This is a genomic window from Ruegeria sp. AA3 (assembly GCF_056542905.1).
In genome coordinates, this window is the sequence record NZ_JBQGAQ010000004.1 from 110,204 (window position 1) to 166,776 (window position 56,573).

Genomic DNA, 56,573 nt, shown 5'->3' on the forward strand with positions numbered 1-56,573 from the left:
GCCGCCCCTTTGCCTGACACGCGGGCGGCGAGGATGAACTCGCGCTCCCACAGCGACAGGGCAGCACCGCGGGTGATGCGCGCAAAGACAGGGATGTTGAAGATACCAATGGCGATGATCGCGTTGATGGCCCCGGCACCAAAGACAGCGGTGATCAGAATGGCGATGACAAGAGAGGGGAATGCAAAGACCAGATCGTTGCCGCGCATGATGACTTCGTCCAGCCACGATCCTTTGCGCGCGGCAGCGGTCAGGCCCAAGGGGACGCCCAGCGCCATGCCGATCCCGACGGCCACCAACGCTACCGCAATCGAGGTACGAGCGCCGACCATGATCATCGAGAACATGTCGCGCCCGAAATGATCGGTGCCGAACCAGTGTTGCGCGTTTGGCGGTTGCAGCTTGGCCGGAATATTGAGCGCGGCATGGTCATATGGCGTCCAGACAAACGATACGAGCGCTGCCAGAAGCACCAGCGAGGACAGTGCGGCACCAAGGATCAGGTTGCGGCTCATGTCCTGCTCCTCAGTCTTGGATCGACGGCGGCATAGGCCAAATCGACCAAAAAGTTCACCATGATGACGGCGAAGACCAGCAACATGACGACCGATTCCACTACGATCAGGTCACGTGCAGAAATCGCCTGAAACACCAGCCGTCCGAGGCCTGGCAGATAGAAAACCTGTTCGATGATGATTGAGCCTGCCAGCAGGAAGGAAAATTGGAGCCCGATGATCGTCAGCACAGGAATCAGAGCATTCCGCACCCCGTGTCGCCACAGTGCCTGACGGCGTGACAGGCCCTTGGCGCGGGCGGTACGCATAAAATCCTCGGCCAGAATGTCCAGCAATGCCGATCGCATGACCCGCGCAAGAATAGCCGCCTGTGGCAGGGCTAGGGCGATCGCAGGCAGGGTCAGAGAATGCAGGCCTGTCCAGACGCCGTTTTCCCAACCCGCGAACCCGCCGGCATTGAACCAGCGCAGATTGATCGCAAAGATCAGCACCAGCATCATTGCAAACCAGAAGTTCGGCACTGCTATCCCGAGTTGCGTTGCGCCCATTACAGCCAGGTCACCCGGTTTGCCACGCCGTGCCGCTGCATAGATACCAGCGGGAAACGCAATAAGCGTGGACAGGGTCAGTGCGTACAACGCCAGCGGCAACGACACCCATAGTCGATCCGTAATCATCTGCGACACCGGCGTACGATAAGTGTAGGATGTGCCGAAATCCCCAACCAGCATCCCGCCGACCCAGTTGAAATACCGTTCGACTTTGGAGACATCGAGACCCAATTCAGCCCGCAATGCGGTCAAAGTGTCTGCCTGCGCGTTCACACCCAGCATGAACGACGCCGGATCACCGGGCGCAATCTCGATCACCGCGAAGATGACAACCGATGCGACGGCCAGACTCAGGATCAGCGACAGCAGGCGTTTGAGGGCATAACGTAGCATTGGTAACAGGTTAAGTGTCTGGATTGCGCGGGTCCAGCACCTACTCGTAGGCCTGTCGTTCGTCGTTGACCAGTTTGATCGCACAGGCCGAGAGATTGGCGGCGGGTTCGGTCTCTGACAGCCATTCAAGATTGGTTTCGGTACGAGCCAGCGCCGCGCGACGCAGGACCATCAGCCGGGCGCGCGGACTATCCAGAAACTCATCTTGCGGGATCACCGTTTCAAGCGGGCTGTCGATCCGGATGGCCTCATAATACCCGCCCGTCAGTGTCAAAAATGCAAAAGCGCAGGCCGGAGCGTCATCGGTACATTGCTGATTGCAAAGTTGGGCAATGGGGTGTGTCTCTTCCGAAGACATCAGCCAGTTTTCCACCGATTGACGCCATGGGTTGTCCGGGGAGATATCGCCGTACCCTAACCCAAGCGCCAGCAGACCCGCCATACCCAGCGCCTGGTCCGAACTTGCGTCGACCGGATCAGGTTGAATATGGCGCAATGCGGCCAGCCCGTCTCCGCGTGGTTCTGGAGTTTGGGACAGGTAGGCCAAGTAGGGTTTCAAGGCCTGCATGACTTGATCGTTGGCCTGCAACGTCTCACGCATGCTGGCGTTACCATACAGAGCCACGATGCGTGTTGGATAATCCGTGGCCTGATGCTCGCCAAGAGCGTTGAGTTTTGCGATCAGCTCAAGATCGGGGTTCGGATGCTTGGCCTGGAGTAAGGTTTGCGCCAACTCGTTTCCAGCGCGTGCCTCGACCGTTAACCACGACTGCCCAAAGGCCGACCAATCTTTCTGGCGAAAAAGCTTTCGCGACTGTTTGGGTCCCAGCGATTGACGATATGGCGACGGCCCCAGATCCAATGTTTCGATCCGACCCAGTAACAAGCGCGCTTCTACGTCACCTTCAGCGGCAAGCTCTGCCAGCATGGGCAGGGCCTGCTCATCGTCGCCTTGCAGCCACAACTCAACCGCCTGGCCAAGCGATGAGTCGGCCCGAGCAACAGGTGTAATAGCGATCTGCGCCGCGAGGGTAAGAGCGACGAAGATTGACTTGACCATGCACGGACCTCCCTAGGGTCTATTCGTCCCAGCTGATGGCAGTCAGGTCGATCGCTGCGGTGGGCGCGTTTTCCCACAGACCCTGAACACCCGCCTTGGCAACCCCGAGCTTGGCAAGCTGAAACAGATACCCGTTGACGTAATCGGTTGCGATCAGGCGCTGCGCCTCTCCCAACAGACGAGCGCGTTCATCAGGGTCGGTGGTGGAATTCAGCGTGTCCATCAAAGCCTGAAAATCGGTGCTGTCATATTGGAAGTAATAGTCAGGACGCGCATAGATACCGATATCCATCGGCTCGGTGTGGCTGACGATGGTCAGGCCGAACTCCTTGCCTTTGAACACGCTTTCCAGCCATTGCGCCCATTCCACATTGATGATCTCGGCTTTGATGCCAATCTCGGCCAGCTGAGCAGCGATGATCTCACCCCCGCGCCGAGCGTAAGAGGGCGGTGGCAGATGCAGCGTAGTCTCGAACCCGTCGGGATATCCGGCCTCGGCGAGAAGGGCCTTAGCTGTCTCGGGGTCGTAGGCCGAATTACCAGTCAGATCAACATAAGCCGGGTTGTGCGGCGCGAAATGGGTGCCGATGGGCGTGCCATAACCGAACATCGCGCCGTCGATGATGGCTTGCCGGTCGATGGCATGGGCTAGGGCCTGCCGCACGAGTATATCATCAAAGGGTTCTTGTTTGTTGTTGGTCGATAAGATTGTCTCACCCTCAGTCGAACCGACAAGGACCTGAAAGCGCGGATCGGCCTCGAACTGAGGCAGGTTCTCGGGCGCAGGGAAATTGTCGAACACGTCCACATCCTCGGCCATCATGGCGGCGAAGGCGGCGGTCGGGTCCGAAATAAATTTGAACGTTGCAGTCTCTAACGCGGGCTGATCGCCCCAATAGTCGGGATTTCGCTTCAGGGTGATGCTGTCCCCTTGCACCCAATCGGCAAAGGTGAACGCACCCGTGCCAACCGGGTTGGTCTTAATATTCTCGATACTTTCCGAAGCAACGATGACCGCGTCACCCCAGGCAAGGTTGAAGAGGAAATTACCGTTCGGTTCCTTCAACGTCACCTGTACGGTCAGAGGATCTACAACTTCGACAGTCTCAATCCCAGCGAACAGAGCCTTTTGTGCATTGGCGCTGTCTTCCGCAGTCGCCCGGTCGAGGCTGAATTTGACGTCCTCGGCCTCCATCGTGGTGCCGTCATGAAAAGTCACACCATCGCGCAGTTTGAATGTGTAGACGGTTCCGTCATCCGAAATCTCCCAACTTTCAGCCAACCCGGGAACAACCGATCCATCGCCCATAAAGCGGGTCAGACCTTCGAAGATGTTGGTGTAGACAACCGAATCGATTGCCTGAGCGGCGGCGCTGGTTGGATCCAGATGCGGCGGCTCTAGCTGCATGGCGATGGTGATGTCGGATTTAGCCAGAGCCTGCGTGGCAAACAGGCTGGCACCTAGGGCCAAGGCCGACGCGAATGAGCGAAAGCGCTGCTTTGTCATGAAAATCTCTCCCCACATTATACGACTATTCCGCTGACTACGGATCGTTCTGAGACCGATCCTGCCAGAAACCCCGGGTCAATCAAGGGATTGTTGGCGCAACCGGGGTTTCTTTGCATCTGCCGCATCTGCTATGCCGCACTGCAACATGAACCCTGCGAGGAGTGATCATGAGCGCCACCGCCCGCAAGAAAGCCCCGAACGCCGAGGATATCCGCGCCCGGAAAGGCACTGAACCTCTGGTCTCGCTGACTGCCTACACGACGCCGATGGCGCGGTTGATGGATGCGCATTGCGACTTTGTTCTGGTCGGTGACAGCGTCGGCATGGTGCTGCACGGGTTGACCTCGACCCTCGGGGTGACGATGGACATGATGATCATGCACGGTCAGGCCGTCGCCCGCGGGCTGGACAGAGCCATGATGGTGATAGACATGCCTTTCGCCAGTTACGAACACGACCCGGCACAGGCCTTCCGAAACGCGGCCCGCTTAATGTCCGAAACCGGTGCAGGCGCGGTCAAGCTGGAAGGCGGCGTGGAGATGGCCGAAACCATTCGTTTTCTCGTCAAACGCGGCATCCCGGTGATGGCGCATATCGGTTTGACACCGCAATCAATCAACACGCTGGGCGGCTACAAGGTACAGGGGCGCGACAAACAGGCCGATGCCGTACTGGCCGACGCCCGTGCCGTTGCCGAGGCCGGTGCGTTTTCCGTCGTGTTAGAGAAGGTTCCGCAAAGCTTGGCTGACCGGATCACGTCCCAGATTGCGATCCCCACCATCGGTATTGGTGCTTCGGCCGGGTGTGATGGGCAAATTCTGGTGGTAGACGACATGCTGGGCTTTTTCACTGCTTTCAAACCAAAATTCGTCAAACGCTATGCCGATCTTGGCCCGCTGGCCGAAGCAGCAATTGCAGAATACGCAGCCGAGGTTCGAGCTCGCAGCTTTCCGGCAGACGAACATGTCTTTGCAGATCAGACCCCTTCAAAAGGGTCCAAGTCATGACCGCGCCTATTCTGCGTCGTCTGGCGGATTTGCGTGCACTGACCCGTGAATGGCGCCAAAAGGGCGAGGTGATCGGAGTCGTCCCGACCATGGGCGCGCTGCATCAAGGACATCTGTCACTGGCCGAAGCCGCCAAGGCGGATTGCGACCGGGTGGTCGTGACAATCTTTGTGAACCCCAAACAGTTCAACAACCCAGAAGACCTTGCCAACTATCCACGCACCGAACAGGAAGACGCGAAAAAGCTGGCCCCTTATGACGTTGATGCGATTTACGTACCCGACCCTCAGGAGATCTATCCCGAGGGATTCGCCACCACAGTCTCGGTCTCGGGCCTGACTGACACAATGGAGGGTGAATTCCGCCGGGGTCATTTCGATGGCGTGGCGACCGTTGTCGCCAAACTGTTCCTGCAAACGCAGGCGGATCGAGCCTATTTTGGGGAAAAAGACTATCAGCAGCTTATGATCGTCCGACGGATGGCCCGCGATCTGGATATTCCGATCAAGGTGATTGGTTGCCCGACGGTACGAGAGCCCTCGGGTCTTGCCATGTCTTCGCGCAACCAGAGACTGTCAGATCGGGGGTTGGTAATTGCGGCTAAAAAACATCGCATCATGCGCGCACTTGTTCAGGCTCTGGAGAATGGTGAGGCGTTCAACTCACTGGTGACGCAAGCCCAGGCTGAACTGCTGGCCGCCGGTTTCGCTGAGGTGGAATATCTCCAACTCCGCTGTGCCGATACGCTGGACCCGCTAGCCCACGCCGATCGCCCGGCGCGCTTGTTCGCGGCGACCATGCTTGAAGGCGTGCGGCTGATCGATAATCTGCCGGTGTCAAAGGTCTGATTTCCCCTCTGGCACGTTTGGCATTGTTTGCGCTAAAGTCCCGCAAAACCAATGCGGGAGGGGCGCAGGCATGACCTATATTCTGGCAATCGATCAGGGCACCACATCGTCTCGTGCGATCCTGTTTGACGCGCAAATGCAGCGCGTCGGCACTGCGCAGCACGAGTTTACGCAGCATTTCCCGCAGGAAGGCTGGGTCGAACATGATGCCGAAGAAATCTGGGACAGCGTCCTGACCGTTTGCCGGGAGGTGTTGGAAACCACGGGTGTTGCCGCCAGCCAGATCGCGGGAATTGGGATCACCAATCAACGCGAAACCACAGTTATCTGGGATCGCGCCACCGGTGCCCCGATTCACAACGCGATTGTCTGGCAAGACCGGCGCACTGCTGAAATTTGCGAACGTCTTCGCAAAGCGGGGTGCGAAGATGACGTGATCGCCCAGACGGGGCTGCTGCTGGACCCTTATTTCTCGGGCACAAAGGTCAAATGGCTTCTGGATACCGTGCCAGGCGCGCGCGACCGTGCCGCCGCGGGAGAGCTGCTGTTCGGCACAATCGACACCTTCCTGATCTGGCGACTGACCGAAGGGCGCATGCACGCCACCGACGCCACCAACGCCGCTCGTACATTGCTGTTCGACATTCACAAGGGGGAATGGAGCAGCGAGATTTGTGACTTGCTGGACATCCCCCAGGCCTTGTTGCCCGATGTGCGGGATTGTGCCGCAGATTTCGGATCAACATCCCTGTTTGGTAGTGAAATCCCGATTCTCGGCGTGGCAGGGGATCAACAGGCTGCCACCATCGGGCAGGCCTGTTTCCAGCCGGGCATGATGAAATCCACCTACGGCACGGGATGTTTCGCGCTGCTCAATACCGGTGCGCAGCCGGTTGAATCGAAGAACCGCCTGCTGACCACCATTGCCTATCAGCTGGACGGGCAGAAAACTTATGCACTTGAGGGCTCGATCTTCATCGCCGGTGCGGCAGTGCAATGGCTGCGCGATGCGTTGCAAATCATCGAAGCCGCACCGCAAAGCGGTGAACTGGCCGCGCAAGCTGATCCAAACCAACATGTTGTCCTTGTGCCTGCCTTTACCGGGCTCGGTGCGCCCTATTGGAAACCCGATTGCCGCGGCGCAATCTTTGGCCTGACCCGCAATTCCGGCCGCGCCGAAATCACGCGCGCCACGTTGGAAAGCATTGCGTTCCAAACCCGCGACCTATGGCACGCAATGCAGGGCGATTGGGGGGCCGAGGCTGACGTGATCCTGCGCGTCGATGGCGGAATGAGCGCATCGGACTGGGCCATGCAGGGGCTTTCGGACATTCTGGGCGCGCCCGTTGACCGCCCGGTGATGCAGGAAACCACCGCGCTGGGTGCCGCATGGCTGGCGGGAATGAAAGCAGGTGTCTACCCGGATCAGGCAGGATTCGCCGAAACCTGGAATCTTGACTGTCGGTTTGAACCCCAGAAGGCCGAGGCCGACCGAGACGCGGCCTATGCGCGCTGGCAGCGGGCCGTTCAGGCGACCATGGCGTTCTAGCTGTGGTCCTTCATCAGACGCTGTTTCTGGCGTGACCAGTCGCGCTTGGCCTGTGTTTCGCGCTTGTCGTGCAGTTTCTTACCCTTGGCGATGCCGATCTTCAGCTTCGCCCGGCCTTTGTGGTTGAAGTACAGCACCAACGGCACCAGCGTCATACCCTTGCGCTGAGTCGCGTTCCACAGGTTTGCCAACTCCTTGCGCGACACCAACAGCTTACGGCGGCGGCGTTCTTCGTGTTTGAAGACCTTCGCCTGTTCATAGGGCGCGATATAGCTGTTGATCAGCCACAGCTCTCCATCATCAACCGACGCATAGCTTTCAGCAATGTTCGACCCGCCCGCGCGCAGAGATTTGACCTCGGACCCTTCCAGTACGATGCCGCACTCGATATCGTCTTCGATCGCGTAATCGAATCGTGCACGCCGGTTTTCGGCAATCACTTTGTAATTCGGGTCAGTTTTCTGCTTTTGCTTGGCCATGACGCGTTGATGTATTCCGCTTGCGAGCGCCTTGCAAGACAGAGTTACGATTTGGCTGAGATAATCAAGTCAGGCCCAAAGATCGTATCCGCGTGGTTGTGCAGATAAATCTTGAGCCATGGCGTAAAGCGGTTCGGATGCCGTTTCACCTCAGCCAGCAGATCGTGATAGTCGACCCAACGAATATCCATCACTTCGTCAGGATTAGGCTCGATTTTCAATGGTCCACGCACGTGCGCCAGAAAGACATCGACCACCTCGTTCTCAACCATGCCATTGCCAACGTCGGCTTGATATTCAAGCTTGTGGCGATATTCAGGATATAGCCCGGTAATGCCCAGCTCCTCGCGCAGACGACGTACCGCGCAATGCGAGGCGCTTTCTTCCCAATCTGGATGTGTGCAGCAGGTATTCGCCCAAAGACCCGGCGTGTGATATTTGCCCATCGCCCTGCGCTGCAGCAATATCTCGGTTCCGCGCACAACGAAGACCGATACGGCCTTGTGCTTGAGGCCTTTCTCGTGTGCCTCAAGCTTGTCAACGGGGGTCAGTTCGCCTTCAACCCAGGCCGGGATCATGATTCCCATCTGTCGTCTCCTGTTGGCGAATCCCGGCGCTCAAAGTCATGCCGGTATTTATCCAAAGTGACGCCGATGGAGGCATCGTTCAACCGCACGAAAGGCCGCAGGGGCTGCGGCCTTTTGCACTTTTATACATGATCTAGACGAACCTAGTTATTCGCCCGAAACGCTCACGATATAAGCGTAAACGTCTTCAGCGCCCTTTTTCAGTTTAAAGGTCATTTTTGACTTGGCCGAGGTTTCACCCAGATAGTCTTTAAGAAACGCTTTGGGGTCCTGGGCGTAAGAAACAAAAGTCTCTTCATCCCAGACCAAGCCGTTTTCACCCGCTTCGACAATGCTGTCGCCGTATTTGAACCCTTCGACAGTGCCGGCCGTACGACCCGCTACACCATAGAGGTTCGGTCCGGTCTTGCCGCCTTTGACGATCACTTCACCGGCGGGATCAGCGATCAGGTGACAGGATTTGCATTTGTTAAAGGCTTTCTTGCCAGCTTCGGCGTCACCTTCAGCATAGGCGGGAAGGGCCAGCAGACCAGCAATTGCGGTGGCAAGGATACGATTCATAGCTTTTGCTCCGATACGAATTGGCTGCACAGAAAGGACCTTTGGCGCAGCAGAGAGTCAACGCGCAGATTGCCGCGCGAGAGCACTGTGTCACAGCAGATACTAGTTCGTCCTTAACTTAAGTCATGTACGGCAGACCAGCAGGGTAGAAGATCGCCTGCACTGGGTGACGCCAAATAGACCGCGCGCGCAATCGCCCGCGCCAGACAGATTGAGGTCGCGTGGCCGATCATCGCCATTGCTTCGACCTCAACTTCACGGGCAGCTGTGCTGAGGCCAAATACAAGATCTCCATCGCCGGGCGTGTGCGCGGGAACAATGGCGCGGGCGATGCCATCATGGGCAGCCACCGCCATTCGCTGGCATTGCGGTTTGGTCAGTGCAGCGTCGGTTGCAACGATAGCAATGGTTGTGTTTGTCCGATCTGGCTGGGCTGGTTTCATGGCCTCCGCCTTGCGGCTGGTGTGGATGCGGCCAAGATCCGAGGCCGGATCCGGACCATGCCCGCCAAACTCGGAACCGATCTCGAATGGTGCCGCCCAAAAATGGCGATCTCCGGGCGTACTCACACTGCCCAGCGGGTTGGCTGCAACCAGTGCTCCAACAGTTGTTCCATCCTCAAGTACTAGCGAGGCCGAGCCCAGTCCTCCCTTATGCATTGCCGCCAATGCGCCGGTTCCGGCCCCGGCAGTCCCCAGTTCAAATTCTGGTGAGGCGTTCAGATATGCGGCATTCCCCAGCGCGCGATAGGGGTTTTCGACCCAGTCCTTATCTCCGCCATTAAGCAAATCGAACAGAATCGCCCCCGGCACTATCGGGACGATCGCCGAACCAGCTACATAACCGCGCCCCTCTGCGCGCAAAGCATCGGATACACCCGAACAGGCATCCAGCCCAAAGGCCGATCCTCCGGAAAGCGCAATCGCATCAACCCGGTCAACGGATTTGTCGGCCGCCAAGAGATCGGTTTCACGCGTGCCCGGCGCCCCACCCATAACATGCACCGAAGCGGTGAAAGAGTGATCCGCAGTCAAGACGGTTGTGCCCGATTTCAACGCATCATCCTGCGCATTGCCGACCTTCAGGCCCGGGACATCGGTGATCAGGTTTTTGGGGCCGGGTATCATCGAAACCTCTGATGTTGGGCAGATAAGCGTGCCGCGGCGCGCTGCCTCCGGCGGGGATATTTATGGCCAGATGAAGGGTGGATCAGATGCATCGGCCCCCATCCACCTCAAGCGCGGTGCCTGTGATCATGCTGGCCTCGTCCGAGCACAGGAAACAGGCGGCGTTGGCCATGTCTTCAGGGGTCGAAAAGCGGCCCAGCGGGATGGTCGAGAGGAACTTGGCGCGAATTTCCGGTGTGTCTTCGCCCATGAAGGATTTCAGCAGAGGCGTTTCTCCTGCTACCGGACAGATCGCATTGACACGTACGCCCGATGGTGCGAGTTCCACCGCCATCGTTTTTGTTGCCGTGATCATCCAACCTTTGGACGCGTTATACCAGTTCAGATTGGGGCGCGGCGACAGACCTGCTGTTGAGGCCACGTTCAGGATCGCGCCCAATCCGCGCGCCTTCATGCCCGGCACAAAGGCGCGCGCTGTCAAGTAGACAGATTTCATGTTCACTGCAAAAACCCGGTCGAAGTCAGCTTCACTGACCTCTTCCAGTGGCGTTGGCATATGAGTCACGCCCGCATTGTTCACCAGAACATCAAGCGACCCGAAATCACTGTGTACGACATCAGCCATGGCCTGAACGGAGTCCACATCCGAGACGTCAACTTGCTGAGAAATGGCATCCTGGCCCAATGCAGCGGCCATATCGCGGGCGGCATCGCCGTTGATATCGGCAATCATAACGCGGGCACCTTCGGAAAGGAACTTTTGCACAATTCCCGCACCGAACCCGGATGCACCACCGGTCACGATTGCGGTTTTACCCTCCAGCCTCATGTTGTTGCCCTCCTGCCCTTGTTGCGGGTCAGACTATCAACCAAGAGCCGAGATGCCAGTTCATTCTTCGGACACTTTGCCCCGCAGCGCCTTTACATCGCCGCGTGCTTTTTTGGCTGCCAATCGACGCTTGACCGAGCCATAGGTCGGTTTCGTTGCAATCCTACGCTTGGGTTTGACCAAGGCGCGGGCAATCAGTTCCCCCAGCCGGGCGCGCGCAATCTCGCGGTTGCGGGCCTGGGAACGGGTTTCTTCGCATTGGATGACAATCGCTCCGTCCTTAGTCCATCGCCGCCCAGCAATACGTTTCAATCGATTTTTGACCGGGTCGGGCAAGGAGGGTGAGCGCGCTGCTTCGAACCGCAATTCAACCGCCGTCGATACCTTGTTCACGTTCTGCCCACCCGGACCAGAAGACCGCACAAAGCTTTCCGTCATTTCCCAGTCTTGCAGGGTGATATCGTCGTTGATGCGCAACATGGGTCAGACCATACTAGGCACAGGTAAAAACAGAAAGGGCCGCCCCGGTGGGACGGCCCTTCGAAAGTTCAGGAGGTGGGGTCGGTTAGATCAATCGACCAGCCGAAGCGAGCGCTCCGCCAAGGGCTGCCTTAACAGGCGATCCCCCCGGTTGTTCCGACACCTCTCTCCAATCTCTTTCTCGACACTGGATCACCTCCTTTTCTATCTGTTGCGGTTAGAAAGGAGCGTGACACAACTTGTGCCAATCTCAAAGAACTTTTTTACGCAGGCTGTGCAGCGGTCAAGCGGGCAACGATCACTTTGAACGGAATCAACGCGATCAAAGCCAGTGACAGTTTCACAAGCCAATCTGCGAAAGCCAGTGTCACCCAGAGCGGCGCCATCGGGCCAGACAGCATGAATGGCACAGGCTCCCACGCCCAACTGATCGCAGCGTCAGCATTGGCACCAAAGAAGGTGACCGAAGCCGAGAAGGCGATGGTGAAGAACAGCGCGGTGTCCAGTGCAGACCCAACCAGCGTCGAGACCAGCGGTGCGCGCCACCAGCGTCCGCCACGCAGTGAATTGAACACCGTGACATCGGTCAGTTGTGCGATCAGGAACGCGGTGCCCGAGGCGACGGCAATCCGCAGCGGTACGGCGGCATAGGTGAAGCCGTCACCCTGCAGCATGATCTGGCTGCCGATCAGCGAGCAGATGATACCGGTGACAAAACCGGCAAACACGACCTTGCGGGCTGGACCTACGCCATAGACGCGATTCATGATGTCCGTGACCAGGAAGGCCAGCGGATAAGTGAAAGCACCCCAGGTCAACAGCCCATCAAAGATGAGGAACTGGACCAGGATGTTTGAGGCCACGACAATGGCGGCCATGGCAATGATGCCGGGAATAAAGCTGCGTTGCATTTTCAGATGCCCGTTTTGACAAGGTAGCGGCGACTTGGCCCCAGGTTCATCCCAAGGCAGGCCGTGCGTTTAGACCTTTGATAACGACCTGTCAATCGGGCAACAGGTATTCAACCACTTCTGTCCGTTGCAGTGCCAGAAAGTTGTCGTCCGAGATCATCGTAGCGCGCAAACGCATCTGACCGTCGCGCCAGATCGACAATCCTTCGAGGTTGTCGTGAAGTCCGGTGCCGGTTTCAAGTAACACTTCTTCGGACTGAGGGGCATCATTGACAATCTCCCATCGACGCAGGCGCGTTCGAAAGCCAATGAATGCTACGGCACGCTCAAGTACATAAAACCTCCCGTCAGGACCGAATTCAGCGGCAACTGGTAGGAACTTTCCGCGCGCGGGCAGAACAAAGGGCGTTGACCAGCGGCTGCCATCCCACCGATAGATCGGGATATCCCCGCGAAGGGTTCTGCTTTTTTCAGTCAGTGTATAAAGCCGTCCCAGATTGTCGATCGCCAGCGCTTCGAATGACCCGTTGCGGTCCAAATTCAGAAACTCTCGTGGACGCGGCAGAACCCGTGTATTTGTGTTGTGCGCCATATAATGTACGATGCGGTGAACACCTTCGAACGAGATGTATATACTTTCATCCGAAGCAACCGCAATCCCTTCGGAATCCCCTGCCCGTCCCTTCAGGACGCGCCCGTTGCTAGACAGGATTGGCCATTGCCCGAGAATTTCGATACCGATGATCTTATCACCGTCCCGATTGACCCGCGCTGTGATCAGCCTTGACCGGTCACTGATCGCGATCAAACGTTCGCCGCCTTCTGCGATGTGAATCGCCGAAAATCCACCAAACCAATCAGAAGTGTTGCGCCAGACGTAAGTATCCAGCAACGAAGCCCGCTTTAGCTCAACTGCCCAAACCTGCCCTGTTAGCAGCAGCGCTAATATCAGTTGGCTTGCAAAACAGCGGTACATTGCTGGGGCAAGTCAGCCAGACGGTATTCTCGTCGTTTCTTTGGTGGAGGCGCATTTGGGTCGGGTGGAGGCGGGTTGAGGATATTGCGGACCCATTGTTCCGCTTCTGCACAGCCATCGCCCTTGGGAGGTGGATCCTGATTGACGCAGCCTTTCGATCCCCTTGGGCATTTCAGACGCACATGAAAATGATAGTGATGCCCCCACCACGGTCGGATTTTACGCAGATAGGCTTTGTTGCCCTTCTCGTCATTGCACATCTGCACCTTGGCACCAGGGAACACAAAGATCCGGGCAACGCGCTTGTCCTTGGCGGCTTCGCGCAACACCGCATGATGCTGCTTGGTCCAGTTGCCGTTGACATAGGCGCCGTTCGCGCGGCGTAAGGATATGGACGAGATATTCTCGCGCGCTTTACGGCTAAGGCGCATGTTGTCGCCCGGCAGCATCCATATGTCGATATCCAGCCCTAATTGGTGAGAGCGATGGCCAGAGGTCATTGGCCCGCCCCGTGGTTGGCTGATATCGCCAATATAGAGACCATTCCACCCCGGTTGCTTGGCTGCAAACCGACTGAGATCCTGAACATAGTCGATCGCCTGCGGATGCCCCCAGTTGCGATTGCGGGACAGGCGCATCGCCTGCCATGTTGGCCCAGTTTCGGGCAATTGCACCGACCCTGCAGCGCACCCGCGCGAATAACTGCCGAAAGCCGCTGATTTTTGCTGAGACCCCACCTTCTGGGCCCCGAACAATTGCTTGGCCAGCGGTTGCGCACCCGCCGTGCCTGCCAGTGTCATCACCGTTAAGACGGCTAAAAAACGTAATAAAATCATCTGCTCTGATCCCCTTCCGGTTTCACCCAGCGCATCAGGACTAGTCCTAGAATAAACAACAGAATGATCGGTGACACCCCCAGTCTTGCACTACCGGTCACTGCCGTTGCTATTCCGATCAAAAGCGGCGCTGCAAAGGCCGTTGCCCGACCCGAAAGCCCATAAAGCCCAAAACTTTCAACCGGGGTGGCGGGATCAGTATGGCGCACCATCATAGATCGGCTGGCCGATTGCAGGATGCCTCCCATACCGCCGATCAGAATTCCGCATCCGAAAAACGCCATATCCGGCAAGCCAGAGCCTTCGGGCAATGAAATTCCGTAAATCTGTGTTCGATCCATCGACACAACCGTCAAGCAGACAAAGATCAAAACCCAAATGGCGACCAGTATCACCGGTTTAGGGCCGTATTTCCGATCCATCTTACCGCCGACCCATGCGAAGATGGCCGAAGCCAGCACGCTGACGATCCCGAACACACCGATCTTGACGATATCCCATTCCAGGACCAGTGCAGCGTATGTTCCACCAAACGTATATAGCCCGTTCAGAGCGTCGCGGTAAAACATCGATGACCCAAGATATGTCGCCAGGCTCACCCGATGACGCAAGGCAGCGACGGATTTTCCCAGCAACCGCAAGGCTTCGCCCACGCTGCCTTGTTTATCAGTATTCGGGTCGTCCCTGACCCAAAGAAAATACGGCACCATGAACAGGATGAACCACCCGGCTGTGAAGGGCCCGACAAACCGAGTACCTTCCTGCGTTGCCGCATCCAGACCGAACATCGGGTCTATCCCGATCAGGGTTTTGCCATTGGGCTGCTCGACGAACAGTGCCAGCATAATCGCCAGCGACAGCAGTCCTCCGAAATAGCCAAACGCAAAACCTGATCCCGAGATCTCACCGACCTCACTGTCATCCCCCAAATCAGGCAGCTGAGAATTGATGAAGATGAGCGCATATTCGGCCCCCACAAAGCCCAGCCCAAAGGCCGAAATCATCAGCCACATATTCGAGCCATCAGGCATCGTGTACCAAAGCGCCGCGGATCCCACCGCGTACATCAGCGAAAATCCAAATATCCAAGGGATACGCCGTCCCGAGACATCTGCCATCGCGCCCAGCAATGGCGCACCAAAGGCAATGATCAGCCCGATAATGGTCATGCCGTTCGCCCAGACAACCTGCGCCTGCGCCTTGGCAGCCTCCTCCACCAGACCTGATGTCAGATAATACTGTGCAGCAACACTTACAAAATATGGGCCAAATACAAAGGTCACCAGCAAGGTGTGATAGGGCTGCGAAGCCCAGTCGAAAAACCACCAGCCCCAGATGCGCTTGCGCTTGGAAATTTCCGCCATTTCTGCCCCTGTTCTTGTTGAATTCATAAGAGGGGGCTTTGTGGTAATTCGCAAGCGTTGTGTTGCTGCAGACTTGCTCTTTGGCGCAGGCGCGCTTAGGTCTCTGGGCAATTGACGAACGGAGTGCCCATGCTGTCGCTGATCCAAATCCTGCTTTTGATACTAGACATTGTCTGGTTCATCATTCTTGCCCATGTGATCATGAGTTGGCTGATCAACTTTCAGGTTCTTAACCTGCACCAGCAACTGGTGGCGCAAATCTGGTATGGGCTGAATCGGATATTAGAACCGATTTATAGCCCCATCCGTCGCATCCTGCCCAACATGGGCGGTCTGGATCTGACGCCTCTGGTCGTGCTGATCGGGGTCTATGCCCTGCGGATCATCCTGATCAACAATGCGGTCTATTTCTACTGACCTCTTGTTCACCAAATCTTAGTATGTGATGGTCCTGTCTTAAGAGCAGATAAACCTTAATACAGGACCCTCCGGCACATGTTCGACTCCGCACCCTTGTTGCGAGACGTCTTTGGATTCGACGACTTCCGCCCCGGGCAGGAAGAGATCGTCGATGCCGTGACCGCGGGCGAAAACGTGCTGGCCATCATGCCGACCGGTGGTGGTAAATCCCTGTGTTTCCAACTACCTGCGTTGTTGCGAGACGGGGTAACTGTGGTGATATCTCCGCTCATCGCCCTGATGCGCGATCAGGTACGTGGGCTACAAGAGGCCGGTGTCGAGGCAGGCGCGCTCACCTCGGGCAATACACCTGAGGAAACTGATGCCGTTTGGGATGCTATAGAGGGTGGTCGGCTCAAGCTGCTTTATATGGCGCCGGAACGGCTGGCTGCAGGGTCTGCGCTGGGAATGCTACGTCGGATCAACGTCAATCTGATTGCCGTGGACGAGGCACATTGTGTTAGCCAATGGGGCCATGATTTCCGCCCTGATTACCTGCGGATCGGAGAGCTGCGTCGCGCTTTGAGCGTGCCCCTCGCCGCATTTACAGCGACAGCGGATGCGGAAACGCAGGAAGAGATCGTCGAAAAGCTGTTCGACGGTGTTGAGCCGCGTAAATTCCTGCGCGGGTTTGACAGACCCAATATCCATCTGGCCTTTGCCGCCAAGGATGGACCGCGCAAACAAGTCCTAGATTTCGCTGCCGCCCGAAAGTCCCAATCCGGCATCGTCTATTGCGGCACCCGCAACAAGACCGAAGTGCTGGCGCAAGCCCTGCGCGCCGAAGGTCACACGGCCTGCCACTATCACGGCGGGATGGAGGCCGAAGATCGCCGCAGCGTCGAGACCCGCTTTGCGCGCGAGGATGGGCTGATCGTCGTCGCCACTGTCGCGTTTGGCATGGGTATCGATAAGCCCGACATCCGCTGGGTCGCGCATGCCGATCTGCCTAAATCGATCGAAGCTTACTATCAGGAAATCGGCCGCGCCGGGCGCGATGGTGGTCCTGCCGAAACCCTTACTTTGTTTGGCCCTGACGATATCCGACTGCGACGCTCTCAGATCGACGAAGGACTGGCCCCACCTGAGCGGCGAATGGCGGATCATGCACGCCTGAATGCGTTGCTTGGATTGGCCGAGGCACTGAAATGCCGCCGCCAGACCTTGCTCGGGTATTTCGGAGAACAGATCGAACCTTGCGGCAAATGCGATCTTTGCGACAGCCCTCCTGAAGTGTTCGATGGCACCACGCCGGTTCGCATGGCCCTGTCCGCTATTTTGCGCACAGAAGAATGGTTCGGCGCGGGTCATCTGATCGACATCCTGTTGGCCAATGAGACCGACAAAATCCGCGCGCGGCGACACGACAACCTGTCAACCTACGGCATCGGCAAAGACTGGTCGCGCCCGCAATGGCAGGCAATCTTCCGGCAGATGATAGGGCACGATTTGGTCCGTCCCGACCCCGAACGCCACGGTGCACTGCGCATGACCGAAACCGCCAAACCGATCCTGAAAGGTGAGGCGCAGATCGATCTACGCAAGGATACCATCCGCAAAGCCACACGTCGGCCCGCGGTCAAGGCGATGGTGTCCGAGGAAGACGCGCCGCTGCTCTCGGCGCTCAAGGCCAAGCGGCGCGCATTGGCCGAGGCCGCGCGGGTTCCGGCTTATGTCATCTTCCCAGATCGCACCCTGATCGAAATGGCGGAGTCCCGACCCGCAAATCTGGACGATATGGCCCGGATCAGCGGCATTGGGGCAAAAAAGTTGGAGCGCTATGGTGCGACCTTCCTTGAGGTGCTGATCGGCGCGGTAGAAGAGTTGCACCCGGCACGGCGCAAGCTTGCCGGCCGCGATCAGGGCGACATCTACGATCAGTTGCTTGAGGTTCAATCACAATTGTCGCGAGGCCCCGACGGGATCGACAAACCACTGAGCTGTTCGGCATCGCAACTGGCCAAGGTGGCGCAATTGCGCCCGGATGATCCACGAGCGATGGAGCAGGTTCTGGGCGACCGTCGTCACGAAAGGTTTGGCGCGGCGTTTCTGGACGTGCTGCAGCAAGCGGGCTAGATACGAGCCAACAGGTAAGAAACGAGGGCGGATATGCTGGTAGTGATTTCCCCGGCCAAGCGGCTGGATTGGGCAGAACGAAACGTCCAAGTGACCCAACCCGATTTTCAGGACGACGCAATCCGCTTGTCGAAGACTGCACGCAACTTGACCCTGGGCGATTTGAAAAAACTAATGGATCTGAGCGATGATCTGGCCCGCCTGAACCGTGACAGATATCGCGTGTTTTCAGATGCACCCGAGCCAGATGCGACACGCCCCGCCGCCTTGGCCTTTGCGGGTGATACGTATCAGGGTCTTGAAGCCGCGTCGCTGGACGCGGATGAAATGGCGTGGGCACAGGATCACCTGCGCATCTTGTCCGGGCTTTATGGCGTATTGCGCCCGCTGGATGCCATTCAGGCTTATCGGCTTGAGATGGGCAGCAAGCTGAAAACCCGCCGTGGCAAGAACCTGTATGAATACTGGCGCGATCAGTTGAGCAAGGCGTTGAACGCCCAAGCTGCTGAGGCTGGCAGCAAAGTTCTGGTGAACTGCGCCAGCCAGGAGTATTTCGGTGCGGTCGACCTGAAAGCGCTGAAGCTACACGTTGTGACACCGGTATTCATGGAGGACAAGGGCGGCACCCCCAAGATCGTCAGCTTCTTTGCAAAGAAGGCGCGTGGTGCGATGGCCCGGTACATCATTCAACATCGACTGACCGACCCCAAAGGCCTGCTGGATTTTGATAGCGGCGGGTACGAATACCGGGCCGATCTGTCGGAAGACGACAAACCCGTGTTTGTACGCCCCTATCAGGCCTGATCAAGCATCGAAGGATCGTAAGCCACAAGTTCCACCGTGTTCCCCTCGGGGTCTTGGGTGAAGATGCCGCGCCAACCGATCCAGCCGAAATGCTCAACCCGATAGGGCTGGTCGATCTGGTCGTACCAGCGCATGACAGCGTCCTGTTCTGCAAAGGGCAACGACAGTGCGATATGGTGCAGGGCTGAGGCGCCCCCTGTTACCGGCACTGCCATGCCAGTCTGATCCGATCCACGCTCAGAGCCAACAGTTTGGTGAAACAGGGCCAGCACCTGTGTATGCCCGCTGAACCCTTCAGCGATGCGAAAAAAGGTGATGGCGCTGTTATGGTCACCTTGCAATCGCTGCAACCCGATCACCTTCTCATAGAATTGCACCATTGCCGCCATATCGGCGCAGCGAATTGCAATCTCGCCCAATCCTCGGGGACGAAAACCGCGCTCATCTGACATCAATCGATCCTATTCCGTGCCTTCACCGTCTGCACCGACCGCACAAGCCTCGGCAGGTCGATGTTCCAGTATCATCTTGTGGATCAGTTTCTTGTGCAACGGTTTGGTCAGGTAATGATCAAGCCCCGCCGCCAGTATGCCCTGGTCATCCCCTGTCATGGCATGGGCCGTCAGGGCCACAATGGGGACATGGCGATCTGTTCCAATTTCGCGTCGCCGGATTTCACCTGTCGCCTCTTTGCCATCCATCTTCGGCATCGAGATATCCATGAAGATCAGATCCGGATCAAAGCGGGCGAAGGTTTCGACCGCCTCCAACCCGTTGGAGACAAATTTCAAATCGATGTTCAGCTCCTTAGTCATCTTTCGAAGGATCAACTGATTGGTTCGATTGTCTTCGGCTGCCAGAACCCGCATCAGCCTCTGTTCCTGCGGAACTTGTACATGAGTCTCGGGATCAGAGGCGTCGTTGTCACTGCGATCCGGCTTGAATACAGGTGCGCCCAGCGCCATCAGCCGCGAATACAGCTCGGCGCGCGGGATGGGTTTTTGCAACACGCCATTAATGAGCCGATGGGCCGGATCGGCGTGGATCACACCTGGATTGGCCGACATCACCACGATTGGCAGATCACCCCATCCTTTGTCACGCAGAGTGGTGGCAAGCTCCAACCCATCCATGTCTGGCAGATCGTGATCGCACAGGACCAGATCAATCGTTTTGTCCATTGCAGCCAGCGCTTCGGCCCCCGTCGAACAGGTCAGCGCCTGAGACCCGAGGCGGTCTAATTGCTTGGTCAGGATGGCACGGTTGACGGCCATATCTTCGACCACCAAAACACGCCCCAATTGCCCCGCCAAATCGGGTGGAATAGGTTGCGGACCTTCAGCAGTGGGCAACGATATGCGGAAACCGAAGCAAGATCCTTTGCCCGCATCGCTTTCGACCCAAACGACACCGCCCATCATCGAGATCAGACGCTTGGTGATCGCCAGCCCCAGACCCGTGCCTTCGAACTGGCGGTTCTGGGCATCCTCGACCTGATTGAATTCACCAAAGATGTGCGGGACCTTGTCAGCCTCAATCCCGATGCCCGTATCCTCGATGGCTACGTGGATATCGCAGCTTTCTGTGGTCATGTCTGGTACGCCTGTCACACGGATCAATACATGGCCTTGTGCAGTAAACTTCACCGCGTTCCCCACGAGGTTGGTCAGAATCTGACGAATCCGCCCCGGATCACCTACAAAAAGCGTGGGCAGGAACAGGTCATAATCCACTAACAAAGTCAGGCCTTTGTCGCGTACGCTAGGCTGCAACAGCATAGCGACCTCTAGGATACAGCGCTCAAAATCGAACTGCTCGGGGTGCAGCGTCAACTTGTCGGCCTCGATCTTTGAATAGTCGAGAACATCGTTGATGATGGCCAGCAGTGCCTCGCCCGAATTACGAATTGTGCTGACATAGAGCCTTTGTTCTTCGTTCATCGGAGTTTCGGTCAGCAGTTCGGTCATGCCAACGATCCCGTTCATCGGCGTGCGAATCTCATGGCTCATATTTGCCAGAAAGGCGGATTTGGCCCGGTTGGCAGCCTCGGCCCGTTCACGCGCGGCGTTCAGTTCGGCCTCATGCCGGACCGAGGCGGTGATGTTCAGCGCAAGGCTCAGCACGTCGCCGCCGTGGCCCCGCTGATCGATCAACCGGATATACTGGCCGTTCCACAGCTGGATCACTTGAGGTTCGGGGTGCGGTTGCGCCCAGCGTGCGAGCATACGGGCCTGCCAGTTCGCGATCTTTTCCGCGCCGATATCCACGATCCCTTCATGGGTCAGAATCTCAAGAATACGCGGATAGCTGATCCCCGGTGCGACCTCTTCCAGCCCATCGAAAACGCTAAGGTAAGCGGCATTGGCACCGATCAGTGTGTTGTTGCCATCGAAAAATGCAAACCCGTCGGGGATGGTCTGGATCGAGTGCCAAAGGCGACGTTCAGCCACCTCTATCTTGGCATTGGCTACGGTCAGATCTGATTTGACCTTTTCGTTTTCATCGCGAACCGTCGCAACCTCGGCCTGAGTCTCATCGATCTGACGTGTCAGAGCGATGGCATGACGCCCCAGTTTGCGGTTGGCGGCAGAGAGCTCGGCCTGTTTCAGATGCAACAGGCGCTCAGCAGCCAATCGCGCGCGCCGTTCCCGCGCCAGTTTCTCAGCAAGACTCATGTAAAATTTTCCCGCGATAATCTGCTCAGAGCATCGCGGGAGAGCGTGAAAAAGTGCTTAAGCCGCGCTAGTGACGCCCCTCGCGCAACCAACCGGCCAAGAGGAACCCACCGGCCAGCAGCAACACCAGCCAGGGGGGAAGCAACCCGGCCTGTGTAACATCGCGGGTTTCGTAGGCGTCGCGCGGTGTCAGCCCAATCCAGCCCCGTCCTGCTGCCGGTCGGCCCACACGGACGTTCCGGATTGAGGGCAGGCCCTCTTCCACCCGAATCGAACCGCCGCGCAGGCTGGCCAGAACCGGGCTTAGGATTACATCGGTTGCGATCGTGCGTTCGAATTCCTTGGGTGCGGCAGGGCCCAGGCCGATCACGGCGGAATGCTCACCCTCTTCCAGTCGGTAAAGGCCAATTTCGGGGCCGAAATACTGCGCCTCGAACCGACCAGGCGAGACCTCGTTCAGCGTGATATCCAAGGTGTCGCCGTTAGGGCGGGTAACGGTCACGGGGCCAACCTCATCCTCCAGCGTCTGGCGGATGATACGCATCGACTGGCCATTCGCTTCGGCCCACAGCGCCTCCTCCTCAAGCTCGGGTTCTTTCATCATCCAGTGGGCCAGCCTGCGGAGTAGCTCCAACTGGGGGCCACCGCCCTCAAAACCGCGGCTCCACAGCCAAGCGTGATCAGAGGCCATCAGCGCCACACGTCCTTCGCCGACGCGATCCAGTACCAGCAACGGACGGTCATCCACGCCGGTCATGAGCATGTCGCCGGATAGCTGGCTGACATCAATCTGGCGCAACCACGCGCCCCATGATTCAGAATCGCCCAGGTCAGTAGTCACCGGGTGGCGCTGGCCCAGATCGGTAACCAGAGGCACATACCGTTCCTCATAGACCCGTGCGCTGGGTTTTGCGGGCAGGACTGGCCCAAGCGGAGAGCGGAAAAGGCTGTCCGCGGTGGCAAAATCGGGGCCCGCAGCAACCAGCACCGCGCCGCCATTGACGATATAGTCTCCCACGTTGTCCAGATAGATCGCAGGCAGGATGCCACGCCGCTTATAGCGGTCAAAGATGATCAGGTCGAAGTCATTGATCTTTTCCAGAAACAGCTCGCGCGTTGGGAAGGCAATCAATGAGAGTTCATCTACCGGCACGCCGTCCTGCTTTTCCGGTGGCCGCAGGATGGTGAAATGGACCAGATCAACCGAGCTGTCGGATTTCAGCAGATTGCGCCACGTGCGCCCGCCAGGATGCGGCTCGCCCGATACCAGCAAGACGCGCAGACGATCCCGCACGCCGTTCATCTGGATAAGGGCGGTGTTGTTGCGTTCGGTCAACTCGCCTTCGGCCTGCGGAACCGAGAACTGGATGACGTTTCGCCCACCATGCGGCAAGGTAATCGGCAACTCTACGTCCACACCGATGGGAATGGTGAAGCGCTCAGGCTCAGCACCGTCGACCGAGATCTCAAGCGGGGCGTTTGTGACACCGACAGGCGCTACGCCGGTATCCTCGACGCGTAGGGTAAGCGTTACAGGCTCTCCGATTATGGCGAATGCAGGTGCATTGCGCACGATCAGCCGACGATCCCAATCACTCGCACGCCCTGTCTGTAACAAATGCATCGGCGCAGGTAGGTCAGGAGCTTGGTCTGCGTCGTGCACTATACCGTCTGAGACCACGATGATGCCTGCAATCCGCGCCCGGGGTTCTTCGGCGAGGGCCGCGTTCAGAGCGGCCATGACCTGCGTGCCTTCATCCCCGTCGCCGTCACCAACCTGAATGCGGCGTAGCTCGGTATTGTCGCGGCCTTCGATTTCAGCCGCAAGCTCGTTTGCGGCCTGAATGGTCTGTTCGGCACGATCCGACAGGGTTTGGCTGGCGCTTTCATCTTCGATCATCAGCACGATATCGGTGAGCGGCGCACGATCTTCGACCTGATATACTGGACCGCTAAGTGCGGAGAGGACAACCAAAGCAGCCAAACCACGCAAAGCCCAACCCGACAAGCCACGCCAGAGCGCCAGCACTACCCCAGCAAGCGCGATGGCGGCGACAACGGCCAAGACGGGCCATGGGATCAGCGGATCAAAGATGACGGTGCCGGTCATTGCCCCAACCTATCCAAAAGGGCGGGCACGTGGACCTGATCGGATTTGTAGTTTCCGGTCAGTACATGCATCACCAGATTAACGCCAAAGCGATGGGCCAGTTCACGTTGCCGTTCGCCAGCATAGCCGCGACCCACAGGCAACAGGGACTGACCGTTGCGATCCACCGCCCAGGCCCCGGCCCAGTCATTGCCCCCGATCACTACCGGAGTCACGTTGTCATTGAGATTGCGGAACGGCATCCCCTCGATCTGCTCGGCATTCGGCGGCGCGGCTTCGACCCAGACTTCGGTGCCGGAATAGCGACCGGGGAAATCCTGCAGCAGATAAAAGGCGCGAGTGAGAACATGATCACGCGGAACCGGCTCTAATGAGGGAATATTTAGCGGCGCAGCCAATTGCTGCAGCTTGCGCCCATTGGGGCTTGACGCCCCGAAGCCAGCGATGTCGGCGTCGCGCGTGTCAAACAGGATCATCCCGCCTGATCGCAGATAGGCGTTGAGCTTGGCATAGGCCTCGGCCGAAGGTTGCGGCTGATCGGTTGTGATCGGCCAATAAAGCAATGGAAAGAACGCAAGCTCATCGCGTTCCAGATCGACCCCGATGGGATCAGCAGGCTCGACCGAGGTGCGATAATGCAGCGTTTGCACGAGCCCGCGCAGCCCAGCCAGCGCGATATCATCTACTTGCGCATCGCCCGTAAGGACATGCGCCAGCACGAGTTCCTGCGTCGCATTCAGCGCGAAATCGGTATCATCCGGCGTCTGCGCCTGCGCATCCGGAACAACCAGCAATGCGCCCAGCATCACGGCTGCCGCGCGCGCCAGACCCAAACGTCCGGAAAGAGCTAATGACGCGATCACGTCAATCGTCAACAGCACGAGCGCAAGGCTGAGCAACAGACCCGCCAACGGCGTCTCTGTTGTGATATCCTGTCCCCGGATCGGGACATCGGCAGGCCAAACGGCTGGCGTCAGCACCGCATCCTCGGCCAACACATTCCGTGCAAGTTTCTGCTTGCCGCTTTCATAAAGGCCCGGGCGCAAGTCTGGTCCGATCTGGCCCGAGACCAGCTCGACCCCATCGACCCCGGCCAACGTTCCGGCATCGGTCAGAGTACCAAAACCATCCAGTATCTGAACCGGCTCCCACACTGTTCCCTGCATCTGCGCCTCTTGCCGAGATTTGGCGGCAGAAGCGACGGCCAACCGGTCCAACATCTCCACAAATAGGCCAGATAGTGGCAGGCTTGACCATTCTGCATCCGCCGTAACATGGAACAGCACCACCTGCCCCAATCCTAAGGGTTTGCGGGTAACCAAAGGCGTACCATCGGAGAGTGACGCAATCACCCGGTCGGCCAGATTAGGGTCTGGTTGTGCCATCACCTGTGTCGTCACCGTGACATCCTCGGGTATGGTTAGCCCGTAGAATGGCGAGTTTTCTGAGAACGGCGCTAAACCTTTGGCCTCGCCCCAACTCATCGCGCCGCCGACGGAACGGCCACCGCTACGCAGACGTACTGGCAGCAAATCATCTTCTTCATCTCGACCCAGATCGCTTGCGGCCATACGCGGTCCAGCAAAGCGCAGCAGAAGGCCGCCTTGTTCAACCCACTCAATGACCTCAGCCTGTTCTGAACCAGAAAGCCTCGCCACATCCGCGAGCACGATCACATCCGGGTTGGCGGGGAGGACTTCAGTCAAACCTCCTTCAACAAAATCAGCAGTTGGGATCAACACCTGTGTCAGATAGTGGAGCGGTGAAAGCAGCTCTAACCCTTCACGGTTCAGCGTGCCCGCAATCAGCGCCACTTCGCGCCGCCTCAGGCTGTCATCTGTTAGGGTCACCGCACCGGCAGAGCGCTGGCCCTGAAGCTCGAACCGTGTAATTCGAGCGCGCAATTCCGAGGGCAGCGCGAGATCGATTTGCGCCTGTGTAGAGCCGCTTTCAAACTCCAGTGGCGTGGATTGCAGCACGCGCATCGCGCCCGCTGGATCGCGCCCTTGCGCCAGCACAGTAACACTTTCGGCTGGGCCCGGATTGGCACGTAGAACGCGAAGCTGGATCGCTCCGTCCTGATACGTTGCAGGCAGGATCGCGGTCGCGGATGCGGGGGATTGATAAACGATCACTTCGCCCCGCCCCTGCAGGGCCGAAACCAGACGATCATGACCCTCAAACGCCAACTGATCAGAGAACCAGTGGGTGTCAAAACCACCTTCTACCTGTTCCAGTGCGGCCAAAGTTTGGGGAATCTGTGCTTCGGTAGGTTGCCAAGGCATCGGTGTAAGACCTGGCAATCGCCCGCGCCAAGCTTCGGCGGCCTGAAACACAGGGGGCTCAGGTTCGGTCAGGCGTAAGATCGAGACCGGGCGACCAGCACGGCCGGCTTCGGTCAGTTGTGCATCGATCTGATCCAGCGTCGATGACCAGCGCGTCGCACCTGCCCAGCTGGCATCCAGCACCAGCAGCAACGGCCCGGATCCGGTTTCATCGCGCGAGGGATTTAGTACCGGCCCTGCCAGCCCGATGATGATTGCCGCAGCCGCCAGCATTCTGAGCAGCAACAGCCACCACGGCGTGCGGTCCGAGACACTTTCGTCATCCTTCAGGCCCAACAACAACGTCACAGCCGGGAACAGGCGGCGGATGGGCGCTGGTGGGACAGCGCGCAGGATCAACCAAAGGATCGGCAGGGTCAAAAGCCCCAGCAGCACCCAAGGCGCGGTAAAGCCAATTCCCGCCAGAACTGTCATTGCGCCCCCCCATCCAAGGCGCGATAGAGCCACAATAGAGCCGATTGTGCACTGTCACCCGTATGGTGTAGCCCCATCTGCCAGCCGGTCGCGCGGCAAAGATGCGTCAATGCGTCTTTACGCCGTGCAAGGCGATCCAGATAGCGATCTCGTAGGTCTGCAGCTTTCAAAGTCTCATGCCGGGCAGTGCCGCCGACGCTTTCAAAGATGGTACGCCCGGAATAGGGAAAAGACTCCTCGCTGGGATCCAGAAGCTGCATTAGAACGCCGCGAACACCTCGGTCGGCTGCTTTGGTAAGCGCCAACTCAACCTCATCCAGCGGTCCCAGGAAATCCGAGATAAACACTGCGCGCGCATGCGGAATCATCGCGCGGTGTTCGGGTGGTGTATAATCGGTTTGCGAATCCTCAGACCAGGCCTGCGCCAATCTTATGATCTGTGCATTGCCCCTGCGTGGGGGCAGGGTTGTTCCCGTCAAACCAACACGTTCACCGCCACGCACCAGCAGGATGGCCGTTGCAAGCCCCATCAGGCGGGCGCGGTCGATCTTGGTTGGCAAGGTCTTGTCTGAAGCAAACCGCATCGACGCACCCTGATCGACCCAAAGCATGATCGACTGCGCAATCTGCCACTCACGTTCGCGCACAAACTGCTGGTCGCCACGGGCCGAGCGCCTATGGTCAATCATCCGGCGACTGTCGCCGATTTGCGCTGGACGGTATTGCCAGAAATCATCCCCCAGACCCGAGCGTCTGCGCCCGTGATCTCCCAATAACACGGTTCCGGCCAGATGTTCGGCGCGCGCCAAAAGGGGCGGCAGCCGGGACGCCTCGGCCTCGGATCGTTCGCGTAGGGTCTGGGCGGCGTTCACGCCGCAGCCTCGGTGCGGACCAGACCGGCAGCGGTGGACTCGATCAGGTCAGACAGGCTGTCGCCCCGTGCTCGGGCTGCAAAGTTCAGCGCCATGCGGTGGCTGAGAACCGGACGCGCCATGGTCAGCACATCCTCGGCATTGGGGGCCAGTCGACCTTCCAGCATCGCATTGGCACGTACGGTCATCATCAGCGCCTGCGCAGCACGCGGGCCGGGGCCCCAAGCGACGGTTTCCCTCACCCGCTCGGACGCGCCTGCCTCATCCGGGCGGAAGGCACGGACCAGATCGAGGATCAGTTCGACAACCGACTCTCCAACCGGCATCCGGCGCAACAGAACCTGTGCGGCCAGTAATTCTTCCTTAGTGAAAATCTGATGCGCCTCTGCTTCTTCGACACCGGTTGTGGCCAGCAGAATGTCGCGTTCGGTCTGGCGATCCGGATATTCCACATCAACCTGCACAAGAAAACGGTCCAGTTGAGCTTCGGGCAAAGGATAGGTCCCTTCCTGCTCAATCGGGTTCTGCGTGGCCAGCACATGGAATGGCACGCCCAAGTCCCTATCCTCTCCTGCAACGGTCACGGTGCGTTCCTGCATCGCCTGCAGCAGCGCCGATTGGGTCCGGGGGCTGGCGCGGTTGATCTCATCCGCCATCAGCAGCTGGCAGAAGATCGGGCCGGAAATGAACCGGAAATGGCGGCTGCCATCCTCGGCTGTGTCCAATACTTCGGATCCCAGAATATCCGCTGGCATAAGGTCCGGGGTGAACTGGATGCGATTGCCATGAAGGCCCATGACCGTCGACAGCGTCTCGACCAGCCGTGTCTTGCCAAGCCCCGGCAATCCGATCAACAACGCGTGACCGCCGCACAACAAGGCGGTCAAGGTCAGATCGACGACCTTTTCCTGCCCGATAAAGCGGCGGGTGATCGAGGCTTTGGCCTCTTGCAGCTTGTTTTCCAGCGCTTCGATCTCGGACACGAGGTCGGCAGGTTCGGACATGAGGTTCCCTTCCGTGGACTGTTATGATTGAAGTGTATCGCGCTGAGAGGAAATGGCAAAAGCAATGAGCGGACAAAAACCCGTGACCCCCTCGCCCGACGGTCTGGCGGCATCGGTCAAAGCGGCCAAAACACGGGGTTTACCGCCCGTTCACCTATGGAATCCTCCGTTTTGCGGCGATCTGGACATCCGGATCGCAAAAGATGGCTCTTGGAGTTATCTAGGGTCACCCATCACCCGGTTCGAGCTTGTGAAGCTATTTTCCTCAATTCTTAAGAAAGAAGAGGGCAAATATTTTCTGGTTACCCCGGTCGAAAAGGTGGGAATCACCGTCGAGGATGCGCCGTTCATCGCCGTCGATTTCGATCAGGATGGTAAGAGCGACTCCCAGCGCCTGACGTTTACCACGCAGGTGGGCGATACAGCCACTGCTGGGCCTAATCACCCAATCCGTATTGTATTTGATGCGGAAACAGATGAGCCGTCACCCTACATTTTGGTTCGCGACAACCTAGAGGCGCGCATCGATCGCAAGAGCTTTTACCGATTGGTTGAGATCGGCAACCATCATGACGGTTGGTTCGGTGTCTGGTCTGAAGGTCAGTTTTTTCCGCTGATCGCCTCTGCTGCACTTGAAGATTGAACCGGTCGCGGCTTTCGGTCTTGTGCCAACACCACCGCCAGCGCCACGATCGCCGCACCCAGCGCACGGGTCCAGTTCCACTCCTCTCCCAACGCCATCATGATCACCATCACGTAAAATGGCGCGATGTTGATATGGAATGAGGCCAGCGCCACTCCCAATTTCCCAACAGATGCGATGAAGAAAAATTGGCTCAGGCCCAGTGAGAACAGTGCATAGAAAACCAACATTCCCATCTGTGCTGCGTCGACCGACCGTGTGGGCATGACTTCAAACCCCAGAAAACCGGCTACCGGCAACAGTACGACCGCGGTCAGCAACCCTCCGACAAGCGTTATTGTGCAACGGCCCAGCTGGCTGAGCTCGGGGAAATCGCGCGCCGTTGCCATGCTGGCCCAACAAAACAGCGCGGTCGACACCACTGCGCAAACCGCACCGATCCCCAACTGCGCAGGCGCGACGGCGCTGGTCGCAATCAATCCGCCTATGATCGAAATTCCCATACCAATCGCAAATTTCCACCGCAATCGTCGTGTCCCTGCTGCCAGTTCCAAAAGCGTCGCGATCAGAGGTGCGCAAGAAGCGATGATTGCAACCGTGACAGGGTCGGTCAGCTTTTGCGCGACAAGGATTAGGAACATCCCTGTTCCAATCCCCAAGCCGCCAACAAAAAAAGCATGCCCCCAGCGGGCGCGCAGAACGCGCGCTGGCCCATCCAACAGTATCCAGATCGGCACCATAACCAGAACCGCAAGCATCATTCGCGCCGCAAACAGCGCTATTGGCGGCCAGGTTTGCAGCAAAACTTCGGCGGCTGGAAAACCCGCAGCCCAGGTCAACATTGATGCTACCGCTAACGTGTTCCCGGTAAACGCGGCTTGACTGTTATCGGATACAGCAAGGGTGTTCCCGCGCGCGGGTTCAGGGCTCATTGCCATTGTATTCAGACCTTTTGTTGACGCAGCCCCCTGCACCGAGGCACCGCTTGAACCAAAGGTTTTCTGATTCGAAGCCATTGATCTGGCCGATTTTCGACAAACTGTCGTTTTCCGTCTCTTTTAGCCGCCTAACTTGGTCGATATGCTCTGACGCTCAGGAGACCACGCACCCAATGCCCAAATTTGCCGCCAATCTTTCGCTGTTATTTACAGAGTTGCCCTATCTCGACCGGTTTTCAGCCGCCGCACAGGCCGGGTTTACGGCGGTTGAAATTCTGTTTCCTTACAATCTGGCAGCCAAGGAAACCCGCAGGGCGCTATTGGCAAACGGGCTTGATCTGGTGCTGATCAACGCTCCACCGCCAAACTATACTGGTGGTGAGCCGGGATATGCGGCCGTTCCCGGTGGCACAGCCCGGTTTCAATCCGACATCCGGCGCGTTCTGCGCTATGCCAAAGTTCTAAAGCCTCAATATATCCATATAATGGCGGGATACGCCTCGGGAGAAGAAGCACTTGCGTGCTTTGTTGAAAACCTGCGATGGGCCGCAGATTTCGCGCCCGACCAAATGTTCACGATCGAGCCGCTCAATCCCGTTTCACAACCTGACTACTTCCTGAATGACTATGAGCTTGCCGCAGACGTTCTCGATCACGTTGTACGGCCAAATGTTGGCCTGCAATATGACAGCTTTCACGCGCAAATGATCCACGGCGACGCACTTACAATCTGGGACCGCTTCAAGGCTCGGGTTTTCCACGCCCAGATAGGGGCCGCGCCAGATCGTTCGGAACCCGGACGAGGTGAAATAGATTTCGCAGCCCTGTTCCGGGCGATGGATCAATCAGATTATCAGGGTTGGGTCAGCGCCGAATACACGCCCTCAACTCGGCGAACCGAAGACACTTTGATCTGGTTACGTCAGTAGAGCCATGAAGAAGGCTGGATTTTCTTCCTGAAATGTCGCAATTAAAACGTCGACACCCAAGGACAGCACTCATGATCCCCGCCCGATTTGCCAATGCTTTTTTCGCCCTGATCATGTCGGGCCTGATGTCTTGCGTCGTCACGGGAATCGCAACGGTCAAGGCTATTGGCTTCGGTCCGTCGACTTTCGCGGATTGGATGGGTTCATGGGCATTTTGCTGGCCAATCGCCTTCACAGTAATCCTGACGCTGGGACCATCCGTAAAACGACTAATCGCGCGCCTGGTCAGGCCCGAGGCCTGACCCGCTGCAAAGAGGGCCTGCAGGGCCTGATGAGCAGGCCGCCCTTAGTGCGCTTCGGCCCAGTTTGCACCCTGACCGGCGTCGACAGACAGATTAACGTCCAGTTTGACAGCCGGGTCTGACGCCCCCTCCATCACATCGCGCGCGATTGAGATCGTTTGATCCACGGCATCCTCAGCCACCTCGAACAACAATTCGTCATGAACCTGCAGCAGCATTTTGGCAGGTAATCCCTTGATCGCGCCAGGCATCCGCACCATCGCGCGGCGGATCACGTCCGCTGCCGTACCCTGAATTGGAGCGTTAATCGCGGCCCTGCGTGAGAAGCCTGCATGCGGGCCTTTTGCGTTTATTTCTGGCGTATGGATCTTCCGTCCGAACAGAGTCTGCACATAGCCATGCTCTTTGGCGAATGCGACAGTGTCGTCCATATAGGTCCGAATACCTGGGAAACGTTCGAAATAGCGGTCAATGAACCCCTGCGCCTCGGCGCGCGGTATGCGCAGATTACGGGCCAGGCCAAAACCCGAGATGCCATAGATCACACCAAAGTTGATCGCCTTTGCCTGACGGCGGATATCAGGCGTCATCTCATTCAAAGGCACATCGAACATCTCGGATGCGGTCATAGCATGAATATCCAAACCATCCGAAAACGCCTGCTTCAGAGTCGAAATATCCGCAATATGAGCCAATATCCTCAGCTCGATCTGGCTGTAGTCCAAACTGACCATCAAATTGCCCGGCTCAGCAATAAACGCCTCACGAATGCGACGCCCTTCTTCCGTCCGTACAGGGATGTTCTGTAGGTTGGGATCAGTTGAGGCCAGACGGCCCGTGTTCGCCCCGGTGATCGAATAAGACGTATGCACACGGCCTGTATCCGGATTGATATGTGTTTGCAGCGCGTCGGTATAGGTTGATTTTAGCTTGGAGAGCTGCCTCCAGTCCAACACCCGACGGGGAAGTTCATGTTCGGTGGCAAGATCCTCCAGGATATCGGCCCCGGTCGAATATTTCCCGGTTTTGCCCTTCTTGCCTCCCTCAAGACCTATCTTGTCGAACAGGATCTCGCCCAGCTGAGCAGGCGAACCAACGTTAAAGCGCTCACCGGCTAATTCGTGAATTTCAGCCTCTAATCCGGCCATTTTCTGGGCAAAGGCGTTGGACATGCGGCTTAGAACATCGCGGTCGACCTTGATGCCGTGCATCTCCATTTCTTTGAGAACCGGCACCAATGGACGTTCGAGGGTTTCGTAAACCGTGGTCACCTGCACCTGATGCAGTTGAGGCTTGAACAGCTCCCACAGACGCAGGGTGATATCCGCGTCTTCGGCAGCGTAGGCCGTAGCCTCGTCAATCGGAACCTTGTCGAAGGTGATCGCCGACTTGCCGGACCCCAGCAATGGCTTGATCGGGATCGGCGTGTGGCTCAGATAGCGTTCCGACAGCGTATCCATGCCATGGCCATGCTCACCGCCGTGCATGGCGTATGACATTAGCATCGTGTCATCGATGGGGGCGACGTCGACGCCGTATCGCTTAAATATCTTGGCGTCGTATTTCATGTTCTGTCCGATCTTCAGGATCGATGGATCCTCAAACATCGGTTTCAGCAGGTTTAAAGCCTCATCCATCGGCATCTGTCCATCGGCCATCGCGTCGGAGCCAAACAGATCATCGGTCGCGCTTTCGCGATGGGTCAACGGGATGTAGCAGGCCTCACCGGCCTCTACACATAGAGAGATACCCACCAGATCGGCGATCATTTCATTCAGGCCGGTGGTCTCTGTATCTACCGCGATCCAGCCACGCTCATAGGCCTGATCGATCCATTTCTGCAAAGCAGCAGCATCGCGCACGCATTCGTATTTCGAGGCGTCAAACGGCAGGGTCTCTGCCTCTTCCGCTTCAACAGGCGCAGGGGCATCTGCGATCACCGGGGCTTCGGCCCCCAGCTTGTCGGCGATGCGCTTGGTGAGAGTGCGGAACTCCATCTCAGCGAGAAAACCCAGCAGGGTCTCTGCATCGGGATCTTTCACCTCCAAATCATCCAGCGTGAAATCTAGTGGGGTGTTTTCGTCCAACTGCACCAGCTTCTTCGACAGCTCGATCTGGTCGCGCTTTTCGATCAGGGTCTGACGACGCTTGGGCTGTTTGATCTCTTCAGCGCGATCAAGCAGGGTTTCGAGATCCCCATATTCATTGATCAACAGCGCCGCCGTTTTCACGCCAATGCCCGGGGCACCCGGCACGTTATCCACCGAATCCCCGGCCAAAGCCTGCACATCCACAACTCGTTCGGGCCCGACGCCGAACTTCTCGACGACTCCATCGCGATCAATGCGCTTGTTCTTCATCGCATCCAGCATCTCAACACCGCCGCCCACCAGCTGCATAAGGTCCTTGTCAGAGCTGACAATGGTCACCCGCCCACCGGCCTCACGCGCCTGAACGGCGAGGGTGGCGATGATGTCATCGGCCTCGTACCCCTCAAGCTCTTTGCAGGCGATATTGAAGGCCTTCGTTGCCTCTCGGGTCAGCGGCATCTGCGGGCGCAAATCCTCGGGCATCGCCTCACGGTTGGCTTTGTACAAGTCGTACAGATCGTTCCGGAACGTGTGCGAGCCTTTGTCAAAGATCACCGCCACATGAGTCGGCGCATCAGGACCGGAATTTCCTTCGACATATTTCTGCAGCATATTGCAGAATCCCGACACGGCCCCAATCGGCAACCCATCCGATTTCCGCGTCAAAGGCGGCAGCGCATGATAGGCGCGGAAGATAAAAGCTGATCCATCAATTAGATGCAGATGGCAGCCTTTTCCGAATTGGGTGCTAGTCATATGAGGCTCCTGCGCTGGGTTGCGCCAAGTTGTACAGAAGGGCTGAACGAAAGACGAGGCCGCTTGGCCAATTCGTTCCGACCTATTACGCCAGAAGTCTGGTCTCAGCTATTTGAAAAAGCGCGCTGGTCCGCATTCCAGGTCAAACTTGCTTTTTGCGCAATCATCGCAAACTGTTTGTTCAGCGAGCGATCATTTAGATGTCGGGACAAGCTGCGCAGCGGGATGAGGTTCCGCTCCCCATATCCGTCGATCAGGAAACAGGCTGGGCCGGCGCCCCGCGTCCCGTATACGATATTCGAGCGTTTAATGTCGCGCGCGACAATATGAAGGTCGAACATCTGCCCGACAAAGACATTCAGCGCCTCCAACGCCGTGGCGTCCAACCCGCCGCGACTGACTTCACTAAGCTTGGGCGCAAGTCCGCCATCAAGGCCTGCGATGCGCTCCACAACCACGCCCGCCCCGCGCGTGGTCTGAACCACACCCAACATTCTGGACAGGGGGGAGTGTTCAATATCCACCCCGAGTTTCAGCGACACGCGAAGCTCGCATTCCAGTTCTTTCAGGGTGCTGCGATATTGCGCCTCGGGGAAAAGTCTCCACACCAGTCGCTTGCCAAGCCTGTGCGAAACGCGGTCTTGAGATCGGGTGAAAACCTTGATCAGAAGGTCGGGGTGTCCGGGAAAATCAAAGACACTGCGAACGGTCCCGTTGGCAATTGGCTGGCTCTCGGAAAGGTCAATCGTTTTGGCTGTGAACAGCATCATCTATCCTCGCCAATTACGACCGCACGCCTTCTTGGCCGCCCTTAAGCGCCCTGGCCAGAGACCGCTCCGCGTAGCACGTACTTGCAATCGCAATAGGGGCACTCGACCCAGCCGGTGTCTTCAGGGATCTGCAGCCAGACACGCGGATGGCCCAGTGCACCCTCTCCGCCATCGCAGGCGACGCGGGTTGTGTCGACAATCTTGGTTTCCGGCGCTTCGATGGTCACGGCTGGCGATCCTTCTTTGGTTGTCGGCCTCGCGGGCATGTATTAGGTGCGTTTATGAGCGATGAGCAATCCGGGGGCAAGGGCCACATGGCCGATGCGGCAATCACAATCAAATCACTGCGCAAGACCTATCGCGGCAGCAAGGGCCAGCCCGAGAAACAGGCGCTGAAAGGTATCGATCTGACAGTGCCCCGGGGATCAGTGTTCGGCCTGCTTGGCCCTAACGGCGCCGGTAAATCGACTCTCATCAACATTCTGGCGGGGCTGGTGGTCAAAACCTCGGGCAGCGTCTCGATCTGGGGCTTTGATCAGGATCGGAACCCGCGCCAATCCCGCGCCGCCATCGGCGTGATGCCGCAAGAATTGAACCTTGATCCATTCTTCACACCGCGCGGTGCATTAGAGGTTCAGGCCGGACTGTACGGTATTCCCAAGGCAGACCGGCGCAGCGACCAAATCCTCGACCTCGTAGGGCTTGCCGACAAGGCCGAGGCCTATGCCCGCACGCTGTCGGGAGGCATGCGGCGGCGTCTGCTGCTGGCAAAGGCGTTGGTGCATCATCCGAAGATTCTGGTGTTGGACGAGCCGACCGCGGGCGTGGATATCGAACTACGGCAGATGCTGTGGGCCAATGTGCGCAAGCTGAACGAACAGGGCATGACCATCATCCTGACCACGCATTACTTGGAAGAAGCGCAGGAGATGTGTGATGAGATCGCCATCATCAATCACGGCGAAAAGATCGCGCAGGACAGCACCGCCAATCTGTTGGGCCGCATGGACAGCAGGACAATGGTGATTGTGCCGGATCGCCCTATTCAGGCTCTTCCAACGGCAGAAAACGTGACTGCGGCACAACGTGAGAATGGCGATCTTGTGCTTCAGTATCACAGCAATCTGACCACGGCCGAGCAGGTACTGGAGGCAGTACGTCAGGCCGGTATCCGCATTCAGGATGTGCGGACCGAAGAGGCCGATCTTGAGGATGTGTTCCTAGCTCTCACTTCAAGCCGGGCCGACGACCTGCCAGTCGAAGACCCGAACCAACCACGTCGCGGGATGCATCGCGTCAAGCTTTAGGCACGATCAATCCGCGCGTGATAGCAGTTGTTCAGCGCTGATCGGACATGGATGTATGCAACGTCAGCACGGTCAAATATGTTCGCAACCGCTTCCTGAAACTGCGCTTGAGGCGCAATGATGCCGGTTCCATAGACGATACGATCGTCCGATCCATACCCTTTGATCAAGTAGTTCGGCGAGCTGGTCAGCGTTTCGGGAACCCCATCTTCATCCTCGTAGCGCGCGCAAGGTTCAGCACATAGAAAGATCGGACCGGTTTCCGCATAGGGCTGAGTTTCCGCAAAGGGCCTGTGCGCCAGTACCAGCATTTCTTTGCCCTCTGGTATGTATTTCAAGCAATGACGGCAAGGATTTCCCCCACCGTCAGAAATTGCGCGCTCTGGCTGGTTTCCATAACCATCAGGCCCGCCGGAACGGTAGGCCTGAACTTGTTCGGTCGGTAACGCTGCAATCCTGTACATGATGTATCTCCTTGATTTTGAGAGATCATGACCATCGCTTACCGCTGGTTCGACCCGTTTCCTGCGCATTGCAAAATTTGCAATGCAGCTTGCCAAGAGATGTTAGCGGTAAAATTAGGGCTACCCGTCGCGGCAAATTGAGTCTAAGCAACCAACAAACACTCCATACGAATTCTTCCGTGATTGAGGCCTCTGACATGAGCGCTCAGAACTCCACCCTTCGTGGGCTAGCCTTTGCGTTCCTGGGCTTTGCCGTCTTTGCCACCCATGATGTGTTCATCAAAGTGTTAGGCGGTACCTATTCGGTATTGCAGATTATTTTCTTTGCCACTTTGTTTTCGTTCGTTCCGATGGCAGTGACTATTCTGGCTGACAGAACAACTGGCAACTTCTTGCCGCACCACCCGTGGCTGGTGTTGCTGCGATCCGCGCTGATGGTCACTGCGATGTCCTGCGCGTTCTACGCCTTTTCGGTCCTGCCGTTGGCCGAGGTCTATTCGCTGCTGTTTTCCTTCCCTCTGATCGTTACCGTCCTCTCGATCCCAATTCTTGGCGAAGTGGTCCGCGGCCAGAGATGGGCTGCAGTCGGCGTCGGCCTGATCGGTGTCCTGATCGTTCTGCGCCCCGGCGCAACCGATATTACATTGGGCCATCTGGCAGCCCTGTCCGCAGCCTTCTGCAGCGCGTTCGCCTCGGTTCTGGTCCGCAAGATCGGCAATGAAGAGCGGTCGGCTGTTTTGATCCTCTACCCGATGCTGCTCGCCATTGTGGTCATGAGCATCGCCCAACCAGCAGTGTATCAACCACCCTCACTGCTGCATCTGGCGATGATGGCATTAGTCGGCGTGCTCTCAGTGATTGCACAGCACCTGATCATCCTCGCCTACCGAGCCGCTCCGGCAGGGGCCGTTGCCCCCAGTCAGTACAGCCAAATCATCTGGGCTACGATTTTCGGCGTAATATTCTTTGGCGAACACCCGGATATCTGGGTCGCGGTCGGCGCAAGCATCATCATCGCTTCTGGTGTTTTTGTGGTTTGGCGTGAAAGCCGGGCGAACACGACTTCGGCCAATACGCCGGTATTGCGCGTGCGATCTCCACGCTCGGACACAGGCGCAACACGACCGGGAGAATGAAAGCGGCGCGCCCGAAAGCGCGCCGCATCTGCTTGTTCGATTGGTTTAAAGCCTTAGTAAACGACGACCGATCGGATGCTCTCACCCTTATGCATCAGGTCAAAGCCGTGGTTGATGTCATCCAGGCCCATGGTGTGTGTGATCATTGGATCAATCTCGATTTTTCCGTCCATGTACCAATCGACGATCTTCGGAACGTCGGTCCGGCCACGCGCGCCGCCAAATGCGGTACCACGCCAAGAACGACCGGTGACCAGTTGGAACGGACGGGTCGAGATTTCGGCACCTGCAGGCGCCACGCCGATGATGATCGATTCACCCCAGCCTTTGTGGGCCGACTCAAGTGCAGCGCGCATCACGCCAACATTACCGGTGGCGTCAAAGGTATAGTCCGCGCCGCCCTTGGTTAGGTTAACCAGATAAGGCACCAGATCGCCTTCCACTTCAGACGGATTCACGAAATCAGTCATGCCAAACTTGGTGGCCATTTCCACCTTGGCCGGGTTGAGGTCGACACCGACGATCTGATCAGCTCCGGCAAGACGCAGACCCTGAATGACGTTCAGGCCGATACCGCCCAGACCGAACACGATGGCCCGGCTGCCGATTTCCACCTTGGCGGTGTTAATAACAGCACCGATACCGGTGGTCACACCGCAGCCGATATAGCAAATCTTGTCGAACGGCGCGTCCTCGCGCACTTTGGCAAGTGCGATTTCAGGCAGAACCGTGTGGTTCGAGAATGTCGAGCAGCCCATGTAGTGCAGGATCGGATCACCATCCAGCGTCGAAAAACGCGAAGTGCCATCGGGCATGAGACCTTGGCCCTGCGTCTCACGGATTGCCTGGCACAGATTGGTCTTTGGGTGCAGGCAGTATTCACACTCACGACATTCAGGAGTGTAAAGCGGAATGACGTGATCACCCGGCTTTAGGCTGGTCACGCCCGGACCAACCTCGACCACCACACCTGCACCTTCGTGGCCCAGAATGGCGGGAAACAGGCCCTCAGGATCCGCCCCAGACAGGGTGAATTCATCGGTGTGACAGATGCCTGTCGCCTTGATCTCGACCAGAACCTCACCCGCTTTGGGGCCTTCAAGGTTCACGTCCATCACTTCCAAAGGTTTGCCTGCCTGAACGGCAACGGCTGCACGGGTTCGCATGGTGCATATCTCCCTGTCTGTTTTGCCCGACCCTGCGTCAATTGCAGGGTTTTTTCAACTGCACTTTCGTGACAGGTTGGCTAAATCTTTGATATTTCAGAAACGACACCACCAGAAAGTCCTGCGCCAATGTACCGTTTTTTTCCGCTCGTGATCCTACTAACCGCTTGTACCGAGGGCTCTGTTCCGCAATATGAAACGCTTGCATCGGAAGATGTGGCTGTCGATTTGGCCTTCTGTAAGGGTGAACCTTTTGCTGATGCAATCGGCCAACCGGTCTCAACCATACAGGCGCAACTTCCCGAACGGTCACGCGTTCTGGGCCCGGATGATATCGCCACTCAGGATTATCGCATCGATCGGCTGAACGTCTATGTGAATGGCTCAGGCACCATTCAAAGACTTACCTGCGGATGAAATCACTTGCCCCGATAGACCAGAATGTCAGGCACGTAGTCGATCAGGCGGATAATCCAAGAAAATGGGGCCGGAAAATCGGTACGGAATCGGCGATGGGACATCGCCCGGACCACCCGATCAGCAGCATCTTCGGGCGTCATTATCATGGGCATGTTAAAACTGTTCTTGTTGGTTAGACGGGTTTTGATGAATCCCGGATTGACGATCCGGACAGTGACGCCTGTACCTGCCAAATCATGGCGCATCGTCTCGGCCAGCGAGATCAGGGCAGCTTTGCTGGAGCCGTAAGAGATCGCATTGGGAAGCCCATGATACCCGGCTAGCGATCCGATCAGGGTGATGTCTCCATTTCCCTTCTGAATTAAGTCAGGCACCGTTTCGCCCAGAACACGCAATGCGCCGGAATAATTAACGTCACTGATCGCCAAGGCGGCTTCGGTATTCCAATCGGCAGTATTGATCGGATCATAGGTGCCCGCATTGTAGACAAGCCCATCAAATGCGCCGACCTCAACCACAGCACGGCAGACAGCATCAAGATCGGTCACATCAAATGGGACAGCACGTGTATTGGGCAACTTCTCACAAATCTCGGCCAGTCGTGACGCATTGCGCGCCGACAAGATAAGACGCGCCCCTTGACGGCTAAGCGCCTCGGCCAGCGCTTTGCCTAGCCCTTCGCTGGCACCAATGATCCAATAGGTCTTTCCGTCAAATTTGCTCATTTCAGGGCCTTTTTCGCACCGCTAAGTTCACTACGGCGCGATGATTATTTTGGATCACGCGTAGTGTTCTGAGCATAGGGCAGTCATCATCACGTAGTGCGATGGAAAAAAACTTCTACCCCGGTTGATCCAGTACACCATTCCCTGCGTATCCTATTGTAAAAGCCGAATAACGAGGATGGAATGTTCGACGAAACCCGGTGCGTACGCAAGAAAATCGCAGTTATTGGTGCAGGCATTTCAGGTCTCTCCGCAGCTTATTACCTTTCTGAAAATCACGATGTCACCGTGTTCGAGGCTGAACCTCGACTTGGTGGCCATGCCCGTACGGTAATGGCCGGTAAGAATGGTGATCAGCCGGTCGATACCGGTTTTATCGTCTTTAACTACGTCACCTACCCTTATCTGACGCGATTATTCGATGAATTGAACGTGCCCGTCACAAAAAGCGAAATGAGCTTTGGCGCCACCATCGATAATGGCCGCATCGAATACGGGCTGAACAACCTGCGCACACTGACGGCGCAGAAACGCAATCTTGCGCGTCCAGCCTATTACAAGATGATCGCCGACATCCTGCGCTTTGGAAAAGAAGCTCCCGAAGCCGCGCAGGACGATGACACCACGATCGGAGAACTGGTGGATCAGCTGCGCCTCGGCCACTGGTTTCGGCACAATTACCTGATGCCGATGTGCGGCGCGATCTGGTCAACACCGGTTGAGTTTGTCGATCAATTCCCCGCCCGCTCTCTGGTCCAATTTTTCCGTAACCATGCGCTGCTGGCTTCCGGCCGCGCCAATCAGCATCAGTGGTACACCGTGAAAGGCGGCAGCATCGAATATGTCCGTCGGATCGAGGCAGCTTTGCGCAAGCGAGGCAGCGATATTCGTCTAGCTTCACCCGTACAAGGGATTGAACGGCATGATCTGGGCGTCACCGTACATGCAGGCGGCGAGACTGATTTGTTTGATGAGATCATTATGGCCACCCATTCAGACCAGTCCCTCGCCATTTTAGGTGATGCGGCGACAAAGGCGGAAAAACATGCTCTCGGTGCGATCAAGTATCAGCCGAACAAAGCCATTCTTCACTGTGATCCCCGCCAGATGCCACGTCGGCGTGCCTGCTGGTCCAGTTGGACCTACCGGTCGCAAAAAGGCAATGTTGGGGTCACATATTGGATGAACCGGCTACAGAACATCCCCAACAGTGATCCGCTGTTCGTGACATTGAACGCTGCATCAGACATTCCTGCGGACAAAATCTATGACGAGGTCGAATTCGCCCACCCGGTATTCGACAAAGCCGCCTTGCGCGCTCAAGGGCAGATTCGTCAGATGCAGGGACAGAACCGAACCTGGTTTGCTGGTGCCTATAACCGGCATGGCTTTCACGAAGACGGGATCGCCAGTGCCATGCACGTGGTTGAGCGCATAACTGGCACCCCGCAGATAATCGGAGCTGACAATGATATCTCTGAAAAAGAAATCGCCGTTCCTGCCTCGGCCTAATCTAACTGCGACGTTGGTGTCGCTGGTGCTGCTAGCCCCCGGAGGACTGGCAGCGTCACCCGTTTTTGGTGCCCTAAACGATGCTGAGTTACGCGGCTCAGCGACGTTCCGCTATTTGGGATTCCCGATATACGATGCGCAGCTGTTCACCCCGGGCGGCACGCCTCTGAACTGGAGCCAGGATTTCGGGCTTGAACTGCGCTATCGCCGAAACCTGTCCAAAAAGGCTCTGGTGAACTCCACATTGGACGAGATGAAGCGGATCGGACGTGCCGCCCCCGTGCGCAGCCAACTTGATGTCTGTTTCGACGCCGTCAGCAAAGGCGATCGCTATCTTGCAATCTCGCAAGGGCCAAACAAGGTTGGGTTCTGGCTGAACGGGCGCAAAGTTTGCACCATGTCCTATCCGGGCATCAAACGCAGCTTCATGTCGATCTTTTTGGGCGACAACACCCGGTCGGCATCATTCACCCGGACATTGCGAGGCAACTGATGCTGTATCCGCGGGTCAGCCTCTATGCGTTGATGCTGGCTGCGGCGGGTATCCCGCTTTACATCCATCTTCCGCGGTTTGCGGCCGTAAATCTTGGTATCGGGCTAAGTGTGATCGGGACCGTTCTGCTGGTCATCCGGCTAGTCGATCTGGTGCAGGACCCGCTGATCGGCTGGGCGATTGATCGCTGGCCGGGCGGGCAAACCCTGTTCGCCACGGTCGCTGCGCTGGGTCTGGCGGTCGGGTTTCCATTACTTTTCGGACTGCCGGAAGGGGCCAGTATCCCTGTATTAGTATCGATTTTGATCCTTTTGTTTTCAGCCTACAGCCTTGGGACCATATTGCTCTACGGACGTAGCGCGACGCTTGCCAAGCAAGCCAATCCGAAAGAGTTGATGACACTGGCTGCCTTCCGAGAAGGTGGGCAACTGACCGGTGTAATTATCGCCGCCTCCGCACCCGCCCTGTTCGTAGCCTTTGGTGCTGGCGCGCAGGGATATCCGGCCTTTGGTCTGTTCCTCGGCATTCTGTCCGTGGTGACATTGGCGGTGACATTGCCAATGTGGCGACGCACGCCAATCACTGGACACGAGCTGTCCTTCGCGGGCCTTGGACAGGCCGGTGCTTTGCGTCTACTCGCTCTGGCGTTGGTTAACAGCCTGCCCGTTGCGATCACCTCAACCCTTTTCCTGTTCTTTGTCGAGGACCGGCTGCAACTGCCAGGCAAAGCGGGGCCTTTGTTGATCTTGTTCTTCCTCAGCGCGGGACTCAGCGTGCCGTTCTGGGCAAAGCTCAGCAACAGGATTGGCCCGAAACAGACTCTGATGATTGCCATGCCGCTGGCCATTCTCGGTTTTGTCGGGGCCGCGCTTCTGGCCCCCGGCAATCTGGCCGGTTTCGCGATCATCTGCTTCGCATCCGGCGCGGCACTTGGGGCAGATATGGTTGTCCTGCCAGCCATGTTCTCGGTCGTTCTAACCCGCGCCGGGTTGAACGCGTCAGCCGCGTTCGGCATCTGGTCCTTCGCAGGCAAGCTTGGGCTCGCTCTGGCTGCTTTTTTCACTCTGCCGCTGCTTGAACGCAGCGGCTTTACACCCGGACAGGCCAATTCGGCTGAGGCTTTGAACACACTCACCCTCGCCTATGCTGTCCTGCCCAGCATTCTTAAACTCGGAGCGTTTAGCTTGGTCCTGACGCTCCCGACAGAGGTCTCTGCCAAATGAAAACGCTCCTGTTCTGTCTTCTCGCCATATTTGCGGTGTTCGCTGTTAAGAACCGTTTCCTCAGCTTCCGGTCGCAATCACCGTCCGACTACAGCGGGACCGGGCCTGAGTTTTCGCTGAAGAAGAATCTGAATGGAGAGATCCTGTCGGAGGGGCTAATCTATGGCCCGAACGGCAAGATGTCGAACAGCTTTGTTGCGCGAATGGTCGGCGAATGGGAGGGCAACACCGGCACGTTGTCCGAGTATTTCACTTATTCCAATGGCAAACATATGACCCGCAAATGGTATCTGACGCTAGGCACCGGAAACACATTCACCGCAACGGCGGATGATATTGTGGGCGAAGGCAAAGGTGTGATCTCGGGCGCGACCGTCAAGCTGACCTATCGCATCATCCTGCCCGAAGATGCGGGCGGGCACACACTGGATGTGACGGACTGGATGTACCTGACCGAAAATGGGGTGATCATGAACCGTTCCGAGATGCGCAAATTCGGGATCAAAGTTGCCGAGTTGGTCGCCACAATGCGCCCGGCCCCCGAGGTCAAGTCGACCCATCTGCATGGTGCAAATGGGCATGATTCAGACTCTGATATGCGGGTTTTGCAATGACCACCCGCCGCACTCTTGTTGCGATCGTCGCCATCGCAGGGCTGACGACGCTTGCCGCCTGCTCGGGTAAACCCCGCGTCCCTAACACGTTCCTGTCAGACCGTCAATTGAACCTTGAGGAATTCTTTGAAGGTAAGACCGTCGCCTACGGCCAGTTTCAGGATTTGCTTGGCAACGTCCCTCGTCGCTTCACGGTCGATATCGACGGCAAGTGGGACGGTGAGACCCTGACGCTTGTTGAGGATTTCGTCTACGACGATGACGCCACCGAGCAACGGATTTGGACTCTGACCAAAACCGGCGAAGACACTTGGACCGGCACCGCGCCCGGTGTGCTGGGCACTGCCAGCGGGGTTGAGCGAGGCGATACGTTTAACTGGAAATACAAAATCGATCTGCCGGTTAAAGACGGCACTATGAGGGTTAATTTCGATGACTGGATGTGGCTCTTGTCCGATGACCGGCTGCTGAACCGAGCCTATGTCTCACGATATGGCGTGAGGTTGGGTGAGGTCATTTTGTTCTTTGAGAAAAAGTAGCCACCCCGCCAGTCAGCCAGCGGGGTGTAATAAGCTCAAACAGTTCCGCCCAAGCTGCCTTCCAACTCGACCATTTCCTGACCACCGGCCATCAGGTCCTGCAGTTCTTCCGGGGTGATCTGGCCACGCTGCGCTGTGCCTAGCGTCTGGCCACGGTTTAGGACCGTGAATCGGTCACCCACTGCCAATGCATGACGAACGTTATGGGTGATGAAGACAACGGCAATGCCCTGCTTGCGCACTTTGTCGATCGTCGCCAGCACGTTGGCCGTTTGGCGCACACCAAGGGCCGAAGTCGGTTCGTCCAAGATCAACACCTTAGCCCCGAAATGCACAGCACGCGCAATGGCAACAGTTTGGCGTTCACCACCCGACAACGTGCCAACCGCTTGATCGGGTCCGCGCAGGTTGATGCCCATCTTCTTCATCTCTTCCATCGTGACCTTGTTGGCATAGTCATGATCGAAAAGCTGGATAGGACCGACCTTCTTGACCGGCTCGTTGCCCATGAAGAAGTTGCGAGAAACCGACATCAAAGGGATCATCGCCAAATGCTGGTGCACTGTCGCGATCCCGGCTTCGATTGCATCGCGCGGGTCCGCGAAATGCATGGGGTGGCCTTCAAACAGAATCTCGCCATGCGTGGGCTGGTGTACCCCGGACATGGTTTTGATGAAGGTCGACTTACCCGCGCCGTTATCGCCAAGAAGACAATGACATTCACCGGGGAACACATCCACCGAGACACCTGCCAGTGCGATCACGCTGCCAAAGTGCTTTTCGATGTTCTTCATCTGGATGATGGGTGCATGTTCGGGATTCATATCAACGCTCCCCTGTGATGATGCGGCGGATATAGGTGTTCAGGATCACGGCCCCCAGAAGGATCACACCCAGGAACACCCGGAACAGCGAGCTTTCGACCCCGGCAAAGAACAAGCCCTGCTGCACCACGCCGAAAATCAACGCGCCCAACGCCGCCCCAAGTACCGAGCCGTATCCTCCAGTCAGAAGCGCGCCACCGATGACCACAGCAATGATCGCTTCGAACTCTTTCAGCAGACCCCGATCGGCACCAGCGGATCCGAACTCCATGACCTGACAGACGGCAAAGATCGTGGCGCAGAAGGCGGTGAACATGAACATCAGAATTTTGACCCGGTTCACGGGAACACCCGAGTTACGGGCCGCCTCAGCATCACCACCCGACGCGAAAATCCAGTTTCCGAATTTGGTCTTGGTCAGCAACACATGGCCAAAGATGATCAACACGATCGCCCAGACGATCAGCATCGGAACCCCATCCACGACGGGCTGACCTTGACGCGTGCCGCGTTCGAACACGGCGATGATCCCGGCGTCCCCCATCCACTGAAAGAAGCCTTGCAGGATTTTGCCGCCAAAGATTGGCGCCAGCCAATCACCCTCGGCCGCGTCCTTTACACCACCAATGATGGTTTTGCGTTCGATCACCTGTGGCAGGAAGATTGTGAAACCACGCAGGATAAACAAGAAGGCCAGGGTGACAATGAAGCTGGGAAGCCCAGTACGGATCACGATCCAACCATTCAGCGCCCCAATTGCCAATGCCATGGCGAAGGTAACGATGATGGCCATCCAGACCGGCCAGGCCAGTGTGACCGAGAAGATTGCGATCATCATCCCTGAAAAGCCGATCATCGAACCGACTGACAGGTCAAACTCACCGGCGATCATAAGAAGACAAGCACCCACGGCGATGATCATGAACTGCGCTGATACAACCGACCAGTTCATCATGCCCTGTGCGTTAAACATTCCGCTGTCGAAAGCAAACAGCAGGAAAAAGGTGAACACAGCGACCGTGCCGACCATCCCGCCAAGTTCTGGCCGGATCAGCGCCTTGCGCAGCGGAGAAATCTCTTTGATCCGTTCGTCGGTTACAGCCGTATTTTGAGCAGACTCGCTCATAAGAACGCCCCTCCGAGTTATGCAGTGATTTTGCGTCTGAAAGTCAAAACGGGCACCCCATGCTCAGGGTGCCCGCGTTTAAAGAATTAGCGGTACTCGCCAGCGAATTCTTCGATTTTGCTCAGACCGTCTGCAGTTACGAAACCGGGGCCCGAGTTGATGTTGTTGCCTGGCAGAACGCCGTAGCGGTGGTAGTTTGCCATAACAACTACCGGCAGATATGCCTGCAGGAAGGGTTGCTGGTCGATACCCCACTGGATCACGCCGGACTTGATGCCTTTGACGATTTCACCACCCAAATCGAAGGTGCCGAAATAGATGTCACCAGCCATGCCGTTTTCTTCCAGGGCCAGGATGGTCGGATCAGCCGAGGTCGGGCCAAGCGTCAGCACGGCATCCGTATCCGGATTCGCCGATAGATAGGCCAGCACGCGGTTTTTGATTTCGGCAGGGTCCTGACCGGCGTCAATCATCTGATCGCCCAGTTCGATCCCCAGACCGTCTGCAAAACCCTGGCAGCGTTCCTGGCTGGAGGGTTGCACGATATAGTGGTTCACGCACAGGAATGAGCCGATTCCGTCGCCCTTGGCCCGCTGACCTGCGGCGAATCCGGCGTCATATTCGGGCTGACCCACATACATCAGCGCGCCAACTTCACGCGCTTGATCCGGGGTGCCGGTATTCATGATGATCACGTCTACACCCGAATCCACGGCCGATTTGATTGGACCACTCAACACGTCATAGTCCGCCAGCGTGGTAATGATCCCATTCGGTCCCGAAGCCGCGGCCTGATCGATGATCCGCGCCATATCGGCAAGGTCGCCAGTAGGCGGGTTGCGATATTCAACCTCGACACCCATCTGGTCGCCCGCAAGCGCGATACCATTCTTGATGGTATTCCACCAGCTGTCGCTGTCAGGGGCGTGGCTAACCAGAATGTATTTCTCACCCTCAGCCGCAGCGCTCGTGGCTGCGATCAAAGGCGTCGCTGCGACGACAGCGGCCAGTGCCAGCTTCTTCGTCAGTGAAGTCATAATGTCCTCCCAAAACATATCGTTTTCCCGGAACGAGGTTTTTTCTCCGAACCTCTCCGACTCGATTTAGAACATATCTGATATCTTTTTGCAACCGGTTGCAAAACATATTGGAAGTGTTTCATACTGTATCTGCCAGAGAATACGGGTAAAAGGGCTGCTAAAAACTTAGAAAGGTCAGGCGGAATATGGCTGTCACATTGAAAGAGGTTGCAGAACGCGCGGGGGTTTCCCGGTCCGCTGTGTCGCGCACTTTCACCGATGGAGCCTCGGTTTCCGACAAAATGCGTCGCAAGGTTGAGAAGGCCGCGCGTGAGCTGGGATACAGCCCAAACGCCCTGGCATCCTCGCTGACAACAGGACGTACAAAACTGATCGGACTGGTCTCGAACAACTTTCACAACCCTATTTTTCTTGAAGTCTTCGACCTTTTTACCCGCGGCCTGCAGGACCGCGGCCTGCGCCCGTTGCTGGTGAACCTAACCGATGAGGTAGATCCCGCAAACTCGGTTCGTATGCTGCGACAGTATTCGGTTGATGGCGTCGTGGTGGCATCCTCGACGTTGCCACCTGGTTTTGCCAAAGCGTTTCGCGATGCAGGTGTACCGGTGGTTCACAGTTTCGGCAGGTCCTCTTCGTCACCCCAGGTTCATGTTGTGGGCATCGACAACGTGGAATGCGGGCGCATGGCGGCGCGCGAACTTGTTGCACGCGGATATGGAAAGGTGGCCTTTCTTGGCGGACCCGAAGCCGCAACTTCTACACAAGATCGCCATGCGGGCTTCATGTCAGAAATGGCGCTGCACCCTCAGATCACTGTGACCTGCTCATTTGCCGAGGCCTACTCATTCGACGCAGGTCGTCAGGAAATGCTGAGCCTTTTGAAGTCTGAACGGGCTGATGCCTATTTCTGCGGTGATGACGTATTGTCCATCGGAGTGTTGTCCGCGATTTTGGATAGTGGCCTAAACGTGCCCGAGGATATTGGCATCATTGGCCTGAACGACATGGAAATGGCGCGGTGGGAGAATATCGACCTCACCACGATCCATCAGCCAATCCGCCAGATCGTCAGTTCCTCGATCGAGTTGATGGTGGCGACCCTGAACGAGCCTGACCGATACCCTGAAGCGCGCATCTTTCCCTGCTCGGTGGTGGAACGGGGCACGTTGCGCCCCGTCCCTTAAATTTATCGGAACATCGGTGGGCGCGCATCCATCCACACGCTGCCCTGTTTTGCCGACTCGACCGCAGTATGCACCGCTGCCATCGACCGCACGCCGTCTGCAGCATTCGGCAGACCGTCACGGGTTTCTCCGGATATGGCATCCGCCAGATCGCAATATATATTGGCAACCGCCAACGGGAACCCTTCAGGATGCGCAATCGCCACGCGGCTTAGGCGCTGAGCCTCTTCGTGCAAACCGCCCTCACCTTTTTCGATGATCTGCATGCGACCGCCAACAGGCGTATAGATCAACTGATTTGGCTGCTCGGACGCCCAGCGCAAGCCGCCTGTTTCCCCAAACACCTGAATGTCGAACCCGTGCTGCCGACCGATGGCGACAGACGATGTCCACAGCCGACCGACCGCGCCTTTTTGCGTCCTGAAATTGACCATGGCGTCATCTTCCAGTTCGCGGCTACCAATGGTGGATGCGAAATCCGCCGACAGAGTCTCAACCTCATCATCGGCGATAAAACCAGCCATATGCATTGCATGGATTCCACAATCGGCGAACTGCCCGGACACGCCCGCCATCGCCGGATCATAGCGCCAGCGGACGCGCGGATTGTCGGCATCAGTGGCATCCCCATGATGGCCATGGCTGAAATTGGTGACGACAAGACGGACCTTACCAATCTCACCGGCGCGCACCATCGCACGGGCCTGACGCACCATCGGATAGGCCGAATAGCAATAGTTTACCGCGCAAATCTTGCCGGATTTCTCGGCAACTTTGACGATCTCTTCGCCCTCCTCCACGGTCATGGTCATGGGTTTTTCGCAAAGCACATTGAACCCGGCCTCAAGGAATGCCTTGGTGATCTCAAAATGCGTGGCATTGGGCGTGGCCACGGTGACCAGATCGATCCGGTCTTCGCGCCCGCGCTCACCTGCCAACATCTCGGTCCAATCGCCATAGGCACGGTCTGCCGCGATGCCCAACCTTTGCGCGTATTCGCGACCAACATCGGGCCGGTGATCCAGCGCCCCAGCAGCGAATTCGAAATGCCCGTCCGCCAGCGCGCCCAAGCGGTGCGCCGGTCCGATCTGGCTGCCTTCGCCGCCGCCAATCATGCCCCATTTCAGCTTGGTCATCGTCTTGGCCTCCTCAATTGAAACCAATGGATTCGAGGTATTCGCGGTTCTTCCGCGCGTCGCCGACTGGATCAGGATCGAGTGTAGGATCGCAGTCCTGTTCAACCGTGCACCACCCGGTGAAGCCTGCATCCAGCAGCACCTGACGGACCGACGGGAAGTCCACGTCGCCTTCACCCAGATTGCAGAAAATCCCCTGCCCGCAGGCATCGTAAAAGCCCGTCCGGTTGGCAATGACATCCGCCTTCACGGTTGGCGAAATATCCTTGAAGTGCATATACGAGATCCGATCAACGTAGCGCTGCATGAAGCCAACCGGATCAAACCCGGCATAAGAATGATGCCCGGTGTCGAAGCAGATTTTCAGAAGGTTTTCATCGACTTCATCCAGCAATCGAATGAGTTCCGGCTCAAAGTCCATGAAACCTGCCGCATGGGCGTGCATGCCCACCGTCAGCCCGTATTCTTCCGCGCCAATGCGTGCGCTTTCGGCGATCCGGTCGCGATATGCCGTCCACTCGGCCTTATCCATCTGCTCGGCTTCATCGGCGCGACCTGCGGTTGGTGCGCGACGGGGTGAGATCGCATCGATCAACACCAGATGCTGCGCCCCGTGCGCCTTCAACGCGCGGGCGGTACGATGAGTGGCATCCAGCACATCCTCCCACGCGTTGGGGTCATGATAGTTGCGGAACACCACGCCCCCGATCAATTCCAGATCATGCTCGGCAAGCGCATCGGCCAGAACTGCTGGGTCTTCAGGCATAAAGCCCACTGGGCCCAGTTCGATGCCCTTGTACCCAGCCTCGGCACAGTCGCTGAGAACGGTTTTCCAATGCGGATTGCGCGGGTCCTGCGCGAATTCCACGCCCCAGGAACAGGGCGCATTACCAATTCTGATGCTCATCTTGTCTTGTCTCCGATGCTCAGAAATCTTCGATGTTTTTCCAGTTTTCATCCGACGACGACGCCAGCGCCGCAGCAACGATCCGGTTGACCTCATGCCCGTCACGGAAGGTCGGCCAAACAGGCTTGCCTGTCTCGATCGCGCGTAGGAAATCACGCGCTTCGATGATGATCTGATCCTGATAGCCCGTGCCATGGCCAGGGCCCTGACAGAATGGCTCATAGTCCGGATGGGCGGGGCCGGTCAGGATTTTGCGGAAACCGCGTTCGGACTCGGGGCCTTCCATGCGGTAGAGCCACAATGCGTTCTGATCCTCCTGATCAAACCGGATCGCACCCTTGGTACCGCTGATCTCGTAGGCGTATCCCATCTTGCGTCCGGTCGCGATGCGGCTGAAATACATCGACCCCATCGCTCCGTTAGCGAAGCGAACCATCATCTGGGCGTGATCGTCGTTATCCACTTCACCACCCGGGCGGGTTTTATGAACCGTTTCAACCTCAGCCATCACGCGCTCGATTGGCCCAATTAGGGCTAGCGCCGCGTTTATCATGTGTGGCGCCAGATCGCCCATCGTCCCGTTGGACATTCCAGATGTGCGCCAGGTCGCCGGTGCCTGCGGGTCGGCATAAAAATCTTCGGTATGCTCGCCGCGAAACCATGTGACGTCACCGATCTCACCATTGGCGATCAACTGACGAGAATGTTGGCTGGCGGGTGTGCGGATATAGTTGAATCCGACCATGTTGGTCAGACCTGAGGCCTCTGCCGCAGCCACCATGGCATCGCCATCTTCCATCGATGCGCCCAGGGGTTTCTCGCATAAAACCGGCTTACCCAGCGCAAAGGCTGCCAGAGCAATCTCGCGATGCGTTTCCTGAGGGGTAGCGATCACGACCGCCTCGACCTTCGGATCGCTCACAAGCTCGCGCCAGCTATCTGTCGAACGCGCGAATCCATAAGATTGACGATAACGCTCAGCACTTTCTTGAGATGATGCACACACCATCTCAAGTCGCGGGCGCAAAGCGGTGTTGAACACTGCCCCGACCGAAGACATAGCGACCGCATGGGCCTTACCCATATACCCGCCGCCCAGAATGCCAATGCCGATATCTGCCATTCCGACGCCCTCCTCCGCTTTTTCTTGAAAACCATTTGCAACCGGTTGCAAAACTTGTATCGTGAGAATAGGACTCTCGCAAGCTGCATTCGGCATTGCACCTCAATTTTCCTAAAGGAGCCCGCAGACATGTCCGCGCAACATGACACTGTTTACCTGACAACGGCGCAGGCGATCATTCGCTGGCTGTCGAACCAATTTATCGAGATCGACGGACAGGAATATCGTTTATGTGGCGGGGGTTTTGGGATTTTCGGCCATGGCAACGTGACCTGCCTGGGAGAGGCCCTGAATCCCGTGCGGGATGAGTTGCCACTCTATCGTGGGCAGAATGAACAGAGCATGGGATTCGCGGCCGCAGGCTATGCCAAACAATGGCTGCGTCAGCGATTCATGTTCTGCACCGCCAGCGCGGGGCCCGGTACTGCGAATCTGCTGACCGCCGCCGGGCTTGCCCATGCCAATCGCTTGCCGATGCTGATGCTGTGCGGGGATACATTCATCACCCGCTTGCCTGACCCGGTTCTGCAGCAGATGGAAAACTACTATGACCCGACCTTCGGCGTGAACGACGCCTTCAAGCCGGTCAGCCGCTATTGGGACCGCATCACGCATCCGGCACAGGTCATTCAATCTCTGCCCGCCGCCATTGCGACGATGCTGGACCCGGGCGATTGCGGGCCTGCTTTCCTCGGGTTGCCGCAAGACGTGCAGGGTTGGACCTATGACTACCCGGTGAAGTTCTTTGAAAAGAAAGTGCATCGCATTCGCCGCCAATCGCCCGATGCGGATGAGATCGCTGATGCGGTTGCCGCGCTGGCAGGCGCGAAACGCCCCATGATCATCGCAGGCGGCGGCGTTCAGTATTCCAAAGCTGTCACCGAACTGACGGAGTTTGCCGAGAAGCACCAGATCCCGGTCGTCGAAACCATCGCAGGCCGCGCCAACATGCTGGCAACCCATCCGCTGAATATCGGCCCGATTGGCGTGACGGGTTCAGACAGTGCCAATGCGATTGCAGAAAAGGCCGATGTGATCGTCGCGGTCGGCACGCGGCTACAGGATTTCACAACCGGATCGTGGACCGCCTTTGCCAAGGACGCTCAGTTCATCTCGATCAATGCAGCGCGGCATGATGCAGGCAAGCACATGTCCTTGCCAGTTGTGGGGGATGCAAAGTTATCTTTGAAGTCTCTAACACAGTCAGTTGACTATACCGCTTCTGCTGAATGGGTCTCGTTTGCGCAGGAAAAACGGCACAAGTGGAATGCCTATGTGGCCGAGAATGTGTCCTACGGAAATCGTCCGAATTCCTACGCTCAAGCCATCGGCGTTGTGAACGAGCTGTGCGACACGCGCGACCGTGTGGTTGCCGCTGCTGGGGGATTGCCCGCCGAGGTTACAGCTAACTGGCGCACTCTGGATATCGGTACAGTCGATGTCGAGTTCGGCTTTTCCTGCATGGGCTATGAGATCGCAGGCGCCTGGGGTGCGCGCATTGCCCAATCCGAGCGCGAGCCCGACAAAGACACCATCACCTTCTGCGGTGACGGCTCGTACATGATGTTGAATTCAGACATCTATTCCTCGGTCCTGAGCCGTAAAAAGATGATTGTTCTGGTGCTGGACAATGGCGGCTTTGCAGTCATCAACAAGCTTCAGAACAACACAGGCAACGAAAGCTTCAACAACCTGCTGGAAGATTGCCCAACCATCCCGGAACCCTTCGGGGTTGATTTCAAGGCCCATGCCACCGCGATGGGAGCGACGGCCGAGAAGGTGGCGAACCCAGCGGAGCTGGCCGAGGCATTCAAACGCGCCAAAGCCAGCGACAAAACCTATGTGATCGTGATGGATGTGGACGCCTATGAAGGTTGGACGACCGAAGGACATGCCTGGTGGGAGGTTGGAACCCCTCATACCTCGGCCGATGAAAACGTGCGCAATGCCCATGTTGAATGGGAAACCACGCGTGAAAAGCAGCGTAAGGGTATCTGATGAAACGGTTTACAGCAGAGACAGCCGATCCTGACGTCATCGTTGATGAGTTGCTGAATGGCGGCGGAGCGGTTGCCATCTCAGGCCTGTTCACACCCGAGGAAATCGCCGAGGCCCGCGCGATCGTCATGGAGCATTCCGAGGCGGCGGCCGAGAAAGTGACGCATTTTCAGGGGGCCGCAGAAGAAGATGGCAAGCTGAACCTGCAACGCCGTGTGTGGAACCTTTTGGCGAAGGGTGACGTGTTTTCTCGCATGGCCGCTCACCCGGTTTTGATGAAGATCCTCCGCAAGTTTCTGGGGACCGAGTTCATCATGGGCTCGATCGCTGCCAACCGCATCCTACCGGGCGGTCCGGGGCAAGAGCCGCATGTCGACTATCCCTATTGGGATTTTCACAGCCCCGAAACGCATCCCATAGGTCTGAATGGGTCATTTCCGATGAACGCGCAGGTCTCGGTTTTGCTGGACCCGTTCACTAAGGAAAGCGGCGCGACCGGCTATGTACCCGGATCGCAGAAAGAGCTGCGGTATCCCACACCTGAAGACAAGTTCTTCGACAAATGCGAGCAGATGACCGGTGAGCCCGGCGATGTTGCTCTTTTCTATGGCGTGACATGGCATTGCGCGATGCCAAACAATGCAGATCACGACCGCAGTGCGATCCTGATCCAGTACCTGCCCAAATGGGTCAAACCGATGGAAGATATGCCTGCTGCGCTACCGCAAGATTTCCTCAATCAAGCAAGCCCCGACATGCGGCAATTGCTGGGTCTGAACTATCCCTACCCCGAGGTGCTTGATGCTGCGCGGGCAGGCAATACCGAGGGGCGCAAGTGACACTAATCAAAGGCATAAAAGGCAACCGCTTTGCCGTGTTCGGACGCGCGGGTATGGATTTGTTTGCTGGTCCCATCGGCACCAAAAGCGTTGATGCGGATACGTTCCATGCCGATCTGGGCGGCTCAAGCGCCAATATCTGCGCGGGGCTGGTCAAGCTTGGCGGTCAAGCCGCGTTGGTTACATCTGTATCAGATGATGCAGTCGGCCGATTCTGTGTGAACCAGCTGCAGGATTATGGCGTTGAAACGCGATATGTCCGTGCTGTGGGCGGCGAGGCGCGTACGTCCTTGGCTGTCTACGAAAGCTGCATCGAAGACTTTCAGAATGTCATCTACCGCAACGGCGCCGCCGATTTTCAGGTGACCGAAGCTGATATGGATGCGGTGGATTATACCTCGTTTTCTGCCCTGATCACGGCAGGCACAGTGTTTGCGGCAGAGCCTTCACGCTCGGCTACGTTTCGCGCGTTTGAAAACGCGCGCGCCGCTGGTTTACCAGTGATCTTCGACATTGATTATCGTCCCTATAGTTGGCCCTCGGCGCAGGTGGCCTCAGATGTTCTGACCCGCGCTGGGAACGAAAGTGATCTAATCGTCGGCAACGACGAAGAATTCGGCTTTATGGCGGGCGGCATTGAAAAGGGGCTAGACAAAGCCCGTGAACTGGCTGCCAACGGCAAGATGGTGGTCTACAAGATGGGCCATGAAGGGGCCATCACCCTGACCGACGGGCAAGAGATCCGCACCGGCATCTACCCGGTCACCGCTGTGAAACCCAATGGCGCGGGCGACAGCTTCCTGGCCGGTCTGCTGGCCTCAATCGCGGCGGGGCATGACCTGCGCGACGCAGTGCTGCGCGGCTCGGCCTGCGCGTCCATCGTCGTATCGAAACCCGGTTGCGCCGGGGCTATGCCGACCACGCCTGAACTTGACGATTTTCTGGCCCGACACCCGGGCCCCACGGATACCTGAAAGGAGACGCAGATGCATATCGCGCCCCATGACAACCAGAACAAACCTATTGTCGATGCCGACAATGATCTGGTGCCGCTGAACTATTTCAACATCGTCAAGCTAAAAAAGGGCGAAGTGTTCGAATACGCGGTACCTGGCTATGAGACTTGCATTGTGCCTGCCACTGGCACTGTAGATGTGGATGTGGACGGAGCGATTTATACCAACCTCGGCAACCGCACCATCGACGTCTGGGATGGCGACCCCGAAGGTGTCTATGTACCCGTCGGCGCTAAGGTTCGCATTACTTGCGTGACGGACGAGACCGAGACCTTCATAGCGGGCGCTAAGTTCGACCGCGTGCTTGAGCCTTTTGATGTCCGCGTGCCCGAGCTGGATCTGGTTCAATACGGTTCTGACGACACCAAAACGCACCGCAAGATCAAACACATTCTTGGCGCAAACCACCACGACAAGGTGGGCCGCCTGCTGGTGTCTGAACTTTTCACCGTGGGTCAAGGCGGTTGGTCTGGTTTTCCTAGCCACAAACACGACACCGACCGCAAAGGTGACGATGGCGAGATGATCGAAACCCGCCATGACGAGACCTACAATTTCCGCTTCCGGCCCGACTATGGCTCGGGCATCCAGATGCTCCAGCGTGAGGACAACAAGCCGGGCGATGCCTATCACATCATGGATGGTTCAACGATCATGATCGACAAAGGCTATCACCCTTGCGCGGTTCTGCCGGGGTACGAAATGTACTATTTCACCATCCTCGGCGGCCTCAGCCAGCGCTCGCTAAAACAGTACTTCCAACCGACCCATGCAGCCCAGCTGCACACCATCCCCGGAATCATGGACATGGTGGCCAAGTTCAAATGAGCCTTGTGACATTATCGGACGCGCTGCAACCCGCGCTGCGTGACGGCTATGCCGTGGCCGGGCTGGTGACTTTGGGCTGGGAGGATATGCGCGCCTATGTGGCCGCCGCAGAGGCCGAAGATGTGCCGATCATCCTACAAGCCGGTCCATCCTGCCGCGAACACACGCCGCTGCCGGTTCTGG

Annotated in this window: 56 protein-coding genes (2 of these 56 running past the window's edge); 23 read left to right on the forward strand and 33 right to left on the reverse strand. The window is 57.4% G+C overall.

All coding sequences use genetic code 11. The features are described 5' to 3' along the window. The 4 genes in view from ACR0JR_RS09090 to ACR0JR_RS09105 are tightly spaced (at most 40 nt apart) and all read right to left on the reverse strand, a layout consistent with a single transcriptional unit that may run on beyond the window. On the reverse strand, positions 1-515 hold the 5' portion of the coding sequence (locus tag ACR0JR_RS09090) for an ABC transporter permease (RefSeq protein WP_170541983.1). Its footprint begins 301 nt before the window's first position; only the first 515 of its 816 coding nucleotides appear in the window; its start codon is at positions 513-515; its stop codon lies beyond the left edge, outside the window. Continuing rightward, positions 512-1,459, reverse strand: a complete 948-nt coding sequence (locus ACR0JR_RS09095; protein WP_170703560.1) for an ABC transporter permease — start codon at positions 1,457-1,459, stop codon at positions 512-514. The genes ACR0JR_RS09090 and ACR0JR_RS09095 overlap by 4 nt, the downstream gene beginning before the upstream one ends. A gap of 40 nt (positions 1,460-1,499) precedes the next feature. Continuing rightward, positions 1,500-2,519, reverse strand: coding sequence for a hypothetical protein (locus ACR0JR_RS09100; protein WP_480455900.1), 1,020 nt, complete (start codon positions 2,517-2,519; stop codon positions 1,500-1,502). A 19-nt stretch (positions 2,520-2,538) separates the two neighbouring features. Next, complete coding sequence (locus ACR0JR_RS09105) at positions 2,539-4,026, reverse strand: ABC transporter substrate-binding protein (protein WP_480455901.1); 1,488 nt, start codon at positions 4,024-4,026, stop codon at positions 2,539-2,541. A 170-nt stretch (positions 4,027-4,196) separates the two neighbouring features. Between ACR0JR_RS09105 and panB the strand changes: the two genes are divergently transcribed. From panB to glpK, 3 genes are all read left to right on the forward strand, one after another. Further along, positions 4,197-5,036 carry a 3-methyl-2-oxobutanoate hydroxymethyltransferase gene (panB, locus tag ACR0JR_RS09110; protein ID WP_480455902.1) on the forward strand — a complete coding sequence of 280 codons (840 nt, stop codon included), beginning with the start codon at positions 4,197-4,199 and terminating at the stop codon, positions 5,034-5,036. Further along, positions 5,033-5,884 carry a pantoate--beta-alanine ligase gene (gene panC / locus ACR0JR_RS09115; protein WP_480455903.1) on the forward strand — a complete coding sequence of 284 codons (852 nt, stop codon included), beginning with the start codon at positions 5,033-5,035 and terminating at the stop codon, positions 5,882-5,884. The genes panB and panC overlap by 4 nt, the downstream gene beginning before the upstream one ends. A 70-nt stretch (positions 5,885-5,954) precedes the next feature. Then, positions 5,955-7,433 (forward strand): glycerol kinase GlpK, encoded by a 1,479-nt coding sequence (gene glpK, locus ACR0JR_RS09120; RefSeq protein ID WP_480455904.1) that lies wholly within the window; start codon positions 5,955-5,957, stop codon positions 7,431-7,433. Here the strand turns inward: glpK and smpB are convergent. The 10 genes from smpB to ACR0JR_RS09170 form a co-directional block, all read right to left on the reverse strand. After that, on the reverse strand, positions 7,430-7,912 hold the full coding sequence (gene smpB, locus ACR0JR_RS09125) for an SsrA-binding protein SmpB (RefSeq protein ID WP_170471555.1): 483 nt from the start codon (positions 7,910-7,912) through the stop codon (positions 7,430-7,432). The two genes, glpK and smpB, sit on opposite strands and share 4 nt — an antisense overlap. Before the next feature lie 44 nt (positions 7,913-7,956). Next, positions 7,957-8,499, reverse strand: a complete 543-nt coding sequence (gene idi, locus ACR0JR_RS09130; protein WP_480455905.1) for an isopentenyl-diphosphate Delta-isomerase — start codon at positions 8,497-8,499, stop codon at positions 7,957-7,959. Positions 8,500-8,646: 147 nt separating this feature from the next. Next, positions 8,647-9,060, reverse strand: a complete 414-nt coding sequence (locus ACR0JR_RS09135) for a c-type cytochrome (RefSeq protein ID WP_010438429.1) — start codon at positions 9,058-9,060, stop codon at positions 8,647-8,649. A 113-nt stretch (positions 9,061-9,173) separates the two neighbouring features. Beyond that, complete coding sequence (locus ACR0JR_RS09140) at positions 9,174-10,187, reverse strand: P1 family peptidase (protein ID WP_480455906.1); 1,014 nt, start codon at positions 10,185-10,187, stop codon at positions 9,174-9,176. Between the two features lie 82 nt (positions 10,188-10,269). Continuing rightward, positions 10,270-11,016 carry an SDR family oxidoreductase gene (locus ACR0JR_RS09145; RefSeq protein WP_480455907.1) on the reverse strand — a complete coding sequence of 249 codons (747 nt, stop codon included), beginning with the start codon at positions 11,014-11,016 and terminating at the stop codon, positions 10,270-10,272. Positions 11,017-11,076: 60 nt separating this feature from the next. Beyond that, positions 11,077-11,496 (reverse strand): alternative ribosome rescue aminoacyl-tRNA hydrolase ArfB, encoded by a 420-nt coding sequence (gene arfB / locus ACR0JR_RS09150; RefSeq protein WP_170471545.1) that lies wholly within the window; start codon positions 11,494-11,496, stop codon positions 11,077-11,079. Positions 11,497-11,759: 263 nt separating this feature from the next. Next, positions 11,760-12,407, reverse strand: a complete 648-nt coding sequence (locus ACR0JR_RS09155) for a queuosine precursor transporter (RefSeq protein ID WP_010438419.1) — start codon at positions 12,405-12,407, stop codon at positions 11,760-11,762. 91 nt (positions 12,408-12,498) lie between these two features. Beyond that, positions 12,499-13,383, reverse strand: coding sequence for an esterase-like activity of phytase family protein (locus ACR0JR_RS09160; protein ID WP_480455909.1), 885 nt, complete (start codon positions 13,381-13,383; stop codon positions 12,499-12,501). Continuing rightward, positions 13,356-14,219, reverse strand: coding sequence for a penicillin-insensitive murein endopeptidase (mepA, locus tag ACR0JR_RS09165; RefSeq protein ID WP_170542014.1), 864 nt, complete (start codon positions 14,217-14,219; stop codon positions 13,356-13,358). Before mepA ends, ACR0JR_RS09160 begins: the two co-directional genes overlap by 28 nt. Further along, positions 14,216-15,610, reverse strand: a complete 1,395-nt coding sequence (locus ACR0JR_RS09170) for an MFS transporter (protein ID WP_480455910.1) — start codon at positions 15,608-15,610, stop codon at positions 14,216-14,218. Before ACR0JR_RS09170 ends, mepA begins: the two co-directional genes overlap by 4 nt. Positions 15,611-15,712: 102 nt before the next feature. Here ACR0JR_RS09170 and ACR0JR_RS09175 point away from each other — a divergent pair, with 102 nt between their 5' ends. The 3 genes from ACR0JR_RS09175 to yaaA all read left to right on the forward strand — a co-directional run bounded on the left by ACR0JR_RS09175 (position 15,713) and on the right by yaaA (position 18,922). Then, positions 15,713-16,000: a YggT family protein gene (locus ACR0JR_RS09175; RefSeq protein ID WP_010438415.1), complete on the forward strand. Its 288-nt coding sequence runs from the start codon at positions 15,713-15,715 to the stop codon at positions 15,998-16,000. 78 nt (positions 16,001-16,078) lie between these two features. After that, positions 16,079-18,118, forward strand: coding sequence for a DNA helicase RecQ (gene recQ, locus ACR0JR_RS09180; protein WP_480455911.1), 2,040 nt, complete (start codon positions 16,079-16,081; stop codon positions 18,116-18,118). A gap of 33 nt (positions 18,119-18,151) precedes the next feature. Beyond that, complete coding sequence (gene yaaA, locus ACR0JR_RS09185) at positions 18,152-18,922, forward strand: peroxide stress protein YaaA (RefSeq protein WP_480455912.1); 771 nt, start codon at positions 18,152-18,154, stop codon at positions 18,920-18,922. Here the strand turns inward: yaaA and ACR0JR_RS09190 are convergent. From ACR0JR_RS09190 to ACR0JR_RS09215, 6 genes are all read right to left on the reverse strand, one after another. Continuing rightward, entirely contained in the window at positions 18,913-19,374 is a 462-nt protein-coding gene (locus tag ACR0JR_RS09190) for a VOC family protein (protein ID WP_480455913.1), read from the reverse strand. The two genes, yaaA and ACR0JR_RS09190, sit on opposite strands and share 10 nt — an antisense overlap. A gap of 9 nt (positions 19,375-19,383) precedes the next feature. Beyond that, a complete protein-coding gene (locus ACR0JR_RS09195; RefSeq protein WP_480455914.1) occupies positions 19,384-21,597 on the reverse strand; it encodes a response regulator in 2,214 nt (737 codons plus the stop codon). Between the two features lie 67 nt (positions 21,598-21,664). Further along, a complete protein-coding gene (locus ACR0JR_RS09200) occupies positions 21,665-23,707 on the reverse strand; it encodes a hypothetical protein (protein WP_480455915.1) in 2,043 nt (680 codons plus the stop codon). After that, a complete protein-coding gene (locus tag ACR0JR_RS09205) occupies positions 23,704-26,466 on the reverse strand; it encodes a DUF4159 domain-containing protein (RefSeq protein WP_480455916.1) in 2,763 nt (920 codons plus the stop codon). The genes ACR0JR_RS09200 and ACR0JR_RS09205 overlap by 4 nt, the downstream gene beginning before the upstream one ends. Continuing rightward, entirely contained in the window at positions 26,463-27,338 is an 876-nt protein-coding gene (locus ACR0JR_RS09210) for a DUF58 domain-containing protein (RefSeq protein WP_480455917.1), read from the reverse strand. Before ACR0JR_RS09210 ends, ACR0JR_RS09205 begins: the two co-directional genes overlap by 4 nt. Further along, complete coding sequence (locus tag ACR0JR_RS09215) at positions 27,335-28,342, reverse strand: AAA family ATPase (protein ID WP_170774624.1); 1,008 nt, start codon at positions 28,340-28,342, stop codon at positions 27,335-27,337. The genes ACR0JR_RS09210 and ACR0JR_RS09215 overlap by 4 nt, the downstream gene beginning before the upstream one ends. 64 nt (positions 28,343-28,406) lie before the next feature. Here ACR0JR_RS09215 and ACR0JR_RS09220 point away from each other — a divergent pair, with 64 nt between their 5' ends. After that, positions 28,407-28,985, forward strand: coding sequence for a DUF1285 domain-containing protein (locus ACR0JR_RS09220; RefSeq protein WP_170780241.1), 579 nt, complete (start codon positions 28,407-28,409; stop codon positions 28,983-28,985). Here the strand turns inward: ACR0JR_RS09220 and ACR0JR_RS09225 are convergent. Then, a complete protein-coding gene (locus tag ACR0JR_RS09225; RefSeq protein ID WP_319545595.1) occupies positions 28,943-30,001 on the reverse strand; it encodes a DMT family transporter in 1,059 nt (352 codons plus the stop codon). The genes ACR0JR_RS09220 and ACR0JR_RS09225 overlap by 43 nt on opposite strands. Before the next feature lie 95 nt (positions 30,002-30,096). Between ACR0JR_RS09225 and ACR0JR_RS09230 the strand changes: the two genes are divergently transcribed. Together ACR0JR_RS09230 and ACR0JR_RS09235 are read left to right on the forward strand one after the other, a co-directional pair. Beyond that, positions 30,097-30,852: a hydroxypyruvate isomerase family protein gene (locus tag ACR0JR_RS09230; protein ID WP_480455918.1), complete on the forward strand. Its 756-nt coding sequence runs from the start codon at positions 30,097-30,099 to the stop codon at positions 30,850-30,852. A 71-nt stretch (positions 30,853-30,923) separates the two neighbouring features. Then, positions 30,924-31,154, forward strand: coding sequence for a DUF2798 domain-containing protein (locus ACR0JR_RS09235; protein WP_480455919.1), 231 nt, complete (start codon positions 30,924-30,926; stop codon positions 31,152-31,154). A gap of 44 nt (positions 31,155-31,198) precedes the next feature. Here the strand turns inward: ACR0JR_RS09235 and polA are convergent, their stop codons facing one another. The 3 genes from polA to ACR0JR_RS09250 form a co-directional block, all read right to left on the reverse strand. Beyond that, on the reverse strand, positions 31,199-34,000 hold the full coding sequence (polA, locus tag ACR0JR_RS09240) for a DNA polymerase I (RefSeq protein ID WP_480455920.1): 2,802 nt from the start codon (positions 33,998-34,000) through the stop codon (positions 31,199-31,201). A 104-nt stretch (positions 34,001-34,104) separates the two neighbouring features. Beyond that, positions 34,105-34,767: a YrbL family protein gene (locus tag ACR0JR_RS09245; protein WP_480455921.1), complete on the reverse strand. Its 663-nt coding sequence runs from the start codon at positions 34,765-34,767 to the stop codon at positions 34,105-34,107. A gap of 44 nt (positions 34,768-34,811) precedes the next feature. After that, on the reverse strand, positions 34,812-34,997 hold the full coding sequence (locus tag ACR0JR_RS09250; protein ID WP_170774615.1) for a zinc-finger domain-containing protein: 186 nt from the start codon (positions 34,995-34,997) through the stop codon (positions 34,812-34,814). 87 nt (positions 34,998-35,084) lie between these two features. Between ACR0JR_RS09250 and ACR0JR_RS09255 the strand changes: the two genes are divergently transcribed. After that, positions 35,085-36,077 carry an ABC transporter ATP-binding protein gene (locus ACR0JR_RS09255; RefSeq protein ID WP_480456042.1) on the forward strand — a complete coding sequence of 331 codons (993 nt, stop codon included), beginning with the start codon at positions 35,085-35,087 and terminating at the stop codon, positions 36,075-36,077. On the opposite strand, the gene ACR0JR_RS09260 is transcribed toward ACR0JR_RS09255, so the two are convergent. Continuing rightward, positions 36,074-36,541: a DUF1203 domain-containing protein gene (locus ACR0JR_RS09260; protein WP_480455923.1), complete on the reverse strand. Its 468-nt coding sequence runs from the start codon at positions 36,539-36,541 to the stop codon at positions 36,074-36,076. The genes ACR0JR_RS09255 and ACR0JR_RS09260 overlap by 4 nt on opposite strands. 197 nt (positions 36,542-36,738) lie before the next feature. On the opposite strand from ACR0JR_RS09260, the gene ACR0JR_RS09265 reads away from it, so the two are divergent. Further along, positions 36,739-37,677, forward strand: coding sequence for a DMT family transporter (locus ACR0JR_RS09265; RefSeq protein ID WP_480455924.1), 939 nt, complete (start codon positions 36,739-36,741; stop codon positions 37,675-37,677). A gap of 53 nt (positions 37,678-37,730) precedes the next feature. Here ACR0JR_RS09265 and ACR0JR_RS09270 read toward each other — a convergent pair whose 3' ends face one another. Beyond that, a complete protein-coding gene (locus ACR0JR_RS09270) occupies positions 37,731-38,843 on the reverse strand; it encodes an S-(hydroxymethyl)glutathione dehydrogenase/class III alcohol dehydrogenase (RefSeq protein WP_010438374.1) in 1,113 nt (370 codons plus the stop codon). Positions 38,844-38,972: 129 nt separating this feature from the next. On the opposite strand from ACR0JR_RS09270, the gene ACR0JR_RS09275 reads away from it, so the two are divergent. Beyond that, positions 38,973-39,260 carry an I78 family peptidase inhibitor gene (locus ACR0JR_RS09275; protein ID WP_480455925.1) on the forward strand — a complete coding sequence of 96 codons (288 nt, stop codon included), beginning with the start codon at positions 38,973-38,975 and terminating at the stop codon, positions 39,258-39,260. A gap of 2 nt (positions 39,261-39,262) precedes the next feature. On the opposite strand, the gene ACR0JR_RS09280 is transcribed toward ACR0JR_RS09275, so the two are convergent. Then, positions 39,263-39,988, reverse strand: coding sequence for an SDR family NAD(P)-dependent oxidoreductase (locus ACR0JR_RS09280; protein ID WP_480455926.1), 726 nt, complete (start codon positions 39,986-39,988; stop codon positions 39,263-39,265). Positions 39,989-40,171: 183 nt separating this feature from the next. Here ACR0JR_RS09280 and ACR0JR_RS09285 point away from each other — a divergent pair, with 183 nt between their 5' ends. From ACR0JR_RS09285 to ACR0JR_RS09305, 5 genes are read left to right on the forward strand one after another with little or no spacing between them, the layout of a single operon-like run. Beyond that, entirely contained in the window at positions 40,172-41,500 is a 1,329-nt protein-coding gene (locus ACR0JR_RS09285) for an NAD(P)/FAD-dependent oxidoreductase (protein WP_480455927.1), read from the forward strand. Continuing rightward, positions 41,457-41,993 (forward strand): hypothetical protein, encoded by a 537-nt coding sequence (locus tag ACR0JR_RS09290; protein ID WP_480455928.1) that lies wholly within the window; start codon positions 41,457-41,459, stop codon positions 41,991-41,993. The genes ACR0JR_RS09285 and ACR0JR_RS09290 overlap by 44 nt, the downstream gene beginning before the upstream one ends. Beyond that, the gene (locus ACR0JR_RS09295; RefSeq protein ID WP_480455929.1) at positions 41,993-43,216 is read left to right on the forward strand and encodes an MFS transporter; all 1,224 of its coding nucleotides are present in this window, start codon (positions 41,993-41,995) and stop codon (positions 43,214-43,216) included. The genes ACR0JR_RS09290 and ACR0JR_RS09295 overlap by 1 nt, the downstream gene beginning before the upstream one ends. Then, on the forward strand, positions 43,213-43,830 hold the full coding sequence (locus ACR0JR_RS09300; protein ID WP_480455930.1) for a DUF3833 domain-containing protein: 618 nt from the start codon (positions 43,213-43,215) through the stop codon (positions 43,828-43,830). Before ACR0JR_RS09295 ends, ACR0JR_RS09300 begins: the two co-directional genes overlap by 4 nt. Next, entirely contained in the window at positions 43,827-44,369 is a 543-nt protein-coding gene (locus ACR0JR_RS09305) for a DUF3833 domain-containing protein (RefSeq protein ID WP_480455931.1), read from the forward strand. The genes ACR0JR_RS09300 and ACR0JR_RS09305 overlap by 4 nt, the downstream gene beginning before the upstream one ends. A gap of 35 nt (positions 44,370-44,404) precedes the next feature. Here ACR0JR_RS09305 and ACR0JR_RS09310 read toward each other — a convergent pair whose 3' ends face one another. From ACR0JR_RS09310 to ACR0JR_RS09320, 3 genes are all read right to left on the reverse strand, one after another. Continuing rightward, positions 44,405-45,193 (reverse strand): ATP-binding cassette domain-containing protein, encoded by a 789-nt coding sequence (locus tag ACR0JR_RS09310; protein ID WP_010438358.1) that lies wholly within the window; start codon positions 45,191-45,193, stop codon positions 44,405-44,407. Position 45,194: 1 nt separating this feature from the next. Next, complete coding sequence (locus ACR0JR_RS09315; protein WP_010438354.1) at positions 45,195-46,319, reverse strand: ABC transporter permease; 1,125 nt, start codon at positions 46,317-46,319, stop codon at positions 45,195-45,197. Positions 46,320-46,405: 86 nt separating this feature from the next. Then, on the reverse strand, positions 46,406-47,356 hold the full coding sequence (locus ACR0JR_RS09320) for a sugar ABC transporter substrate-binding protein (RefSeq protein WP_029621694.1): 951 nt from the start codon (positions 47,354-47,356) through the stop codon (positions 46,406-46,408). 188 nt (positions 47,357-47,544) lie between these two features. On the opposite strand from ACR0JR_RS09320, the gene ACR0JR_RS09325 reads away from it, so the two are divergent. Further along, a complete protein-coding gene (locus tag ACR0JR_RS09325; protein WP_010438347.1) occupies positions 47,545-48,543 on the forward strand; it encodes a LacI family DNA-binding transcriptional regulator in 999 nt (332 codons plus the stop codon). A gap of 2 nt (positions 48,544-48,545) precedes the next feature. Here the strand turns inward: ACR0JR_RS09325 and ACR0JR_RS09330 are convergent, their stop codons facing one another. The 3 genes from ACR0JR_RS09330 to ACR0JR_RS09340 are packed head-to-tail and all read right to left on the reverse strand — an operon-like array spanning position 48,546 to position 51,709. Continuing rightward, the gene (locus ACR0JR_RS09330; RefSeq protein WP_170780226.1) at positions 48,546-49,679 is read right to left on the reverse strand and encodes a Gfo/Idh/MocA family protein; all 1,134 of its coding nucleotides are present in this window, start codon (positions 49,677-49,679) and stop codon (positions 48,546-48,548) included. Between the two features lie 13 nt (positions 49,680-49,692). Continuing rightward, positions 49,693-50,586 carry a TIM barrel protein gene (locus tag ACR0JR_RS09335; RefSeq protein ID WP_170471485.1) on the reverse strand — a complete coding sequence of 298 codons (894 nt, stop codon included), beginning with the start codon at positions 50,584-50,586 and terminating at the stop codon, positions 49,693-49,695. Positions 50,587-50,605: 19 nt separating this feature from the next. Continuing rightward, positions 50,606-51,709, reverse strand: coding sequence for a Gfo/Idh/MocA family protein (locus ACR0JR_RS09340; RefSeq protein WP_480455932.1), 1,104 nt, complete (start codon positions 51,707-51,709; stop codon positions 50,606-50,608). 129 nt (positions 51,710-51,838) lie between these two features. On the opposite strand from ACR0JR_RS09340, the gene iolD reads away from it, so the two are divergent. The 5 genes in view from iolD to ACR0JR_RS09365 are tightly spaced (at most 12 nt apart) and all read left to right on the forward strand, a layout consistent with a single transcriptional unit that may run on beyond the window. Then, positions 51,839-53,707: a 3D-(3,5/4)-trihydroxycyclohexane-1,2-dione acylhydrolase (decyclizing) gene (gene iolD, locus ACR0JR_RS09345; protein ID WP_480455933.1), complete on the forward strand. Its 1,869-nt coding sequence runs from the start codon at positions 51,839-51,841 to the stop codon at positions 53,705-53,707. Continuing rightward, on the forward strand, positions 53,707-54,546 hold the full coding sequence (locus tag ACR0JR_RS09350; RefSeq protein WP_480455934.1) for a phytanoyl-CoA dioxygenase family protein: 840 nt from the start codon (positions 53,707-53,709) through the stop codon (positions 54,544-54,546). Before iolD ends, ACR0JR_RS09350 begins: the two co-directional genes overlap by 1 nt. Then, positions 54,543-55,520, forward strand: a complete 978-nt coding sequence (iolC, locus tag ACR0JR_RS09355; protein WP_480455935.1) for a 5-dehydro-2-deoxygluconokinase — start codon at positions 54,543-54,545, stop codon at positions 55,518-55,520. The genes ACR0JR_RS09350 and iolC overlap by 4 nt, the downstream gene beginning before the upstream one ends. Positions 55,521-55,532: 12 nt before the next feature. Next, entirely contained in the window at positions 55,533-56,390 is an 858-nt protein-coding gene (locus ACR0JR_RS09360; protein ID WP_010438328.1) for a 5-deoxy-glucuronate isomerase, read from the forward strand. Further along, a protein-coding gene (locus ACR0JR_RS09365) for a class II fructose-bisphosphate aldolase (protein WP_480455936.1) crosses the window boundary here: on the forward strand, positions 56,387-56,573 show its 5' end (the start). It continues 644 nt past the right edge of the window; only the first 187 of its 831 coding nucleotides appear in the window; its start codon is at positions 56,387-56,389; its stop codon lies beyond the right edge, outside the window. Before ACR0JR_RS09360 ends, ACR0JR_RS09365 begins: the two co-directional genes overlap by 4 nt.

Coding starts and splice junctions, on each gene's coding strand:
- ACR0JR_RS09095 (WP_170703560.1), bottom strand. CDS start 1,459: ATGCTACGTTATGCCCTCAAACGCCTGCTGTCGCTGATCCTGAGTCTG.
- ACR0JR_RS09100 (WP_480455900.1), bottom strand. CDS start 2,519: ATGGTCAAGTCAATCTTCGTCGCTCTTACCCTCGCGGCGCAGATCGCT.
- ACR0JR_RS09105 (WP_480455901.1), bottom strand. CDS start 4,026: ATGACAAAGCAGCGCTTTCGCTCATTCGCGTCGGCCTTGGCCCTAGGT.
- panB (WP_480455902.1), top strand. CDS start 4,197: ATGAGCGCCACCGCCCGCAAGAAAGCCCCGAACGCCGAGGATATCCGC.
- panC (WP_480455903.1), top strand. CDS start 5,033: ATGACCGCGCCTATTCTGCGTCGTCTGGCGGATTTGCGTGCACTGACC.
- glpK (WP_480455904.1), top strand. CDS start 5,955: ATGACCTATATTCTGGCAATCGATCAGGGCACCACATCGTCTCGTGCG.
- smpB (WP_170471555.1), bottom strand. CDS start 7,912: ATGGCCAAGCAAAAGCAGAAAACTGACCCGAATTACAAAGTGATTGCC.
- idi (WP_480455905.1), bottom strand. CDS start 8,499: ATGGGAATCATGATCCCGGCCTGGGTTGAAGGCGAACTGACCCCCGTT.
- ACR0JR_RS09135 (WP_010438429.1), bottom strand. CDS start 9,060: ATGAATCGTATCCTTGCCACCGCAATTGCTGGTCTGCTGGCCCTTCCC.
- ACR0JR_RS09140 (WP_480455906.1), bottom strand. CDS start 10,187: ATGATACCCGGCCCCAAAAACCTGATCACCGATGTCCCGGGCCTGAAG.
- ACR0JR_RS09145 (WP_480455907.1), bottom strand. CDS start 11,016: ATGAGGCTGGAGGGTAAAACCGCAATCGTGACCGGTGGTGCATCCGGG.
- arfB (WP_170471545.1), bottom strand. CDS start 11,496: ATGTTGCGCATCAACGACGATATCACCCTGCAAGACTGGGAAATGACG.
- ACR0JR_RS09155 (WP_010438419.1), bottom strand. CDS start 12,407: ATGCAACGCAGCTTTATTCCCGGCATCATTGCCATGGCCGCCATTGTC.
- ACR0JR_RS09160 (WP_480455909.1), bottom strand. CDS start 13,383: ATGTACCGCTGTTTTGCAAGCCAACTGATATTAGCGCTGCTGCTAACA.
- mepA (WP_170542014.1), bottom strand. CDS start 14,219: ATGATTTTATTACGTTTTTTAGCCGTCTTAACGGTGATGACACTGGCA.
- ACR0JR_RS09170 (WP_480455910.1), bottom strand. CDS start 15,610: ATGAATTCAACAAGAACAGGGGCAGAAATGGCGGAAATTTCCAAGCGC.
- ACR0JR_RS09175 (WP_010438415.1), top strand. CDS start 15,713: ATGCTGTCGCTGATCCAAATCCTGCTTTTGATACTAGACATTGTCTGG.
- recQ (WP_480455911.1), top strand. CDS start 16,079: ATGTTCGACTCCGCACCCTTGTTGCGAGACGTCTTTGGATTCGACGAC.
- yaaA (WP_480455912.1), top strand. CDS start 18,152: ATGCTGGTAGTGATTTCCCCGGCCAAGCGGCTGGATTGGGCAGAACGA.
- ACR0JR_RS09190 (WP_480455913.1), bottom strand. CDS start 19,374: ATGTCAGATGAGCGCGGTTTTCGTCCCCGAGGATTGGGCGAGATTGCA.
- ACR0JR_RS09195 (WP_480455914.1), bottom strand. CDS start 21,597: ATGAGTCTTGCTGAGAAACTGGCGCGGGAACGGCGCGCGCGATTGGCT.
- ACR0JR_RS09200 (WP_480455915.1), bottom strand. CDS start 23,707: ATGACCGGCACCGTCATCTTTGATCCGCTGATCCCATGGCCCGTCTTG.
- ACR0JR_RS09205 (WP_480455916.1), bottom strand. CDS start 26,466: ATGACAGTTCTGGCGGGAATTGGCTTTACCGCGCCTTGGGTGCTGCTG.
- ACR0JR_RS09215 (WP_170774624.1), bottom strand. CDS start 28,342: ATGTCCGAACCTGCCGACCTCGTGTCCGAGATCGAAGCGCTGGAAAAC.
- ACR0JR_RS09220 (WP_170780241.1), top strand. CDS start 28,407: ATGAGCGGACAAAAACCCGTGACCCCCTCGCCCGACGGTCTGGCGGCA.
- ACR0JR_RS09225 (WP_319545595.1), bottom strand. CDS start 30,001: ATGGCTTCGAATCAGAAAACCTTTGGTTCAAGCGGTGCCTCGGTGCAG.
- ACR0JR_RS09230 (WP_480455918.1), top strand. CDS start 30,097: ATGCCCAAATTTGCCGCCAATCTTTCGCTGTTATTTACAGAGTTGCCC.
- ACR0JR_RS09235 (WP_480455919.1), top strand. CDS start 30,924: ATGATCCCCGCCCGATTTGCCAATGCTTTTTTCGCCCTGATCATGTCG.
- polA (WP_480455920.1), bottom strand. CDS start 34,000: ATGACTAGCACCCAATTCGGAAAAGGCTGCCATCTGCATCTAATTGAT.
- ACR0JR_RS09245 (WP_480455921.1), bottom strand. CDS start 34,767: ATGCTGTTCACAGCCAAAACGATTGACCTTTCCGAGAGCCAGCCAATT.
- ACR0JR_RS09255 (WP_480456042.1), top strand. CDS start 35,085: ATGGCCGATGCGGCAATCACAATCAAATCACTGCGCAAGACCTATCGC.
- ACR0JR_RS09260 (WP_480455923.1), bottom strand. CDS start 36,541: ATGTACAGGATTGCAGCGTTACCGACCGAACAAGTTCAGGCCTACCGT.
- ACR0JR_RS09265 (WP_480455924.1), top strand. CDS start 36,739: ATGAGCGCTCAGAACTCCACCCTTCGTGGGCTAGCCTTTGCGTTCCTG.
- ACR0JR_RS09270 (WP_010438374.1), bottom strand. CDS start 38,843: ATGCGAACCCGTGCAGCCGTTGCCGTTCAGGCAGGCAAACCTTTGGAA.
- ACR0JR_RS09275 (WP_480455925.1), top strand. CDS start 38,973: ATGTACCGTTTTTTTCCGCTCGTGATCCTACTAACCGCTTGTACCGAG.
- ACR0JR_RS09280 (WP_480455926.1), bottom strand. CDS start 39,988: ATGAGCAAATTTGACGGAAAGACCTATTGGATCATTGGTGCCAGCGAA.
- ACR0JR_RS09285 (WP_480455927.1), top strand. CDS start 40,172: ATGTTCGACGAAACCCGGTGCGTACGCAAGAAAATCGCAGTTATTGGT.
- ACR0JR_RS09290 (WP_480455928.1), top strand. CDS start 41,457: ATGATATCTCTGAAAAAGAAATCGCCGTTCCTGCCTCGGCCTAATCTA.
- ACR0JR_RS09295 (WP_480455929.1), top strand. CDS start 41,993: ATGCTGTATCCGCGGGTCAGCCTCTATGCGTTGATGCTGGCTGCGGCG.
- ACR0JR_RS09300 (WP_480455930.1), top strand. CDS start 43,213: ATGAAAACGCTCCTGTTCTGTCTTCTCGCCATATTTGCGGTGTTCGCT.
- ACR0JR_RS09305 (WP_480455931.1), top strand. CDS start 43,827: ATGACCACCCGCCGCACTCTTGTTGCGATCGTCGCCATCGCAGGGCTG.
- ACR0JR_RS09310 (WP_010438358.1), bottom strand. CDS start 45,193: ATGAATCCCGAACATGCACCCATCATCCAGATGAAGAACATCGAAAAG.
- ACR0JR_RS09315 (WP_010438354.1), bottom strand. CDS start 46,319: ATGAGCGAGTCTGCTCAAAATACGGCTGTAACCGACGAACGGATCAAA.
- ACR0JR_RS09320 (WP_029621694.1), bottom strand. CDS start 47,356: ATGACTTCACTGACGAAGAAGCTGGCACTGGCCGCTGTCGTCGCAGCG.
- ACR0JR_RS09325 (WP_010438347.1), top strand. CDS start 47,545: ATGGCTGTCACATTGAAAGAGGTTGCAGAACGCGCGGGGGTTTCCCGG.
- ACR0JR_RS09330 (WP_170780226.1), bottom strand. CDS start 49,679: ATGACCAAGCTGAAATGGGGCATGATTGGCGGCGGCGAAGGCAGCCAG.
- ACR0JR_RS09335 (WP_170471485.1), bottom strand. CDS start 50,586: ATGAGCATCAGAATTGGTAATGCGCCCTGTTCCTGGGGCGTGGAATTC.
- ACR0JR_RS09340 (WP_480455932.1), bottom strand. CDS start 51,709: ATGGCAGATATCGGCATTGGCATTCTGGGCGGCGGGTATATGGGTAAG.
- iolD (WP_480455933.1), top strand. CDS start 51,839: ATGTCCGCGCAACATGACACTGTTTACCTGACAACGGCGCAGGCGATC.
- ACR0JR_RS09350 (WP_480455934.1), top strand. CDS start 53,707: ATGAAACGGTTTACAGCAGAGACAGCCGATCCTGACGTCATCGTTGAT.
- ACR0JR_RS09360 (WP_010438328.1), top strand. CDS start 55,533: ATGCATATCGCGCCCCATGACAACCAGAACAAACCTATTGTCGATGCC.